We start from the raw sequence: 57,671 nt of genomic DNA, 5'->3' as shown, positions 1-57,671 counted from the left end.
CAGTCGGTGGCTGGATGGTTTGAGCCTGGGGCTCGGCGTCTCCAACCTGCCCGCGGGACTGAGCGGCAATCGCGCGCCGGTGGATGTCTTCGTCCCCGACAGCCCCGGGCTCAAGTGGCCCCTGGCGCTGCTGCTGCTGGCGGGCATGGGGCTGTCGCTGCGCGCCGCCCACCGGGACTTCCTCCTGCTCACCGGCGTGGTGCTGCACCGGCTGCTCATCACCCTGGCCTTCTTCGGCTACAGCCGAGGAATGCTGGCCGTCTTCCCGGCCCTGCTCCCCCTGCTGCTGCTCCCCCTGAAGGCCCTGGCCCAGCGGCGGGAAGTGCTCGCCGAGCGCCTGTGCGTGATCGCCACCGCCGCGCTCCTGCTCCTCTGGCTAGAGGCCGGGCTGGCGAGCCAGGACATGCCCCGCCGCTTCATGGCCACCGGCAGCACCGACACCGTCAGCGGACGCCTCATCCAGGACGACTGGGTCCGCGTCTGGCCGCGTCCCTGACGGCGACCGTCCTGTAATACTCCGAGAGAGGCGGATTTTGCCACAGGTGAACTGTCCACATGCGGACAGTCCTACCCCGCAGAAATCCAGGAGTTCGTTAAATTCCAGCACTTTGAGGAATAGCCGACATTCAAATTATTCGAGGACACAGCTACTCCGGTGGCGCTCCATCCCGGAGCGACGCAGCTCCTAACGGCTCCCGTCCGCAGTGGAGAATCGCATGCGCCACTTGAGGTCCGCAGCATGTTGTCTTGTCCTGATGTTGTCAGCCACAGGGCAAGCCCTCCAGCAGCCCCCTCCCTCTCAACAGAGTGCCCTGGCTCCGAAGGCCTTCTACAAGCCAGAGCTCTCCCTCCCCGTACAGAACATGCCGTTGCAGAAGGCCCGCTCGCTGATGCCGACGCTGGGCGCGGATGCCTGGTCGGAGTTCTTCGCGCGCAACGGCAGCGGGTTCAACGTCTACCTGGATCCGCGCACGGGCACGCCCACGGGCATCCAGGGCTCCGTGCCGCTCATCCCCGGTGACGGCTTCAACAACCGCGTGTCGCTGGATGCGGTGCGCGAGGAGATTGGCCGCTCGGTGGGGGGGGTGGATGAGTCGGTGGTGGCGGACCTGGTCTTCAAGTTCATCGCGGACAACCAGGCCGCGATCGGCGTGGACCTGCTCCAGCTCGGCTCGCCGCGCGTGACGCAGGTGGCGCCGCATCTGTGGCAGGTGCACATCCCGCAGGTGCTCAACGGCGTGCCGGTGCGGGACGCTCGGGTCGCCGCGACCATCAGCCACGGCAACCTCATCCTCCTGGGCACCGAGTCCTGGAAGAACGCGCGCATCGACACGAAGCCCGCGGTGGCCGCGAGCGAGGCGCTGACGTCGGGCAACACGTTCGTGGGTCGGCAGCTCGCGCCCAACAGCCTGTGGCAGCAGCCCACGCTGGAGATCGCCCCGTTCTCGAAGGACGGCGCGGCGTTTGGCGAGGGCTATGGCCACCTGCTCGTGTGGAGCTACGGCTTCCAGAGCCCCGGTGAGTCCGAGCGCTGGAAGGTGACGGTGGATGCGCAGACGGGCGAGGTGCTCGCGCTCGAGGACGCCAACCACTACTTCGATGCCAGCATGAAGGGCGGCGTCTATCCGTCCACCAACATCGGGGTGTGCGCGTCCAATGGCACGTGCGGCACCATGCAGCCCGGCACGCCGATGCCGTGGGCGGACACGGGCTTCGCGTCCCCCAACAACTACACGGACGGCGCCGGCATCTACAACTACAGCTCCGGCACGCTGTCGACGACGCTGTCGGGCAAGTACGTGAAGATCTCCGACGCGTGCGGCGCCATCAGCGCCACGTCCACCACGGGCAGCCTGGACCTGGGCGGCGTCAACAACGACCACGACTGCGTGGTTCCGGCCGGCACGTCCGCGGGCAACACCGCGGCCACGCGCTCCAGCTTCTACGAGCTGAACAAGATCAAGGAAGTGGCGCGCGGCTGGCTGCCCACCAACACGTGGCTGCAGGGCCAGCTCACGGCGAACGTGAACATCAACAGCACGTGCAACGCGTTCTGGAACGGCACGACGGTCAACTTCTACCGCAGCGGCGGCGGCTGTCGGAACACGGGCGAAATTGGCGCCGTGTTCGACCACGAGTGGGGCCACGGCATCGACAACTTCGACGCCAACGGCACGCTCAGCAACTCGAGCGAGGGCTACGCGGACATCGCGGCCATCTACCGCCTGCAGACCTCGTGCGTGGGCTACGGCTTCTTCCAGACGTCCAATCCGGGCTGCGGCCCGACGCCGGACGGCACGGGCTTCAACCAGCAGGAGTCGCAGGTCGCCGGGCAGTCGTGGTGCAACCTGCGCTGCTCCGGCGTGCGTGACGCGGACTGGGCCGCCAGCGCGCCCAACACCCCGGCCACGCCGCAGAACTTCGTGTGCCCCATGTGCAGCTCCGGCACGGGCCCCTGCGGCAAGCAGGTGCACTGCGCCGCCTCGCCCGTGCGTCAGGCCGCGTGGGACCTCGTGACGCGTGACCTGGCCGGCGCGCCGTTCAACTACGACTCCAACACCGCCTTCATGGTGGGCAACAAGCTGTTCTACCAGGGCAGCGGCAACGTGGGCACGTGGCACGCCTGCAACTGCACCGCCGGCACGTCCGACGGCTGCGGCGCGACCAACGGCTACATGCAGTGGCTGGCCGCGGATGACGACAACGGCAACCTCGCCGACGGCACGCCGCACATGACGGCCATCTACGCCGCCTACAACCGCCACAACATCGCGTGCTCCACGCCCGCGCCGGTCAACGCCGGGTGCTCCGCGGGTCCGAGCACCGCGCCGGTCGCCACCGTCACGGCGGGCGACAGCCAGGTGGGCGTCAACTGGACGAGCGTCCCCGGCGCCAACCAGTACTGGGTCATGAAGACGGAGGGCTTCGCGGGCTGCGACTTCGGCAAGGCGCGCGTCGCCAACGTCACGGGCACCAGCTACAACGACCCCGAGGTCGCCAACGGCCGCCAGTACTGCTACTCGGTCGTCGCGGCCAGCTCCAACGCCTGCTACAGCACGGCGAGCGCCTGCGTGTGCACCACGCCGGTGTGCGCCGCGCCGACCGTCCCCGCGCTCGCGACGCCGAACGATGGCGCCACCGCGGTGGAGCTGTCGCCCGCGCTGGACTGGGCGGATGTCACGGGGGCCTCGGGTTACGAGGTCGAGGTGGCGACCGACTCGGCCTTCGCCAACAAGGTGGCCTCGGCCAACTCGCTGGTGAGCAGCAACTGGACGGTGACGGCCTCGCTCGCGGCCAACACGGTGTACTACTGGCATGCGCGCGCGGCCAACTCGTGCGGTGGCACGAGCGCCTGGTCCGCGACCCGCTCGTTCACCACGCGCGGCTGCATCACGCTGGGAGCGCCCACGCTCTCCAGCCCCGCCGGCGGCGCGACGGGCGTGTCCCTCAACGCGGCGCTCGACTGGAGCGACGTGACGAGCGCGTCCGGGTACGACGTGGAGCTGTCCACCGACCCGAGCTTCTCGCCGGTGGTCCGCTCCGCCAGCAGCCTGAGCACCAGCGCGTGGAACGTGACGCCGGCGCTCTCCAACCTCACCACCTACTACTGGCACGCGCGCGCCAAGGACAGCTGTGGCGCGGGTCCGTGGAGCACGGCGTCCAGCTTCACCACGACGAACATCTGCACCCCGGTGGCCGCCGCGTACAACAGCACGCTGAAGGCTCCGGCCTGCGGCTCGGTCTGCGGCTGCGACACGGGCGCCACGCTCATCAACGGCCGTGGCACGCTGTCCGGCGGCATCGAGCCCAACCAGCCCAACACGCTGGGCGCCTCCTGCGCGGATGGTGTCTCCGGCACGTACCACTCCGACGAGAGCATCGACCGCATCTCGCTGAAGACCGTCGATGAGGGCACCATCACCCCGGGCAAGCAGGTCAAGGTGGACGTCACCGTGTACTGCTGGGGCACGTCCGACTCGTTGGACCTGTACTACACGACGAACGCCACCACGGCGCCGACGTGGACCACGCTGACCACGAATCAGGCGTGCACCGTCGCGGGCTTGAAGACGTTCTCGTACACGCTGACGGTGGGCGCCAACACGGGCAACCACGCCGTGCGCGCGCAGTTCCGCTACGGCGGGACGGCGACGAGCGCGTGCGTGTCCGGCAGCTACAACGACCGCGACGACCTGGTGTTCAACGTCTCGGCGGCGGTCGCCAAGGCGAACGGGAAGGCGGCCCAGACGAAGCAGGGCCGCGCGACCCCCACGGCCCGCTGATGCGCAAGGCTCCGGAGCGCGGCCCCGCTCCGGAGTCTGAGCTGCTGGGCCCGTGACACCGAGGGGCTCCTGGATTCAACCAGGGGCCCCTCTTCCTTTGCGCCAGCGACCTAGAGCGCCTTCAGGACGACGGACGGAGCGGAGCGGTCGACCGGGCCGTGGAACACCGTCTCGAGGTTGTTGCCGTCCGGATCCAACACGAACGCGGCGTAGTAACCCGGGTGGTACTTGCGCTCGCCGGGACCGCCGTTGTCGCGGCCTCCCGCGGCCAGGGCCACCTCGTAGAAGCGGTGCACCGTCTCGCGGTCCGGCGCCTGGAACGCCAGGTGGATGCGCGACGGCGGTCCATCCGCCGTGACGAAGAGCTCATCCGTGTTGAAGAACGTTGGCGCCTCGTGCTGGATGGTCAGTCCGAACACCTCCATCACCGCGCGATAGAACCGCCGACTGGCCTCCAGGTCCTTCACCTGGATGTGCACGTGATCGAACAACCGGCCCCTGTGGAACTCCATCATCGCTCGCTCCTGGGAACGCAACATCCGTTCAGTCTGACTACGGAGCTACCTTGCCGACCTCACAGGTCCCAGGCAAGCGGCAAAACACGGCGCCGGGGCGCGATGGGCAGCGCGCGCGCCACCGTGCTGTAGTCGCGCCTCCCCTCACGCCAGGACACTCCGGTGATGCCACGTCGTCCCGCCGCGATGCTGATGGCCGTCATGTCCCTTTGCGCGCTCCCCGCCTTCGCGGCAGAGACGCCCGCGCCGCCTCCCGCGCTCGGGGCGTTGGACGCGCTGTACCCGGACCTGGACAAGCTCTACCGCGAGCTTCACCAGGCGCCCGAGTTGTCGCGGCAAGAGGAGAAGACAGCGGCGAAGCTCGCGGCGAGGCTGCGCGCGCTGGGCTACGACGTGACGACGCAGGTGGGGGGCCACGGCGTGGTGGCGCTGTTGCGCAACGGCGCGGGGCCCACGGTGATGCTGCGCACGGAAATGGACGGGCTGCCCGTGGAGGAGAAGACGGGGCTGCCGTACGCGAGCAAGGTGACGGCGGTGGACGATGGCGGGCAGCGCGTCTCGGTGATGCACGCGTGCGGCCATGACGTGCACATGACGTCGTGGATGGGCACGGCGATGCTGCTCGCTCGCGCGCGCGGCCAGTGGCGAGGCACGGTGATGCTCGTGGCGCAGCCCGCCGAGGAGCAGGGCTCGGGCGCGCGGCAGATGTTGGAGGCGGGCTTGTTCCAGCGCTTCCCCAAGCCGGACTTCGCGGTGGCCTTGCACGACAGCAGCACCGCCGAAGCGGGCACGGTGGAGTACACGCCGGGCTTCGCGCTCGCGAGCGTGGACTCGGTGGATGTCACGCTCTACGGCAAGGGCGGACACGGCGCGTATCCGCAGACGACGGTGGATCCGGTGGTGATGGCGGCGCGCACGGTGCTCGCGCTCCAGACGCTGGTGAGTCGCGAGAAGGACCCGCTGGAGCCCGCGGTGGTGACGGTGGGCTCCATCCACGGAGGCACCAAGCACAACATCATCCCCGACGAGGTGCGGCTCCAGCTCACCGTCCGCTCGTACAAGCCCGAGGTGCGCAAGCGGCTGCTCGAGGGAATCGAGCGCATCGTCAAGGCCGAGGCCCTCGCGTCCAACGCGCCACGTCCGCCCACCGTCTCCGTCACTGAGGGCACGCCGGCCACGTACAACGAGCCCGCGCTCACGCAGCGGCTCGTCTCCGCGCTGGCGCGTGCACTCGGCGACAAGAACCTGCGCACGGCCCCGCCCGTCATGGGCGGCGAGGACTTCTCCGAGTACGGCCGGCTCGGGATTCCCGCGACGCTGCTGTGGCTCGGCGCGGTGGAACCACAGCGCTACGCACAGGCCAGGCAATCGGGAGAGCCGCTCCCCTCCTTGCACTCCGCCACCTTCGCGCCGGACCGCGAGCGCACCCTGCGCACCGGCATTTCGGCCCTCACCACCGCCGCGCTGGAGCTGCTCGGCCGGCCGTGAACCGGCGCGTCAGTGTCCGCCACCTCACGTGCAGAGAGCAGCAAAACACGCTTCTCGCGCTCTGTTCGCCCGGCAAAACATGAAAACCACGGACTCGCGCGCCGCGGCGTCATTCCAGACGCAACGGCGCGTTTGCCCTCTGCGATAATGGGAGACGGACTTCTCGTGTGTTGAGCCAACGGAGGGCGGGCCGATGTGGGTTGAGATCATCGTCATGCCTCGGGACGTTGTAGGCGCGAGCGCGGCTGTGAAGAAGGCAGCGAAGTCCCTGGACCGCCGGGCCGTGTACGAGCGGGGCGTGCAAGAGAGCCAACGATTCCGCGAGTCCCTGGTGGGCTATCTGGACGCACAGGGCCTGGCGGGAGGGGTGAAGTGGATGAGTGAGCCCGGCTCACTGCCGCAGGTGACGCTCGTCGCCAGCCCCACCGTGTTGGAGCAGCTTCGCCAGGCGCCCCAGTTCGAGGCGGGCATGACCATGCCCCTCGAGATGCTCCTGTAGTCCTCGCCCTGGCATGCCCAACCTCTACAAGCGCATCGAGGTCATCCGCCGCACGCCCAACCGCGAGCTGATCATCTATCGATGCCTGGAAGTGCTGGGCCAGGGCGGCTACGTGGTGCAGAGCGCGGACCGGCTGCGCGAGCCCTTCAGTCAGAAGGACCGCGAGGTGCTGGAGCGCCAGTTCTGGGAGTTGCTCTCCGAGACGCCTCCCGAAGAGCGCTCCGCGCCGCACGCGACGTTGGAGCAGGCCATCGCGGCGTTCGAGTCGGAATTCGCGTAGCCCATCGCTGAGCGCACACCCGTGAGCGCCAAACCGGCGCTCTGACGCAGCCGTTCACCTCGGTGCGTCATGCGCAACGGTCGCACTGCGAACAGCGACCTCCAACACACGACCTACACGTCTCACCTCGCAAGCATCGTCAGATTTTTCATGCTTCGCTTGTATCGCATGCTTGACGTGCATATCTCGTATTACACAGGATGCGCCACCCGCGGTGCCTGACGCCCTCCTGGGTCATGCACGGATGCGGGGCACTTGTGTCGTGCCGAAAACAGGGGGCTTCGCGCGGGGTCGGGCCGGGGGTGCGCGCGGGTAGCGCCGTTGAATCCGCCACACCGGGCACGCAGTCTCCCTGCGCTTCGGGGTCCACCCGTCCGCACAGGGCTCACGCGGGTTCAACCCGCACCGGAGGGTTCATGTACTGGAAGAGGCTGGCGGCCGTCGCCACGCTGCTCTGCTGCACCACGACGTCCGCCTGGGCAGCCGACCGCGAAGTCTGGGTCACGCTCGGCACGGACACCGTGAGCGAGGTCCAAGCGGCACTGAAGGACTCGGGCGCGGGCGTGGAGGGCCGTGAACAGAACGGCATCCGCGTGCTCCGCGTGCATGAGTCGCAGCTCGTCGTCATCGCGCGCGTGATGCACGATCGCTTCAACCGCTGCGGCGGCTTCGTGACGCACGACACGCAAGAGCAGGCGAACGCGGAGCTGCGCTCCACGCCCACCTCGCTCGCGACCGCGGTGGCCTACACCATCGACAACGCCGCGGTGGTCAACTCGCTCGTCGGCGGCCTGAGCGAGTCCACCCTGCGCGGCACCATCAGCTCGCTGGCCAGCTTCACCAACCGCTACTACACGTCCCAGACGGGGGTGGACGCGGCCAACTGGCTGAAGACCGAGTGGACCAACATCGCGGCGGGCCGCGCGGACATCTCCGTGCAGCTCTACACGCACTCCACCTGGGCCCAGCCCTCCGTCATCCTCACCATCACCGGCACCTCGAGCCCCAGCGAGGTCGTCGTGATGGGCGGCCACCTGGACTCCATCAACCTCAACAACACCGCGGGCGTCGCGCCCGGCGCGGACGATGATGCCTCGGGCGTCGCCACCCTCACCGAGGTGCTGCGCTCGGCCATTGCCAAGGGCTACAAGCCGGCGCGCACGGTGAAGCTCATGGCCTACTCGGGCGAGGAGGCCGGCCTCAAGGGCTCCAAGGAGATCGCCGCCGCGTACAAGACCGCGGGCACCAACGTCGTGGGCGCGCTCCAGCTCGACATGGTCAACTACCGCGGCTCGTCGTGGGAGGTGACCATCGTCACCGACAACACCAACGCCGCGCAGAACACCTTCCTCACCAACCTCATCAACACGTACACGGGCTACACGTGGACCAACATCACGTGCGGCTACGCGTGCTCGGACCACGCCTCGTGGACCAGCCAAGGCTACCCGGCGTCCATCCCGTTCGAGGCGCTGATGAGCGAGTACAACCCGTACATCCACACGGCCAATGACACGCTGGCCAACAGCAGCGGTGGCACGGCGGACAACGCCCTCAAGTTCGCGAAGATCGCCGCCGCGTACATGGCCGAGCTCGCCAAGGGCGTCGTCGGTGGTGGCGGCCCGCCGGACACCACCCCGCCCACCGTGTCGCTCACGGCGCCCACCGGTGGCACCGTGTCGGGTTCCGTGACGCTCTCCGCGACCGCCAGCGACAACGTGGGCGTCAGCCGCGTGGACTTCCTCGTGGACGGCGCGGTGAAGAACTCGGACTTCTCCTCGCCGTACAGCTACGCGTGGGACTCCACCACGGCCAGCAACGGCAGCCACACCGTCTCCGCCGTCGCGTATGACGGCGCGGGCAACTCCACGGCGACCAGCGCCGTGACGGTGACGGTGGCCAACACCGTCTTCACCGCCGTCTACAACGCCACGCTCAAGGCCCCGGCCTGCGCCAGCGTGGGCACCGCGTGTGACTCGGGCACGCTGCTCACTGGCCGCGGCAGCATGAGCCCCGCCGAGACCAACGCGCCCAACACCCTGGCGGGCTCCACCTGCGCGGATGGCGCGTCGGGCACGTTCCACTCGGATGAGTCCAACGACCGCATCAAGGTCAGCTCGGTGAATGGCACCGCGTTCGGCCCGGGCAAGCAGGTCAAGGTCGAGGCCACCGTGTGGGCCTACTCCTCGTACACCTCCGACAAGCTGGACCTGTACTACGCGGCCAACGCGAACAGCCCCACGTGGACGCTGATCGGCACGCTGTCGCCCACCGTGGCCGGCGCGCAGACCCTGTCCGCCACGTACACGCTGCCCGCAGGTTCGCTCCAGGCGGTGCGCGCGCGCTTCCGCTACCAGGGCTCCGCCGCCGCGTGCGGCACGGGCTCGGTCTCGTACGACGACCAGGACGACCTCGTGTTCGCCGTGGGGCCGTGACGCGCTGAGGGATGGAGGGACGCGGGTCTCCCCACCGCGTCCCTCTTCCGCGCCGCGCTGGCACCCTCCCCGCCTTTCGATGAAACTCGGGACATGCCTCCTGGCCCGACCTCCACGCGCCCCTGGTTTGCCTTCTCCCTGGACCTGTCCCCCGCGACAGCGCGCGAGCACCGGGCGGGCCTGCCCCCCATCCCCACCCTCCCCGAGGGTGAGCTGGCCGAGGCGCTCGACGTGGACCTCGTCTACGACGTGACCTCCCCGGCCTGGAACGGACGCGTCGCCCGACTGGTGGATGCTCCGGGACGCCGCCTCCTGGGACGGCTGCGCATCCTCCCCGCCGAGTCCTGGGACGCGGTCGCCCGCTTCGAGGCCGCCATGGCCGAGGCCACCGAGTCGCGCGCGGTCCGCGTGCGCACCGCCACCGGCGCCACCCTCTCCGCCCAGGCCTTCACGCCGCCCGCGCGCCCCGGCCCCGCGCCCACCGGGCCCGTGAGCGAGTCCTTCCTCGTCGCCCTCGCGCTCTGCGCCGAGCGCGCCGGCCTCGCCCCCGACTACGTGGAGCGACTCCAGGCCGAGGCGCAGATCGTCCACACCCTCCAGCGCTCCCAGCCCGCCACCACCCCGCTGCCGCCGGCTCGGAAACCGAACTCCAAGTAATAACCGCGCGGATTCCGGTGGTTTGTGGGGGGAATCGCAGGAAAAAGCGCGCTGTGACGCAACCGGGCGAGGGTTCCCGCCGACGATGTCCAAGCGGGGCGCTCTGCCCACTGCCTTCAGGCCACGAGGACACCTTCGGATGACGCTTCCAGCCACCACGCGCGCCTCGACCCCTCGCCCCGCCGCCGCTGCGTCCACCCCGACCAAGCCCACCGTGGCGTCGCTCACCGCGACCGGGGGCGCCTGGAACCGGACGCAGACGAAGGAAGTGTCCATCTCCGACCTCCAGCAGAAGTTCGGCTGGAACGAGGCGAGCTGGCAGGGCCGCCTCATGAAGGCCGCGGATGGCGCCGGCACGAAGACCCGGGGCCGCAACGGCAGCGTGTCCGCCTCCGAGCTGGAGAACTACCTCGCCGCGCCGACGGACGCGCAGTTCCTCACCTCCACCGCGCTCCAGAAAGAGCGCGCCGCGCTGGACGCCAAGCTCAAGGGCGGGGCCCACACCGCGGACGTGGACGCCTTCGACACGAAGTGGCAGGCAGCGGTCGCCAAGCGCGCCGACAAGCTCAGCGGCAACGGCGACGGTCAGCTCTCCGTGGATGAGCTGAACGCCTTCATCAACGACTCCAAGGCCGGCAAGCTCAAGGACACCCAATGGGTGCCGGATCAGAAGGCGGCCGTCTTCGAGAGCCGCGTGGCGGAGGGCGCTGGCGAGGTGGATCCGCTCCGCCCCCAGGCCACCGGGAAGACCGACAGCGGGCTGTCGCTCATCAAGGAGTACTCCCGCGCCTCGCTCGACCAGGGCAAGAACGTCCCCACGTTCGTGAGCTACATGCTCTCCGCGTCGGACATCCGCGAGACGCCGGCCACCGTGAACCGCTCGAAGAGCACCTTCACGCGGGACCCCGTCCTGGGCTCCAAGGGCGTCACTGACTCGGACTACAACAACACCGGCTTCGACCGCGGCCACATGAAGCCCGCAGAGGACTCGCCCACGCAGGAGGCCATGGACGAGAGCCACCTGATGACCAACATCGCGCCCCAGTACGGCAACCACAACCAGCAGGTGTGGCGCACGCTGGAGCAGGGCGTGTCGGGGCTCGTGAAGGCCACGGGCGGCAAGGCCTACATCCTCACCGGCAACCTGTTCCTGGACGCGAAGGGCAAGCCGCTGCCGCCCGAGTCCATCGAGACGACCGGCTCGAAGACGCGCCGCATCGCCGTCCCCACGCACAACTTCAAGACGGTGCTGCTGGAGCTGCCCAACGGCAACCTGACGATGTTCGCCTACCTGGTGCCCAACACGAAGCAGGGCCCCTCGAAGAAGGACGACATCATCCCCTTCCTCGAGTCCACCCGCGTTCCGGTGGATCGCATCGAGGAACTGCTCGGCCAGGACCTCTACGCCGAGCTGCCCAAGGCCGTGCAGACCAAGATGGAGAAGGACTCCAAGGCCCTGGGCGCCTTCCAGGACGGCAGCGCGTACCAGTCGCTCACGATGCTGAAGCCGCCCGCGTCCTGAAGCACCCGGCTCAGCGCACCGCCGGCGTGGCCTGCGCGAGCTTGAGCAGCTCGGTGCGCTTCGCGTCGCCGTAGGCCCAGACGCGCTCGCCGGTCACCTCGAACCAGCTCTGGCGAGCGTTCCACCCTCCCGCGACGATGAGCCGCGCGCCCACCTGGGGGCCCGCGACATGCGCGTCCGGGACGCCCGCGGCGCGATCCGCCAGCACGGACGTTCCGCAGCGCATCTTCCCCATCGCCGGAGTGAACACCGCGGGGATGGGCTCCTTGCGCGCGGGGCCTCGGAGGACTTCCTCCACCGCGAGCCGCACGCGCGGCGGACGGTTGCGCGTGGCGCCTTCGTCCCGCACCTCCAGGACGCGGACCACATACAGCTCGCAGCCCCCCATCTCATCCTTGGGGGGCGCGTCGTCATAGGCCGGATTGTAGTGGGGCGGAGGGCGGCACTGCGTGGTCGACCAGTCCGCGGACTCCTTCGGCAGCTCCCGGTCGATGTCCGTGGGGTGGAACCACTCCCCAGCCCCGGCTTGCCACGCGACCCCCACGCCCAGCACCGCGACCACCGCCGGAATCTGGAACAAGAGCTTCTTCGAGCGTGTCATACCCGGAGTGTACCCCAGCCACCGACGGGGCTGGATACGACATCAGGGGGACACAGGCCGGCGCCCCAGCGACACGGCCGCGAAGACGACGAGGACCGTCCAGAACAGCGGGTAGCCCATCTTCACCGCGTGGATCAGATCCTGGTGCCCATTGAGCGCGGGGATCAGCTGAATCGACAGCCAGCTCAACGTGGGCACCGCGGCGATGCCCACGGCCAGCAACGGCACGGTCCGCCAGCGGAGAGGTGCGCCCGCCCACCGCAGGGCCCCGCACACGCCCACGCTGGCCAGGGCGAGCGCGACCACGAGTTCCCCCGCGCCCCGGGCCCACACCCGCCACATGGCGTCGCCCAGCGCGAGCACACCGGAGCCCCGGGGGCCCAGCAGCCCCGCCACATCTCGCGTGAGGACGAAGGCCACCAGGGACACGGCCCCAGCGCCCCCGAGCGCCAGCCCCTTGCGAACACGCGACCCCGGCGCATCCAGGACGGGCAGCCACGCCGCCCCTCCCGCGAGGAGACACCCAGGCACCGCCGCGAGCGGGAAGTGACGAAGCCACTCCAGCCCCTCCCAGCCGCGCAGGCCCACGACCTCCAGGAACCAGCCGGCCCACGCCAGCAGCGCGAGCACTCCCACCCCCAGGTGACGTCGTGCGCGCGGCGTCATGGCGCCTCCTTCAGCGAAGCACCCGGTCGAAGGCGACGCGCAGGAAGTCATCCAGCGCCGCGCGGCTCTTGTCGGCGCGGCTCCGCAACACCGCGCCCTCCCAGGCGTTGATGAGGAAGGCGGCGAGCGTCGCGGCGGACACGCTGTCGGAGACCTCGCCCGCGCGCTGAGCCTCTTGAATCACGGGCTCCAGCTCGCTGGACCACGCGGTGAAGCCCTGCGCCACCCGCTCGCGGATGAGCGCGCTGTGGTCCGCCATCTCCACCGCGAAGTTCCCGAGGAGGCACCCGCGCTCGAACTTCCACGTCACCATCGTCTCGACCGCCACGGCGAAGTACCGCCGCAGCCGTTCGCGAGGGGCCACCGAGGCCTCCGTCAACAGCGCGGACCGCGCGTCGGGGCCCTCCAGGTAGCGATTGATGCACTCGACGCCGAGCGCCTCCTTGCTCTCGAAGTGGTTGTAGAACGACCCCTTCGGAACGCCAGCCGCGGCGGTGATGTCCTGGACCCCGCACCCGTTGAAGCCCTGCCGGAGCAGCGTCTTGAGACCGGCGGCGACGAGCTTCTCCCGAACATTGGGTCTGGGCATGCCCTCGGAATACGACCGGTCGTCTGGAGGCGTCAAGCACCGGAGACCTCCGCGCCCCCATCCTCATTCGAGACTCAAGACGACCGGTCATCTTGAATCGAGGCGCCTGCTTGCCTACCGTGGCCCTCGAACCGGGCGAGCCGGCGGGAGGCACACATGAGCAGGTCGGACGAAGTCATCGTCGTTCTGGGGGCAACGGGGCAGCAGGGAGGCGCGACGGCGCGCCAGTTGTTGGCGGAGGGCTGGAAGGTCCGAGCGCTGGTGCGCCACCCCACGCATGCGGCGGCGAGCGCGCTGGCGCGGGCGGGGGTGGAGGTGGTGCCGGGCAACATGGGAGACCGGGGTTCGCTCGACGCGGCGCTGCGTGGCGCGCACGGCGTGTTCAGCGTGCAGCCCAGCCAGGGCCAGCCCACCGCGGGGGTGACGTCGGCGGATGAGATTCGCTTCGGGAAGAACGTCGCGGACGCGGCGAAGGCCGCGGGCATCCGCCACCTCGTCTACACGTCCGCGGGCGGCGCCGAGCGAGGCACGGGCGCGAGCCACTACGAGAGCAAGTGGGAGATCGAGCAGCACATCGCGCGCCTCGGGCTGCGCGCCACCGTGCTGCGCCCCATGGCCTTCATGGAGCTGTTCGCCCAACCCGACTTCGGCGTGCCCGAGGGCGTGTTGCGCTTCCTGAGCCTGCCGGACCGAGGGCTCCAGCTCATCGCGGTGGAGGACATCGGGAAGTTCGCCGCGCTCGCCTTCGCGCAACCGGAGCGCTTCGTCGGAGAGGCGCTGGAGCTCGCGGGTGACCGGCTGACCGGGCCGCAGATGGCGCGGGCGATCGGTCGCGCCCTGGGACGCGAGATTGCCTACGCGCAGATTCCCCGTGAGTTCGTGGCGTCGAACCCCGACATGTTGAAGCTGGTGGACTTCGCCAACGACGACGGCGGCAAGGCGGACATCGCGGCCTTGCGCGCGCGGCACCCGGGCCTGCTGTCCTTCGACGCGTGGCTCCAGCGCACCGGCCAGGCGCTCTTCGTGCGCGGTGAGCGAAGGGACGCCTGACCCACCGCCCTCCCCGCCTTGCGTCCCCCGCGGAGGTTCGACGCTGGGGGCGCGCGGCGTGTGGCATCCAGCAGCGAACGGGAGGCTCGCGCCGCATGGCCGTTGCACCCCGCGCCGGCTGAGCGTAGGGAGTCGCCCCTCCCATGTCCGCGACCGCTCAACTGCTCGAAGCCGTCCGTAAGGCCGCCCGCCCTGGCATCTGGTCCAACGGGGTCAACCTCGCGCGCGCGGGCGCCGTGGTCCTCCAGTCCCAGACGGAGTCCGAGATAGAACTCCGCGTTCGCTCGCCGGGCCGGCCCGTGGCCCTCACCGTCGCGCTCTATCCGAACGACGAGGCGTGGGAGTGCGATTGCCCCAGCCGCGTGGATCCCTGTGAGCACGTCGTCGCCGCGGCCATCTCCATCCAGCAGGCCGAGAAGCAGGAGACGCCGCTGGCTCCCGCCGCGAGCAAGTGGTCGCGCATCGTGTACCGCTTCACCCGCGTGGACGGCGGCCTCCAGCTCCACCGCGCCATCGCGCACGCGGACGGCTCCGAGGAGCCACTCGACGGCAGCATCGCCGCCATCCTCGCCAAGCCCGCGCAGGCCGCCACGCTCCAGGTCGAGCAGTCCGACCTGCTCGCGGATCGACTCCTCGAGCGCCGCACGCGAGGCGCCATCTCGCCCGAGTCCCTGGAGGCGCTGCTGCGCGTGCTGGAGCCCTCGCGCAACGTGCTCCTCGATGGTCGCCCCGTCGCCATCGCCGGTGAGGTCGTGCTGCCCCACGCCGTCGTCGAGGACCGCGGCGGTCAGCTCGTGGTGACCGTCACCAAGGACGCGCGCATCGAGGAGATCCTCAGCCCGGGCGTCGCGCTGTGTGGCGATGCCATCGCGCGCCTGGGCGAGACGTCGATGACGGGCCCGTGGCTCCAGCACTTGCCCATCGTCCGGAACTACGCGCCCGAGCAGCTCGGAGAAATCACCTCCAAGGTCCTGCCCGAGCTGGGCCGCCGCATCCCCGTCGAGGTCCGCAGCAAGCGCCTGCCGCCCATCGACCGCGACCTCAAGCCGCGCATCCTCATGGAGCTGAACCAGCTCGACTCCGGCCTGTCCGTGCTGCCCACGCTCGTCTACGGCGCGCCGCCCACGGTTCGCGTGGACGCGGGCCGCATGGTCTACCTGCGCGGCGCCGTCCCCCTGCGCGACGAGGCCGCCGAGCAGCGCCTCCTGCATCAACTCCGCGAGGAGCTGAACCTCATCCCGGGACGCCGGCTCACCGTGCAGGGGCAGGAGATGGTGCGCTTCGCCGACAAGCTGCGGCGCTGGCGCGGCGACCTCACGGGTGACGCGGCGGGCGTGGTCAGCCCCAACGTCCGGCTGCTCCCGTCGCTGCGTGTCGAAGGCGGCGCCTCCGAGTCGGGCGTCCCCGACGTGCGCTTCACCCTCGAGTTCCAGGTGGAGGGCGGCAAGGGAGGCACGCAGACCGTGGAGGCCGCGGCCGTGCTCCGCGCCTGGACCGAGGGACTGGGCCTCGTGCCGCTCGACGGTGGCGGTTGGGCGCCGCTGCCTCGCGCGTGGCTCGACAAGAATGGCCAGCGCGTGGCGGATCTCCTCGCCGCGCGACAGGCGGATGGGCGCGTGTCCAACCACGCGCTGCCCGAGCTGACCGCGCTCTGCGAGACGCTGGAGCAGCCCCCGCCTCCTGGACTCGAGCGCCTGGCGCCGCTGGTCGAGGGCTTCGAGAAGCTCCCGGCCCCCACCCTCCCCGCCGACCTCACCGCCACGCTGCGCCCCTATCAGCAGCAGGGCGTGAGCTGGCTTGCCTTCCTGCGCGACGCGGGGCTCGGCGGCATCCTCGCGGACGACATGGGTCTGGGAAAGACACTCCAGACGATGTGCGTGCTCGGCACCCGCTCGCTCATCGTCTGCCCCACCAGCGTGCTGCCCAACTGGGCCGCGGAGCTTCAGCGCTTCCGTCCTTCGCTGAAGGTCAGCACGTACCACGGCCCCGGCCGCGCGCTGGATGACGGCGCGGACGTCACGCTCACGACCTACGCCATCCTGCGCCTGGATGCGGCCGTGCTGGCCGGACGCACCTGGAACGCGGTGGTGCTGGACGAGGCCCAGGCCATCAAGAACCCCGAGAGTCAGGTGGCGCGCGCCGCCTTCGGACTCAAGGCGAACCTGCGGCTGGCGCTCAGCGGCACGCCGCTGGAGAACCGGCTGGAGGAGCTGTGGAGCCTCATGCACTTCGCCAACCCCGGCCTGCTCGGCGGCCGGCGCCAGTTCGACGAGAAGGTGGCGCAGCCCATCTCGGAGGGACGCCCCGGCGCGGCGGAGCAGCTGCGCAAGCGGATCCGCCCGTTCATCCTGCGGCGCCTCAAGCGCGACGTCGCCCCCGAGCTGCCGCCGCGCACCGACTCCGTCATGCACGTGTCGCTGGATGAGCGCGAGCGCTCCGTCTACGACGCGGTGATGGCCGCGACGCGCGCCGAGGTGGTCGCCCTGCTCAATGAGGGCGGCAGCGTCCTCAAGGCCCTCGAGGCCCTGCTCCGGCTGCGTCAGGCCGCGTGCCACCCGGCGCTCGTGCCCGGACAGCACGCCGCGACCTCGTCCAAGGTCCAGACGCTGGTGGAGGCGCTCACCACCGCCGTGTCCGAGGGCCACAAGGCGCTCGTGTTCTCGCAGTGGACGTCGCTGTTGGATCTCGTCGAGCCGCACCTGAAGACCGCGGGCATCGCGTTCGACCGGCTCGACGGCACCACGGCCAACCGCGGCGACGTCACCTCGCGCTTCCAAGGCGCGGACGGCGCACCGGTGCTGCTCATGTCGCTCAAGGCGGGTGGCACGGGACTCAACCTCACCGCGGCGGACCACGTGTTCCTCATGGACCCCTGGTGGAACCCCGCCGCCGAGGCCCAGGCCGCGGACCGCGCGCACCGCATCGGGCAGGAGCGCCCCGTCATGGTGTACCGGCTGGTGTCTCAGGGGACCGTGGAGGAGCGCATCCTCGGGCTCCAGGAGAAGAAGCGCGCGCTCTTCGAGGCCGCCCTCAGTGAGGCGTCGGCCGCGACCTCCATCACCCGCCAGGACCTGCTCGAGTTGTTCTCCTGAGGCTTGAATCCATGCGGGGAGGAGGCTCAACCTCCTCTCTTCGCATGGCGTCCACCTCCGGAGCGCACCCATGTCCCGCAACGTGATTGCCGAAGCCGTCGCCCACTATGAGCACCTGCTCCAGGGCGATGTCCTGCGCCGCACCCATGAGCAGCTGTTGCAAGCGGTCTCCTCCCGCACCTCGCTGCGACGCCAGGGCCGCTCGCTGTACCGCGCGCTTCGGCCGCGATTCATCACGCTCGAGCAGCACCGCGAGATTCAGCGCGCGACCCTCGCGGTGAACCGCGCGCTGGAGGTGGTGTTCCAGCGCGCGTGTCGGGACGAACCCTTCCGCCGCGAGCTGGCCCTGCCCGAGTGGGTGGACCTCCTGGCGGCGGTGGACGCGCACTCGCCCTTGCCAAGCGTCATCGGGCGCATGGACGGGCTGATGGACGCGTCCGGCGTGCTGCGCTTCATCGAGTACAACACCGCGCCGGGTGGACTGTTCCGCACGCATGACCTCGCCGAGGTCTTCCACGCCACCCCCATCATGGAGTCGTTCTCGCAGCGCTACGCCGTGAGCGCGCCGTGCTACGCGCCTCACTACATCGAGGCGCTGCGAGAGAACCACGCGCGCACGGGACGCACCGGGCCCCTGCGCATGGCCTTCTTCGGGCCGGCGGGCCCGGACGACTCCGAGGAGGAGGAGGTCCTCCAGGCGTACTTCCAGGCGCAGGGCATCCTCCTGGAGCTGGTCACCTCCGAGGATGAGTGGTCGCACCGCGACGGGCAGCTCTTCCTGCGCGACCTGCGCATCGACGCCGTCACGTTCATCTCCGCCATTGGCTTTGGCGGACTCGTCATCGGCTGCGGCCCCGAGCACCCGGTCATGGAGGCCCTGCGCGCGGGCTCCGCGTGGTTCATGAACGGGCTGTTCCGCACCTGCGTGCTGCGCAGCAAGGCGCTCTTCGCCATCCTCAGCACCCAGGCGGAGACGGACCTCTTCGATGCGGAGTCGCGCGCGGCGGTGGCGCGGCACGTCCCGTGGACGCGGCTGGTGCGCGAGGGCACCACGCGCTATCGCGGCGAGGACGTGGACCTGGTGCCCTTCATCCTGGAGCACCGCGAGCAGCTCGTCCTCAAGCCCACCACGGACTACGGCGGCACCAGCGTCACGCTGGGCTGGGAGACTGATGCGGAGCACTGGCGCACGACGCTCCAGCAAGCGCGCGAGGAGACGTGGGTCGTCCAGGAGCGCGTCACCACGCCGCGCGAGCGCTTCCCCTACTTCGAGGACGGACAGCTCCACTTCGAATCGCTCTACTCGGACCTCAACCCGTTCGTGTGGAACGACGCGAGGCAGGAGTCCTGCCTCGTGCGGCTGTCCACCGCGGCCGTGGTGAACGTGGCGCAGGGCGGCTCCTTGACGCCGCTCGTCGTCATTCGCGAGCGCTGAGGAGGCCCTGGCGCGGCCCGCCACGACCGGGCCAGCGGCTCAAAGGCGCCATGTCTTGCGAAGGCCCTGAAGAATCCGCTCACGATTCTTCGGGGGCAGCCTCTTGAGCTCTCGCGATTCCCACGGCTCTGGGTGTCTGCCCAAGATGTTCTCATTGAACACACAGGCCACCTCATCGCCGGGCTTGGGTTCAGGATGAGAGGACATGAACGGCCCCTCGAAACTCGGAAGCGGTGCGCCGTTCTCCATTTCGACGCGAAAGACCTGCTTGCGCAGCGTCGGGTCCACCACCTCGCCGGCATGGGTCACGCGCCCCACGAGGAGAAGGTTCTTGGGCTCCCGGTATCTCGCCAGGACCTGGTCCTCATCGGCGGGGTCGAAGTAGTGCAGTGAGAACTCGAGCGGACCGCTCTGCTTGAGCTTGCATCCGCGTCGTGACCGCTCGATGGCGTGCGGGCCGACCCAGACCCTGTGCTCGCGACTGCCGACCTCGGGCTTGAAGTCCGAGGCGGATACACACGAGTTCTTGAAGTTCGCCTTGAGCCACCGAACCAGGGAGTTGTACCAGGCCGTCATCGCACCCGCGGTCTTCGGGGGCCATGAGCGTGGTGAGCTGAGCTCTCATTCCGAGCCAATGTGCCACGAGGCTCTGGAAGCTTCAGGCGCTACGCGAACCCAGCGCCGCCTTCCTCCCTCCGCCAATTCCGAGGTCGGCGCTCGACGTCTTCGGGCGGCCTACTGAGCGGTCGCTCGCCGCTGAATCGTGGCATGGCGCGTCAAATCGCGGGCTGACTTCGCCATGACATGGGAATGCCAGAACGCTGGGGCAAGCTTTCCCGTGGCCGGATGCCGCGGCGACTCCTCGGAGCTCCCCATCCATGGAACGTACAGCTCTCAGCGCGAGCAAGGACCTCATCACCCGGACCCGCCCCTTCGCCCAACCCGACGGGGCTCGGGCGCGGTGGAACATCGCCTCGACGGTGCTCGCGCTCGCGGGCGCCATGGTGATGGCCGCCGCCGCTCCCTGGTTGCCGCTGCGCATCCTGGGCGGCGTGCTGGAGGCGCTCATCCTCGTGCGCGCGTTCATCCTCTACCATGACTTCATGCATGGCGCCCTGGTGCCGGGCGCGTCGAAGCTGACGCAGGCGATGTTCCATCTGCAGGGCATCCTCATGCTCACGCCCGCGCGCATCTGGAACGACACGCACAACCACCACCACGCCAACACGGCCCGCCTGTCCGCCGACGCGGCCGGCACCTTCATCACGTGGACCACGGACACCTGGCGCAAGGCCTCCCCGCTGGAGCGCCTGGGCTACCGGGTGGAGCGGCATCCGCTGACGCTCCTGTTCGGCTACGTCACCGCGTTCCTCCTCAACCTGTGCCTGCGGCCCTTCCTGCGCGCGCCGCGTCGCTACTGGGCCTCGGGCGTGGCGCTCGTCGTCCACGTCGCGCTGTCCATCGCGGTGTGGAAGCTGCTCGGGCCGAGCGTCTACTTCACCGCCTTCGTGGGCCCGCTGTTCCTCGGCTACGCGATGGGCGCGTATCTCTTCTATGCGCAGCACAACTTCGACGACGTGAGGCTGCTCCCCGAGGAGCAGTGGACGCACGTCGAGGGCGCGCTCGAGGCCTCCAGCTATCTGAAGTGCGGCCCCATCATGGCGTGGTTCACGGGCAACATCGGCTACCACCACGTCCACCACCTCAACCCGCGCATCCCCTTCTACCGGCTGCCCGAGGCGATGGCCGCCATCCCCGAGCTGAGCACGCCGCACGTCACCACCCTGCACCCTCGTGACATCGCGACGTGCCTGCGGTTGGACCTGTGGGATCCGATCCAACAGCGGATGGTCCGCTACCGCGACGCAGCCGCTGCGGCCTGATCCACGAGGACGCCCACCCAGCGCTCCACTGCCCACCCGCGCCTCCCGCCTGAGGGCTGAGGTGCCGAGGAGGCAGGGGCTCACCCCGTCGAGAGTGCCGCCAGGACCGGTCCGAGGCCTACCTGTTCCGGCACGGCGGGTCCGCTCATTCCGCGGGGGGGTTGGTGCATGGCGGAAGTCCTGGAGGTAGGTCGGCAGCCCACGGTCCGTCCGCAGACGTCCACGATGCGGATCGTCCTCATCTCCGCGGTGGCGGCGCTCGGGGGATTCCTCTTCGGCTTCGACACGGCCGTCATCAACGGCACCGTGGGCGCGCTGGCCACCGAGTTCCGGGCGAGCGCGTGGGCCTTGGGCCTGTGTGTCTCGTCGGCCCTCGTCGGCTCGGCGGTGGGCGCATTCTTCGCCGGGCGACTGGCGGACCACTTCGGACGCACGCGCGTCATGGCCATCGCCTCGGGCCTGTTCATCCTCAGCGCGCTGGGCTCGGGGCTCGCGTTCGCGCTGTGGGACTTGAGCATCTGGCGACTCATCGGCGGATTGTCGGTGGGCATCGCCAGCGTCGTCGTGCCGGCCTACATCGCGGAGATCGCCCCGGCGCACCTGCGAGGCCGCTTGGGTTCGCTCCAGCAGCTCGCCATCGTGGTGGGCATCTTCATGGCGCTGTTGGGTGACTTCGCCATCGCGCGCAGCGCCGGATCCGCGTCCAACCCGCTGTGGTTCGGCATCACCGCGTGGCGCTGGATGTTCTGGAGCGGCCTGCCGCCCGCGCTGCTCTACGGCGTGGGCTCGCTCTTCATCCCCGAGTCGCCGCGCTACCTGGTGGCCAAGGGACGCGAGCAGGAGGCGCTCGGCGTGCTGCGCGACATCATCGGAGACACCGCGCCATCCAAGGTGGTGGAGATCCGCAAGTCGCTGCGCGCGGACCGACCCGCTCGCATGGCGGACCTGCGGGGCGCCCGACTGGGGCTTCAGCCCATCGTCTGGGTCGGCATCGTCCTCGCCGTGCTCCAGCAGTTCGTGGGCATCAACGTCATCTTCTACTACTCCAGCGTGCTCTGGCAGGCGGTGGGCTTCTCCGAGCAGGACTCGCTGCTCATCACCGTCATCACCAGCGTCACCAACATCGTCACCACGCTGGTGGCCATCGCGTGCGTGGACAAAATCGGCCGCAGGCCGCTGTTGCTCGCGGGCTCGGTGGGCATGGCGCTCACGCTGGGGCTGCTCGCCTTCCTCTTCGGCACGGCGCCGCAGGATGCGCAAGGCAACCCCGTGCTGCACGGCGCGGCCGGAACCACGGCGCTGGTGGCCGCGAACCTCTACGTCGTCAGCTTCGGGTTCTCGTGGGGCCCGGTGATGTGGGTGCTCCTGGGGGAGATGTTCCCCAACCGCATCCGCGCGCTCGCGCTGTCACTGGCGGCCATGGCCCAGTGGGTCGCCAACTTCATCGTGTCGGTGACGTTCCCCGTGCTGGCGACCATCGGGCTGGGCTGGGCCTATGGCCTCTACACGGTCGCCGCCGTGTTCTCGTTCTACTTCACCCTTCGCCACATCCCCGAGACGAAGGGCCGAGAGCTGGAGACGATGTAGCGGCTACGCCTTCTTGAACACCACGTAGCCCGCGGCGGGGATGTTCACCTTCGTGTCGGCGCTGCCCGAGAGCGTGGCGCCGTAGTTGCCGAAGTTGCTCCCGCCGTACGCCGCGGCGTCGCTGTTGAGCACCTCCTTCCAGTTCCCCGGAGGCAATGGCATCTCATAGCCCTCCAGGTTCTTCCGGTTGAGGCTGCCCACGACGAGGTACTCGTCGTCCCCCGACTTGCGCGTGAAGGCCATCACCGCGTCGTCGTTGTGCGTGTACACGCGCTTCACCTCCGCGTCCGAGCGGAAGGCGGGGCTGCTGGAGCGCAGCGCGATGGCGTCCTTGTAGAAGCCGAAGCTCTGCCGGCGCGTCACGTTCAGCATCGCGCCCGAGCGCTCGCTCGCGGGAAGCGCGGCGATCTCCGTGAAGAGCTTCGTGTCGTCGGCGGAGAACGCCTGGAACTCGGCGTCCTTGGCGCGGGCCTCGGGCGGCTGCGCGAAGAGGCGCTCGTAGGTGGCCTTGCGCGCGTCGTCGAAGCGCACGCGGCTGAAGTCCACGCCCTTGCCCACCGACTGCCAGCTCCAGTCGCTGTCCCAGGAGGACGGGTTGCCCCAGCGGAAGTCGTTCTGGGCACCGAACTCGTCGCCCTGGAAGAACATGGGGATGCCCGGCCCCGCCAGGCCAATGCCCGCCGCGAAGCGCGCCGCGCCCCGCGACCACTCGTCCGGGAAGTCCGTGGGCTTGGCGCCCTCGGCGGTGTTCATCGTGCGCTGGCCGTTCCCGACCTCGTCATGGTTGGAGATGATGGACAGCGCATGCTTCCAGTCGTCCAGGCCGCGCGGCGCCGTCATCATGGACATGAAGGCATCCATGTCCGTCTTCTGGCCGCGCGCCGCCGCCTGCACGAGCCCCGGCTTGGCGTTGTCATTCACCAGTCGGTGCTGGAACTCGGTGTACCACTGCGCGTCGAAGCCGCCGCCCGTGCCATCCGCCTTGGCGGGCCGCGTGAGATTCGGGTCGTAGTCGAACTGCTCGGCCACGGTCCACGCGTTCGGGTTGACGAAGTGCACCTGCCGGTTGATCTCCCGGAGCATGTCCCAGCCGGCCTTGCCGCCCACGCCCTTGATGGGCTCGGTGAAGTCGAAGCGCAGTCCGTCGAAGTGCAGCTCCTCCACCTGCGACACCGCGTGGTCCACGAAGAGCTGCTTCACCTTCGGGTTGTCATACGCGGGCACCGAGCCCCAGGGCGTGTCGCGCTGCTCGAACTTCCCCGGCTCCTTCGACCAGTTGAAGTACGGGTTGCTCGGGCCGCCCATGTTCCACAGGCCGTTGTAGTCGCCGAAGACGTGGTTGTAGACGACGTCCGACACCACGTTGAGGCCGCGCTCGTGGGCCGCGTCGATGAAGCGCTGGAGCGCCTCGCGCCCCTCGACCCAGCGGCCGTCCTTGTCCTCGAAGCCGAACGAACTCTCCACCGCGAGGCTGTTGACGCCCAGGTAGCCCCAGTTGCGGCTGCCCTCCACCTCGTTCACCGGCAGCAGCTCCAGCGTGTTGACGCCCAGCTCCTTGAAGTAGTCCAGCTTGCCGAGCAGGTCCTCCATGGTGGAGCGGTCCGAGTTGCCCGACTCGCCCAGGAAGCTGCCCACGTGGAGCTGGTACACCACCCACTTCGCCGGGTCCTTCTCCCGAGGCGCCGCGTCATGCTGGAAGCTGAAGCGCGTGGGGTCCACGATGACAGAGCCGCGGAAGGACACGCCGCTGCTCTTCGTCAACACGTCGCTCCAGGGGTCGTTCACCTTGGAGGTGGAGCGCTCGGGGCTGCTCAGCTTGCCGTCGCGGTTCTTGTCGCCCCGAAGCTGGAGCTTGCCGCTCGCGTCCTGGTCGAACACCTGGAACTCGTAGCGAAGCCCCGCGAGCTTGTCCGGATCATTCACGAGGGTGGTCCACGCGCCGCCCTCGTTCGTCATGCGGATGCGCCCATCCGCCTCGATGTTCTTCGACCAGAGGTCGTTGAACTTCCCGCCGCGCAGCGTGTCGATGGCGCCCGCGTCGAAGCCCCCGAGGCGCTCCAGCAGGGCCTGCTTGCTGAGCGGCTTCCCGCTGGGGTCCTTCAGCACCAGATAGGCGCTGTGCGCGGTCTCCGCGTCGTCCACGTCGAAGCGCATCAGGCCCACGGCGCCTTGCGCGTAGCGGTCCACTTCCTTGCCGCGCACAGGGTCCAGGTAGAGCCGATCCAACCCGCGCTGCTCGCCCATCATCTCGCGCGCGTAGGGGTCCGGTCGGTCGCTCGCGGCGCCGGTGGAGTCCACCACCTCGTAGACGTAGGACTTGCCCTCCAACGAGGACCAGCCGCCGTTCACCTGCGCGCTCCAGTTGCCGCCCTCATCGCGCGTCATGGGGAAGCGCTGCTCGCGGCCCTGCGTGTCCGTCACCTTCACGCGCACCTCACGCGCGTCGGGGGCCCAGAGCTTGAAGGCCGCGTCCTTGCCGGAGCGCTGCACGCCCATCTCGTGGTACGTCGTCGGCGCGTAGGACGCGGTGGGCTTGGAGAGATCCACCTTGAGGTTGCCCTCCCCCATCACCGCCCACTGGCCCTTGCCCGAGGGGCCGTCCACCGTCACGCCCCACTCCCAGTTGCGCGGCAGGCCGTCATCCGAGAGCGTCACCGTGGCGGCATACTTGCCGTTGCCCAGCGAGCGCATGGGCACGGTGCCCGCGGACCACTGCGCGTTGTAGCGCCCGTCCGCGTCCCAGCTCCCCTTGAGCTGCGGGTTCGTGAGCGAGCCATGCGGGCCCGCGTCGTAGACGAACGTGATGGTGCGCGGCTGCGGCTTGTCCACCGAGGCGCCGGACTGCACGGACGCGGTCGGACGCGCCGCCGCCAATCCTCCCGTCCCCCCTGACTTCTCGAAGGCATCGCCTCCGCGCGACAGGGGGGCCGGCGTGGACTCGAAGCTGGAGCGCTCCAGGCGCGCGCCCGGCGCGGGGCTCGCCTTTCCGCCGACGGTCGCCGTGGCTTTCCGGTTTTCCTGTGCAGCGGACGGCACCGGGGCCGGAGGGGGCGAGGATGGACGGCGAATCTTCGAATCACTCATGGGGCGGTCTCGAGAAGGCGCACGACGCGGAGAATCGACAGCTTGTCGCATCGAGCCCGCCGAAAGTTGTGTCTCTCCGGTTTGTCCGGAAGAGAAAACTTCCATCACCCTCGCCGGCCGGGCACGGCCCGCAGGAACTGGGGGTCCTTCCAGTCCCAGGCGCGCTCCGGCCGCTCATCCACGTTGGCGGGCGTGGAGTTCCACGCATGGACGGCGAACGAGGTCGAGGCGCGCCAATGGAAGACGACGCTGAAGCCCGCCGTGAGCAGCACCGCGGCGGTGAGCGCTCGATGCTGGCGGGGCGCGTCCAGGAGCGATTGCAGCGGCGAGGCCAGGAAGTAGATGCAGTACGGCAGCACGTCCGTGAAGAAGCGCGGCCCCACCGAGTGCCCCGCCCACCAGATCGGGAACGCGGAGATGGCCAGCCAATGGAGCACGACGATGGCCAGGAATGCCCTGTCGTAGGCCTGGAACTCGCTGCGCCGCATCCGCTGAACCACGCCCACGCCGCTGAGGAAGAGGAACGGCGAGTAGATGAAGAGTCCGCGCGAGGGGCTGATGAGGTTGGCCGCGAGCGCCTGGAAGAAGAGCCCGCCGCTCGGACTCAACCCCTTGGAGTAGTAGGGGGAGAGCAGCGCGCCATACGTGGCCAGGTTGTAGGCGCAGAACGGCAGCGCCACCACGATGGCGCCTCCGAAGAACGCGGGCAGCAGCTTCGGCCAGCGGATCGCGAAGAAGGCCGTGACGACGAGGACCGAGATCGCATTGGTGGGCCGGCAGACGTACGCGCACGCGACGACGAACCCCGCCAGCAAGGCGGTGCGCAGCGTCTGCGCCGGGCGCGCGAGCAGGAACACGATGCACGCGACGGCCAGCAACGAGGGCGCGTGCTGCCAGAGGACCCGGCTGGCGGTGGAGTAGGCGGTGGTGCCGAACGCGAACAGCAGCGCGGAGGCGAGCGCGGCCACGTCCGAGACCTGCCGACGCAGCGCGAGGAAGAGCACCACCACGGCCGCGCTCACGTAGAAGGAGGCGATGAGCTGCTCGGTGCGGTTGTAGAAGCCGAGGTCGACCGAGCCGGTGCCCCGGAACGTGGTCAGCCACTGTTCGAGGTCCGCGCCTCGCTGGCCCCAGTGCGAGAGCTGGGAGCGCGCGAGCGTGAGGGTGCCCTCGGTGGCCGCGAGGAACGGGAGCGCCGCGAGCACGGCGCCGAGCGGATACTCGTAATACGTGTGCCCCGCCACCTCGCGCGTGCCGTGGTCCGTGTAGGTTGTCAGCGTCGGGCGGAACTCGTCGAGGTTGGCGTTGCCTTCATGCAGAAGGCTGGCCGCGGTGGGGATGGACCACAGGGAGTCCGTCTGGATCCGCACCTGGCTGGCGCTGTACGCCGCGAAGACGCCCGCGAAGAGCACGAGGAGGGCGAGCTTCGTCAAGCGCGGCTTGGAGGAAGAAGGCGACGACGCGTCCAGGATGCGGCTCCTTGCGGCGAGATGGGCGGAGCACACTAACAGGATGTGTTTGTGATTGGGCGCGGATTGGGGTTGGGTACGGGGCATGGACGAGGGCTTCTATCCAGACATCCTTGAGCGGGCCGGCCGACAGCCTCGCGAGTTCGGCACGGTGCACCTGCACGTCGAGCCGGTGATCCGCGCGGCCGCGGGCACCCAGGCCACGGCGCGCATCTGGTTGCAGGGCGCGTTCGAGCCCATGACGCCCGCGTCCACGCTGCGGGTGCTCGACGCGGAGACACGTCAGGAGCTGCTGCGCGTCCCCCTTCCCGCGCTGGAGCGCGGGCGCGTGCTGCGCTGGACGCTGCCGCTGCACCTCGCCGCGAGCACACGGGCCCTCCTCTTCCAACCCGAAGCGCCCCTGCCCGAGCATGCCCGGCGCGTGCGACCTCCCTGGCGGCTGTTCGACACGCTGGAGATGACGTCGGAGTCCAAGCTCGACGCCCTGCCGTCCGTTGACCTGGCGCGCGTGGGGACGACGCTCGCGTTCGGCAGGCTGGCCACCCACGCGCTCCTCGGGCCCGCACAGCCCAGCCTCGCGGAGGAGCTGCGACTCAAGCGACACGCCGCGCACGCCCTGCCGGATGGCTTCGTCGCGGAGATCATCGAGGGCGCTCCACCGTCGGCGGACTCACCTGGCTCCGAGGTCATCTGGGAGCCCGGCCAGAAGTTCGACCCAACGCGCTGGCAGGAGACGTCCTCGCCGGGCTCGCGACAGGTGCAGTGCGCGTGTGGCGCCACCGCTCCCCGCGACGCGGAGTTCTGTCCCAAGTGCCTGGGCTCGCTCGAGGGCGCCGTCCCGACCGAGAGCGCGGTGGTAGCCCCGGTGGAACCCGCGCAACTGGCCTCCGAGCCCACGCCTCCGCCCGCCATCGACGAGGACCTGGGCCCCCGGTGCCCTCGGCATCCGCAGGAGGAAGAGACGCGCACGTGTCCGCGCTGTGGCGCCTTCTACTGCGCGCAGTGCCTCCCCGATTCGCTGGAGGCGGAGCGCACGCTCTGCCCCGCGTGCGTGGAGCGCGACACGGTGAAGGACCCGGTGGAGCTGCGCCGCACGCTCATGCGGGACATGGCCAAGGTCCATGGCGGACTGACCACGTTCCTCACCATCACGGTGGCGTTCTCCGTGCTCGCCAACCTCGGACAGGCGAACCAGATGCTCAACGTGGGCCTCGGGGGCATCCTGATCCTCCTGGTCTACAGCGGACTGTCGGGCCTGCTGGCGCTGGTGCGAAGCCCGATCCTCGGCTGGGGCATCTTCGTCATCGATGCCCTCTTCGGACTGCTGCTGCTCTTCGCCGGGGACTTCATCGATGGCAGCGCCATCCTCTTGGTGGCGGCCATCTCCTTCCTGCAGCTCCTGCGAGCACGGAGCCTGGCGAAGCCGGGCTGAGGCCCGAGGTCCTCACTTCGTCGCGGGGGGCGGGACGATGAAGCGCCCGTCATTCCCGAGCCGCAGCCGCGTGACGTAGCGCTGGTGGATGTCCAGGTAGAGGTCCTTCCCATTGGGGAAGAACGTCACCGACGGGACGAGGAGCTGGTGACTGGGCGGCGCGCCCAGGGCGATCCACGCGCGATGCCCATCCGTGCCCAGCGTCACCCAGCGCGTCTCGGGCCGCGGGTTCTCTCCCGCCACGAGCACCTTGAGCAGCAGGATGGCGAAGCGCGAGTCGGGCGAGAGCCACGTTCCCTCCAGGGACAACGTCGTCGCACCGGGGAGCATCGTGGTCCAGCCGTTCACCATGCAGTATCCCTGGGCATGGGGCCTCGCGATGAGGAGCTCGCTCCACGCGGCTCGCCGCGCGGGCGCGCCCAAGCCCACCACTTCCACCGGCCCCGCCTTCAGCGGCAGGGTGCGCTGGAAGAGGTGCTCGACCTGCGACTCGGGCTTGAAGCCCAGGCTCACGGCATCCAGGGAGGCGGTCCACGCACGCGCCCGCGTCTCGGGCGTGAGGTCCAGCTCCAAGCCGGGCTCGTCCGCGATGTCCTCGGGACACTGCGGCAACTCCTTCACGGTGGAGGCGGTCTGAACGGGAGCGGTCTGGAGCGGATCCAGGGCCACCACCGAAGGCGAAGGAGGAGCTGGCCGCGCCACCTGCTGCTGCGACACACACCCGCCCAGGAGCAGCGCTCCGCCCACCACCCACGCCAGTCGCTTCATCGAAAAGTTCCTTGAGGTTCGTTCATCCGGTGCAGCCCGGAGACGCGCGGCAGCATCGCATGAACACGCCTGACAGCGACCCCTCGCACCGCGGGACCTGCGCGCGATGACGCTCCGTCAGTCCGCGCTCGCGGCGAACCGCGTGTCGATGCGCATGGACCGCAGCAGCGTGACGGTGACGGGCGTCTTGCCGGAGATCTCCAGCAGGCGCTCGCGCTGCTCGGCCGTCACGGTGTCCGCGCAGCGCAGGACGCGCTCCACGCGCTCACCGGTGGGCTCGCGCACCAGCTTCAGCCGCACGGTGAGCGTGCCCAGATCCCACTGCTTCTTCGCCGCGTACATCTTCAAGGTGATGGCGGTGCACGCCCCCAGCGAGCCGAGCAGGAGCTGATAGGGCGCGGGGCCTCGGTCCGCGCCGCCGTGCGAGGGCGGCTCATCCGCGACGAACGCATGGACGCCGGTGCGGATGGATTGGGTGAAGCCCTCGCCGCTCTCCACCGTCGCGGCGGCGAGCAGCACACTGTCCGGGTCATGCGCCATGGTGTGTCGTCCTCAGGGGTAGTCGACCGGGGTCGGCAGGTTGTCGGGCAGCGGGATGAACTCGGTCTCGGCGGCCACGGACGGGAAGCGCCGCGCCTTCCAGTCCTCCTTGGCCTGCGCGATGCGCGCCGCCGAACTGGAGACGAAGTTCCACACGATGTGGCGCGGGCCATCCATCGGCTCACCGCCGAACAGGAGCACGCGACTGGGCTCGGTGGCGCGCAGGCGCACCTCGCCCTTGCGCGCGAAGACAGGCATCGAGCCCGCCTCCAGCGTCGCGGCGCCCACCTCCACGCGACCGCTCATCACGTAGGCCGCGCGCTCGTCATGGTCCGCCTTGAGCACCACCTCGGCCCCCGCCGCGAGCACCACGTCCACGTAGAACAGCTCGGACAGCGTGGGCACCGGCGAGCGCAGGCCGTGATGCGTTCCGGCGATGAGTCGAAGCTGGACGCCGTCCTCCTGCACGACGGGGAGCGACGCCGCGGGGAAGTGCGCGAACGACGGCTCGCGCTCCTCTTGCGCCTTGGGCAGCGCCACCCAGATCTGGATGCCGGAGAGCGACTTGCCGCCCGCGCGCTCCGGGGCGGGCGAGCGCTCCGAGTGGACGATGCCGCGCCCTGCGGTCATCCAGTTCACCGCGCCCGGCTCGATGCGCTGCACGCTGCCCAGGCTGTCGCGATGCAGGATGGCGCCCTCGAACAGGTACGTCACCGTCGACAGGCCAATGTGCGGATGCGGCCGGACATCCAGCCCGTGCCCGTTCTCGAACACGGCGGGGCCCATCTGATCGAAGAAGATGAACGGCCCCACCATCTGCCGCTGCGCCGCGGGCAGCGCGCGCCGGACGGTGAAGCCATCTCCCAGGTCCCGCGTCCGCGGAACGATGACCGTCTCGAACGGCCCAGCCTCATCCATCCCCATGTCATCCCGCCTTTCCTCTCGCGACGCCGCGAGGCTCCCAGCCCCAGCTGGGAGGTCCACACACTAGAGCCGCGTCCGCATCACTTGGGCATCACGCCCAGCGCCTTGGCCATGGCCAGTGCGATGCCCAACAGGCTCTCTCCCGCGATGACGCCCGCGCTCACCGGCAGCAGCGTGGCCTCGGCCAGCTTGGGCCGCGTGCGCCGCAGCACCTCGGCGATGGCCGCGCCCGTGAAGAAGGCAATGGAGCTGGAGCCCGGCAGGACGATGGCCAGCCCGAAGCCCGAAGCGGAAGGAATGTAGGGCTTCAGGGTCGCCGGCGCCCAGCGCTCCAACAGCACCAGCGAGATGCCCAGCGCCGAGCCGCACAGCGCGCCGATACGAGCCGTGGGATGCAGCGCGGACACGCCCGTGGCCAGCAGCTTGGACACGCTCGCCCACACCATGGCGGCGGGCGCCGGGAACTGCTCGGTGCCCAGCACGTCCGCGGTGGGAATCAGGAGATGGAACGCGGGCACCACCACCGCCGCGCCCGCCACCACGCCGAAGAGCTGCGCGAAGAACTGCTGGCGGGGATTGGCGCCCAGCAGCCAACCCGACTTGAGGTCCGTCAGCAGATCCGCGGCATGCAGCCCCACGCCGCCCGTGGCGTTGGCGCTCATCACGTTGGCGGCGATGTTGCCGGGAGCCAGCGCGCCGAACATCAGCTGCGTCACGGGGCCCAGCGCCTTGGTGGGCGTGGTGTCCGTCTCGCCCGTCACGCGCGACGCAATGATGCCCATCACCACGGAGAGCGGCAGCGCGAGCACGCCGGCCCACCACGGAATCTGGAACAGATAGGCCATCAGCACCACGGCGATGGGCCCCAGCACGAGGAAGCCCAGCGGGAACCACGAGGGCGGGCACTCCACGTCCGCCAGCGGATCCACCACCGCCGAGGCCGAGCCCTTGCGACGCAGCAGCCCCGTCAGGGCCGAGAACGAGCGCGCCACGCTGCGCCACTGGAACGCGAAGGACAACACCCCCGAGGACACCAGCAGCGCCGAGCCCGTCCACAGCGCCCAGCTGTTGATGGCCTTGAACGTCACCGCGGGGATGGCGCCCTGCAGCACCATCTCGGGCGCGAGGAAGCCGTACGTGAGGATGGCGCCCAGGAGCATGGACCAGCCCGTCTTGAAGCTCACCAGCGCGCCGGCGCCAATCAGCAGCAGGCTGAAGTCGAATGACAGCGACCAGTCACTCGCCTTGCGTCCGAGGATCTCGAACGGGAGGCTCACCTTGTCCGGGATGTTGCGCAGCCAGCGGAAGCGCGCCTCGCGCAGCGTCACCAGCACCGCGCCCACGACGCCCGCGAGGGTCAGCAGCCGCGCCTTGCGCTTGGCCTCCGCGTCATGGCCGTGCAGCGTGCGGATGGTCTCGGCGGTGGCAGTCCCCGTGGGGAACGGCAGGGCCTCGATGTTGATGAGCTGACGCTTGATGGGGATGGCCGCGAAGACGCCGAGCGCGGAGACGACGACGAACCAGAGCACCAGCCATCCTGAGGACGGCAGCGTGCCCGTGAGCATGAGCAGCGCGGGGACCGCGTGCATGTTGCCGCCGCCCGTCATGTAGCCCGCGGCCGAGGCCACCGAGCCCATGGCGTTGTTCTCCAGGTCGGTGAACTCGGCGCGCAGCACCCGCAGCTCGCGCAGCGTCCCGAACACCACGAAGGCGAGGATGCACGCGGTGATGGTGACGCCCAGGCTCCAGCCCGTCTTGAGGATGACGTAGAGGTTGGACAGGCACATCACCGCGCCAATCAACATGCCCGCGATGACCGCCCGCACGGTGAGCTGACGCGCGCCGCCGCGGTACACGTGCTCCAGCCAGTAGCGCTCCGGATCCTGCGCCGCATCCCCAGCGGCTGGCGGCGTGGACGGTGCGGCGGATGAGGCGTGAGGCTGGCTCGGCGACGGGGAAGGCTGAGTCATGGGGGGCGCGACGATAATGCAACCCCTCCATCAGGACGAAGCATGTCCCGCCCCCCCGTCGATTTAACGCCGGGTCGGCCGCCCACCGACACCCCGGGCGCGCGGCGCGGCGCGCCAGGGATGCCCGGGAGGGGATGCTCAGAGCCGCTCGATGATGGTGGCGATGCCCTGCCCACCGCTGATGCACAGGGTGACCAGCCCGGTGGACAGGCCCCTGCGCTCCAACTCGTCCAGCACCGTCCCGAGCAGGATGGCCCCCGTCGCCCCGAGCGGGTGGCCCAGCGCGATGGCACCGCCATTGACGTTGACCCGCTCGGAGGGCAGCCCCAGCGCGTTCTGCGTCTGGAGGACGACGGCCGCGAAGGCCTCGTTGATCTCCCACAGGTCGATGTCCCGCACGTCCATCCCCGCCATGCGCAGCGCCTTCCGGGACGCGGCCGCGGGCGCCGTCAGCATGATGACGGGCTCGCTGCCCACCGTGGCCATGGCGCGGATGCGGGCGCGGGGCTTGAGCCCGTGCGCACGGACATGGTCCTCGGAGGCGAGGACCACCAGGCCCGCGCCATCCGCGAGCCCGCTGGAGTTACCCGCCGTGTGCATGTGCCGGATGGAGCCGGCCTGGGGATAGCGCGCCAGGGCCAGCGCATCCAACGTCTCGCCCGCCGCGCCCGCCTCCGAGGCGCCCAGCGCCACGAACGAGGGCTCCAACCGAGCGAGCGCCTGCTCCGTCGTCCCCGCGCGAGGCGTCTCATCCGAGGAGAGCAGCACGCGGCCGGTCTCCGGGTGCACGATCGGCACGAGGCTCCGAGCAAAGCGACCCTCCGCGATGGCGACCTCCGCCCGCTGCTGTGAGCGCAGCGCGATGGCGTCGATGTCCTCGCGGCGGAAGCCCTCGAGCGTGGCGATGAGGTCCGCGCTGATGCCCTGGGGAACCTGGAAGTGCCGCGCGCGCAGGTGGGCATTCCCCCCGTCCTGACCGCCTCCGTCCGAGCCCATGGGGACGCGGGACATGCTCTCCACCCCGCCGGCGACCACGAGCTGCTGGGCGCCCGACATCACGCCCATGGCGCCGAAGTTCACCGCCTGGAGCCCCGAGCCGCAGAAGCGATTGAGCGTGGTGCCCGTCACCTCCTGCGGCCACCCGGCGGACAGCACCGCGTTGCGCGCGAGGTTCGCGCCCTGGTCTCCCACCTGTGACACGCAGCCGAGAACCAGGTCGTCCACGTCCTCGGGCCGCCACCCCTGCCGCTTCGCCGCCGCGACCAGGAGCTGGGCCACCAGCTCTTGAGGATGGACGTCCGACAGCGCGCCCTTGCCCTGCTTGCCCCGACCTCGGGGCGTACGAATGGCGTCAATGATGTATGCGTGACCCATGATGATGCTTCCTCCTCAGCGCTCCGTGCTCGGGAGCGAGAAGCCTCTCGTGGCGGCCCGGCCATAGGCGCGGCAGGCCTTCAGGATGTCATCCGACAGCGCGGTGCCCTGGACGGCGCGCGCCAGGCTCAGCCCGCCGTACATGAGCGCGATCATCGCCAGCGCACGCTGCCCCCGAGGCGCCTCGGGACTGGACTCGTGCAAGGGCGCGAGCGCCTCCGCATACGCGCGCAGCTCCTCCTCCAACGTGCCCACGAACTCCGTGTCGCCCGTGCTCAACTCGCCCACCACGGCGGGCAGCGGACAACCCTGCTCCGGGTGGTCACGGTGCGCGCGGGACAGATACCGCCCGAGCAGATGCGCGGCGCGATCGCCCGCGCCCTCCGTCGCCGCCACGGCCTGCGCCCACATGCCCCGGAACGTGGCGCGGAAGGCCTCGCGCACCAGGTGCTCCTTCGAGTCGAAGTGCGCATAGAAGCCGCCGACCGTGAGGCCCGCGCCCCTCATCACCTCGCCCACGCTCGTGCCCGAAATGCCGCGAGAGCGCAGCAGGCGCCCCGCCGACGCGAGGATGTCCCGATGGGTCCGCTCCTTCTGCTCCGCCTTCGCGCTCATGTCATCGCCTCACGTATTACGCAGATAATATTACGAACATCATTCGTCAAGGGACGACGAGCCCTGGCCCTTGGGGTGGCGCCTCGGGACGACCGGGATTTGCGCTGGGAAACGAGTCCCCGGGGGAGCCGTGGCTCGACCCTCGGGGACAATCAGGACTTGCGCTCAGCGCCCAAGATGGCGCCGAGTCCTCACGAAACGCTCAGCCACCCACCTGCACCGCGTGCCCGCCCCAGGTGCCCACTTCCGCGGCCTCCACGAGGAAGTCCGCCAGGTCGGCGCGAGAGATGGAGCCGGGCACGGGCTCGATGGCCGTCTTCTTCACGTAGCGCTTGAGCGCGGGACCTCCGGTGAGCCGGCCCGGCCGCACGATGACCCAATCCAAACCGCTGTCGCGCACGAGCTGCTCCTGGCGCACATGGTCCTGGAAGGGAAGCTTGAGGATGAAGGAGACGAGCAGCGTGCGCATGACGACGTTGAGCAGCTTTTGACTCTCACCGGTGCCAATGGCGCTGAGCACCACGAGGCGCCGGACGCCGTGTGTCTTCATGGCGTCGATGGTGAGGGCCGTGCCCTGGGAGAAGTAGTGAGGGTTCTCCTTGAAGCCCTTGAGCGACGTGGAGGACGCCGTGACGATGACCGCGTCGTGGCCCTTCACCACCGCGTTGACGGAGTCCTTCTGGTGGAAGTCCCCCGCCACGCGGGTGAGCCTCGGGTGCTCCAGCTCCAGCTTCTGGGGACTGCGGGCGAATGCCGTGACGTCATGCCCTCGCGCCAGCGCCTCTTTCACTGCCAACGCGCCCGTTCCCTGCGACGCACCGATGACCAGGACTCGCATGCGGCCTCTTTGCTGTGTCGAGAATCGGGCGGACCGTAACGCCCTGCCCTATCCCTCGCAACACGAGTGAACCGGGTGCGGTGACACGGATGGGAGGGCGCGGTGTTACCTCGACCGAGGAGCCCGGTCCGAACATGGAGCCCCATCCCCATCTGCTGCTGGTCGAGGACGATGAACGTCTCGCGGGGTTGATCCAGACCTTCCTCCGAGGCCACGGCTTCGAGGTCCGCTGGATGGCCGATGGACCGAGCGCCCTGCGCGCGCTCGCGGAAGCGCCACCCGCGTGCATCATCCTCGATGTGCTCCTGCCCGGACTGGATGGGCTCGAGGTGTGTCGGCGAGCCCGCGAGCACTTCACGGGCTTCATCTTGATGCTCACCGCGCAGGACGAGGACATCCAGGAGGTGGTCGCCTTGGACCTGGGCGCCGATGACTACCTCACCAAGCCCGTGCGTCCCCAGGTGCTGCTGTCTCGGCTGCGAGCCCTGCTCCGGCGCGCCGCGCGGGGAGTCCCCGAGGCAGCCTCCCGTCACGTGCTCGCCGATGCGACCTCGGAGCGCGCATCGGGGGCCCTGCGGATCAACGGCGTGCTGCGCACGGTGACGCGCGCCGGTGCCTCCGTGGAGCTGACCGACGCGGAGTTCGACCTGCTGTGGATGCTCGCGCGCCGCGCGCCCGATGTCCTCTCGCGCGATGACCTCCTCGCCGAGCTTCGAGGCATCGAGCATGACGGGCTCGACCGCTCCATCGACATGCGCATCTCCAAGCTGCGCCGGAAGCTCGGCGACGACGTGCCTCCCCACCGACTCATCCGGACTGTGCGCGGGCGGGGCTACTTCCTCGCTCCGGAGTAGGCCCCATGAACACGCTCACCGCCGCCACACTCCAGCCCCTGCGCGGCATGTTCGCGCGCGTCTACGCGGGCGTCTTCGCCGCCAGCCTCCTCGCGTTCCTCTTGATGACGGTCTCGGCGTCGACGCGACTCACCAGCGCGGAGCCGCCGGATGCCCACCTCGCCGCGCAATCCCGAGAGAGCGCCGCCGAGGTGGAGCGACTCACCGAAGGGCTGCGCTGGCTCATGGAGGAACAGCTCCGCGCGCGCCCCGAGCAGGACCGGGCCGCCCTGCTGCACGCATGGCAGCCGCACTTCCGCTATCCGCTCTCGCTCCGCTCACTGGACGAGGTCCTCGCCCTTCCCCTCCCCGCGCTCACTCGCGAGCAACTGAGCACGGGAAGGGCCGCCGCCTGGTACCGCGCCCAGGGCGCGCTCGGGGACACCGTGGAGGTGTTCCAGCCCCTGCGCGACTCGCGTCAGGTCCTCGTGCAGACGCTGCACATCGGGCCACCGCCGGACAAGGTGGTCCTCTTCCTCATGCCGGAGATCGCCACCCTGCTGCTCGTGCTGGGCGTGGCGGTGCTCGCGCTGACCGTTCCTCTCTACCGACACGTTCGGCGACTGGCCTCCACCGCCGCGGACCTGGGCGCGGGGAACCTCCGGGCCCGAGCGGAGACCCGACTCCCCGAGCCCTTGGGTCATCTGGCGCGGACCTTCAATGGCATGGCGGAGCGGCTCCAGCGCATGACCGAGGAACAACAGGCGACCCTGCAAGCCATCTCGCATGAGCTGAGGACCCCCATCGCCCGGCTGCGCTTCGCCATCGAGCTGGCCCGAGACACCGAGGAGCCCGCGTCGCTCCACACGCGCCTGGGGGACATGGATCGCGACATCGACGAACTCGATGCACTGGTCGCTGAGCTGCTCACCTTCACGCGCCTGCACTCCGAGGCCCCGCCATTGGAACGAGAGCGGATGGACCTGACGGACCTCGTCCATGACGTCATCACTTCGCTCGCGCCGTTGACGCCCCACCTGCGGATCCATCCCGCGCCGCTCGGGCCCATGTCCTGCGTGGGGTGCCCGCGCTATCTGCGCCGCGCGCTGAGCAACCTCGTCCGCAATGCCCAGCGCCACGCGCACAAGGAGATCCGCGTGGAGTGGGCGCTGCGGGACGACCACTGCCTGCTGCACGTCGACGACGACGGACCCGGGATTCCGCTCCCCGACCGTGAGCGGGTCTTCCTCCCCTTCACGCGCTTGGACGACAGCCGGCAGCGCAAGACAGGAGGCCATGGGCTGGGACTGGCCATCGTCCACCGCGTCATGCAAGCGCACCAGGGGCGCGCTCAGGCGTCTCGTGCGCCCCTGGGTGGCGCCCGGATCACCCTGTCATGGCCGCGGCATTCGGTGACGAGCGCTGACAATCGGTGACGCACGCGCGACACGACTTCGACGGTCACGCATCGCCGTCGCTGCCACCTTGCGCCTTGCCCGAACTGCTCTCGGGTAAGGAGCCACGTCATGAAGTCGCACCGCCACCGCGCTCGCGGAATGGCCTTTCTCCTCGCAGGACTGCTGTCTGCGCCGGCCGCCTTCGTCACCGCATGCAGTGACTCACCTCCGCCCGCGCCATCGCGCCCGGACTACGACTCGCTGAAAGCGCTGCTGCGGCCGCGAATCACCGAGGCCATGGCCGAGCAACAGATTCGCGGACTCAGCCTCGCCTTGGTGGACGGAAACGAAGTCGTCTGGGCCGAGGGCTTCGGCGTCGCCGATGAGGCCGCGGGGACGCCCGCCACCGCTGACACCGTGTACGAGGTCGGCTCGGTGGCGAAGGTGTTCACCGCGACCGCCGTCTTCCAACAAGGGGAGCGAGGCACGATGGACCTCGATGCGCCCATCGCGCGAAGCGTCCCGGGCTTCGCGCTGCAGCCGCGCTTTCCGAACGCGAGGCCCATCACCCTGCGCCACCTGATGACCCACCGGGCAGGCATTCCCCAACTGCTCGCGGGCTACTACGCCGAGGCCCCCCTCTCCCCCGCCGCCCGCGTCGAGGCACTCCGCCACGAGTCTCCGGCCTACCCTCCGGGCACCGTCTCCGCGTACTCCAACCTGGGCTTCGTCGTGGTCGGCCGGGCGGTGGAAGTGGCCACGGGCGAAGCGTTCAGCGACGCCTTGCGCCACACCGTCCTCGCCCCGCTGGGCATGACGAGTTCGTCATTCCGCTTGGAGCCGGACCTCGTGCCGAGGCTCGCCAAGGGCTACGGCGTCACGCCCGCCTCCGAGCTGCCACCCACGTGGCTGGAGAGCGAAGCCCCCGCGGGCAGCCTGCGCAGCACGGTGATGGACCAGACGCGCTTCCTGCGCATGCTCCTCGCGGGAGGGACGCTCGACGGCGCGACGATTCTCCGGCCGGACTCCATCGCCGCCCAGTGGAGTCCCCAGGCCGCGGATACGCCACTGGATCTCGACCTGCGCATCGGGCTGCCGTGGACGCTGGTGGAGCTGCCGCTGACCAACGGGAAGTCCGTGCGCTGGGTGGACCACTCCGGCAGCACCTTCCACTTTCAATCCGACCTCGCGCTGCTGCCCGACGAGGGGCTCGGCGTGGTGGTGCTGTCCAACACGGAGAACGCAGGGCCGCTGGTCGAGGCACTCGCGAGACAGGTGCTGGTGCTCGCGCTGAAGGCCAAGCGCGGGGTGACCGTCCAGGAGCCGCCCGCCGAGCCCCAGGTCCAACCCATCTCAAGGCCAGACACGGAACTCCGAGCCCTCGAAGGTCTCTATGCGACGGGGAATGGCCCCATGGCCGTGCACTTCGACAGCGGCAAGCTCACCACGCGGTTGGCAGACGCGGACGTGGAGCTGGTTCCGCACGAGCAAGGCTACTTCCGCGCCCGAACCGGAGACTCGTCCCTCTGGCTGTCCTTCCAGCGCATCGACGGGCATGACGTGATGATCGTCCACGGCGTCCCCTTTGGTCGGCTGCTCTGGGGCGAGCGCATCGAGCCCACGGCGATTCATCCTGCGTGGCACGCACGCCTGGGTCGCTTCGGCATCCCGCCCGGCGCGAAGCACGAGGCCATCGAGCAGGTGGTGCTGCGTGAGGAGCAAGGCCTCCTGTTCGCGGAACTCTCCGGGCCCGCGCTCGGTGACTCGAGCCTCGTCGGAGTGCTCCGCACGGAGGACAATGCGCATGCCGTGGCGGTGGGACTCGGACGCGGCATGAACGAAGTCGTGCGCGTCCAGCAAGAACCTGGGGGAGAGGCCCTGTACGTCAAGGGCATCCGATTGCCCCGGAGGCCAGACGTGCCTTGAGCCACCGCCAGGGATTACGACGTCGTGGAGACGCGACGCAATTCGTAATCTCCAGCGTTGAAGCCACTTCCCGAGGAGTTGAAGAAGCTGGACGTGTACATCTTCTTGACGTGCTCGTTGGCGATCTTGTTCAGGTCGGACGGGTTGGGAACTTCCCACTCGGCGGTGTTCGCGTCCATGAATCGGCACGTGGTGTCTGTCTTGTGCATTCCCACCACGTGCCCGGATTCATCGCCATCCCACTTGAAGTCTTTCTTCGGCGTCATGCTCAGGCGGTAGTACCCGTTCTCCAGAGGCGTCGATGCCAGGTTGGTGGCAAGCTCGCTCATGGTTCCCTTGTGGACCAACTCGCCGCGGCGCATGTGGTTGCTCACGGCGTCGAGTTCCTTCTCGTAGTTGTCGAGCTTGTCGTAGCTGGCATTGAGCTTGCCCACCAGATCCTTCACTTCAGGCGAGGTATCCCCGTGGGTCTTGAGCGCAGTCTCCAACTCACCCTTCAACTTCTTGGCTTGGGCGACCTCGGTCTTGATGTTGGACGCCAGCTCACTCTTGAGATTGGTGATCATCTCTGCTTCCTGATGCTGGCCAATGATCAGGTTGCCAAACTTGTGCTCCACCAACTCGGAGAACGCCTCCACGCCTTTGGCCGCACTCGGGGCGGCTTCGTTCATGCGGATCCACTGCGTCGTCATGTAGCTGCAAACCCCTTCAGAGCCCTCGGCGAAGGCACTCTTGACCTCCGGGTTGGACATGATGGGGTTCTGACTCTGATCGATGTAGTGGAGCACCTTCGCACTGGGGACCTGCTGATTGATGGCGTCGCAGATCTTCTTGATGTGCGGCGAAGGCTCGATGCGCGTCTGAGGATTCAGGGTGCGGCGCATCTCCTCGGCGCCCTGCTGAAGCTTCGTCAGGTCCGCGCTGTTGCGCCGCTGGAGGACAGCAGGCTTCTTCGCCGCCTTGTTCAAGCCCACGGCGGCATGGTCGAGGGTGGACTCCATGTGGGGCTTGCCCGCCTGAACAGCGGGGTCCTTCTTCCCCGCATAATCGTCCTTCTTCGCCGGTGTCGTGGTCTCGGCGGGCTTCGTCTCATGGGCCTTCGTCGCCGCCTGCGCCGTCTCCGTCTCGGCCGCCTTGGGCTGCTGCGTCTGGGTCGTTCGCGGGGGAGTGAAGACGGACGGCTTGTTGTTGACGTTCGTGGGGGCCATGGGTCCTCAGGGGGCGAGCACGGGAACTGCGCGAAGCATAGGTGTGACCACGGTGCATTCCAACGCAAGGCTGCATGCGTCCCCCGGCCACCCCCTGGCGCAATTTCTACCCGCCAGGCTCCGCGAGCAGTTCTTCGGCCATCGCCTATCCACTCTCATTGCAATAGACGCCGGACTGTCCGTACTGCCAAGTAACCCGCATGGAGCGGGCGGTCAGGAGGCAGACAGGATGAAGACCTTGCGCTGGGCGCTGTGCATGTCGGTATTCGCGGTCGTCGGGTGCGGCGGTGCCGCCATGGAGATGGAGCCCGAGACCACCGGAGAGGCGAGCCAGACCGAGGCGCCCGCCGGTGACGTGTCGCAGTCCGCCGTGACGTGCACGGATACCTACGGCGAGTGTCGCGTCGGGCAGTGCGAGCTGGGCCCCAACGACCACTTCCAGATCTACACCCACACGTGTTGCACGGCGGCCGGCGCCTGCACCACCCAGCGCATCCGCCTCTGCGGCTGCTGAGCTGAACCGAGCGGGACTTTCACGCGCCATCGCGTGGAAGTCCCCTCCCTCGTCGTGCACCCACGAGCGGCGGCGCTCGTGGGCTCATTGCTCCCGGAGCTTCACGCGCCGGGAGCGCTCGAACGTTCGCCACAGGAGCGCGTCGTAGAAGCCCGGCGTGGTGGGCACGAGCGTCTCGCTCCCCAACTCCACCGGCCCGTTGAACTCTCCAGCGAGCACGAGCGCTCCAGCCGGTTCGCGCGCCAGGCTCGTGAAGGACAGATGGCCTCCGGGGAACGTGCGAACCCAAACACGTGCACCACCCTGGGTCTGGAGTTCACTGACATAAAGATAGAGCGGCGCCGTGGAGGGCAAGGGCCCCGTTCCAACGTCATCGCCCGGAGCCGCCGGCCCGAGCAGCGTCACGGTTCCCGCGGCGTCGCCTCGCACCCGCCACAGCCAGGTGCCCAAAGTCTGGCCCCAGACCTCGGTGCCCTCTCGCGTCATCGCGAGCACCACGCCGGAGGCTCCGTCAGGGCGCGCGATGAACGGGCGGCCGGCGAACTCGAACTGGCCGGCATATCGCCCGCCCATCACCACCCTGCGCCCCACCACGTCGACCGTGTCGAAGCGAGTCAGGTCGGTCATCGACTCCAGCGTGCGAGACCACACATGCGCGCCCGTCGGTGTGAATCGCGCGACCACGGCGGTCTCGGTCCCGGGGCGCACGGGGTGAAGCACTCCGCCACCGAAGTCCGCGTCGCCATCGAAGGAGCCCACCACGTAGAGATGGTCGAGCGCGTCGACGGCCACGCCTCCGAAGGTGCTGCTGTCCTGCGTGTCGAAGACGCGGTCCCACCGCCACGTGCCGTTGCGTGAGTACTTCACGATGAACCCTTCAATCGGAGAGGCCTCGCGAGGTCCGCCGCCAAAGTCCGCTGGGCCGTCCACGCCTCCCGCGAGGATGAGGTCGTCATGGGAGTCGACGACGAGCCCGGGAGAGCCATCGAAGCTGCCGCGCAACGGCCGAACCCAGCGCACCGCGCCCTCCGAGGAGAACTGCGCCAGGAAGAACCCTTGGAGCGAGTGCCCACCGAGCTCCATTGGATCCGACGAGAAGCCGCGCACGGTGACGTTCCGGTGGCGGTCCGCGACCACGACCTCCAAGTACGTCTCCGGGAACAAGGTTCCCGGCGCGGAGCCAAAACCGCGGGCCCACAGCAGGTGGCCATCACGCCCGTACTTCGCGATGAAGGCGTTGGTGCCGTTCTCGGAGACGACGGCGGGCAATGGGCCACCACCGAGGTCCGGAGCGCCCTCGTAGGTGCCCACGAGGATGCTGCACCCCGCCGCATCCGTGGCCACGTCGGAGGCATACGTGTCGTGGAACGGGGTCCCAACGGACCGGCGGATCCAGGTCAACTCTTCGTGGTGCTCGGTCCCCGTCGCCGTGGCGTCAGGGGGCAAGGAGTCGGGTTCGAGCGGCGGTTGCGCCCACGGCCCGCAACCCGCACCGAATACGACGACACCGAGGAGGAAGAGCACAACTCGCATGATGAACCCTCGCGCCAAGGACCGAGCCTCCCGGTCGGCGCGAGGTTTCCCGATGACCCACCCAGCGAACAGCCGTGCCTGGGTCGCACGTCACCGTCCCATCGGAACACCCGTCAGCGCGCAAGAGCGAGCCAGGGTCCACCGTACGGCACTGCACTCCAGACAACGCATCGCCCTCCATTTCCCCCCGATGAACTGGCACCATGCGGCTTCTCGCATTCCGAGGAACCCTTGGACTTCCGACTCATCAATACTGAGGACACCATCAGTCGGCTGCTCGCCCTCATCCGCGACGCGCGTGACCGAGTGGTGCTGGTGAGCCCCTATACAACCTTGGCAGCAGAGGATCGGGTTGGCCGAGCGCTGAGTGAGGCACTCGCCCGCAAAGTGAAGGTGATGCTCTTCGTTCGCGAGGATGACCAAACACAGCCTCGCAAGGATTGGCTCGAAGCACTCCAGCCACTCCTCAAGGCCGGACTGCGGCTCTATGGAGTGCCGGGCCTGCACGCCAAACTGTATCTCTCTGAGTCGACGGCACTCGTGACGTCGCTCAACCTGCTCGCCTCGTCCTTTCTCAACACCATTGAAGTGGGCCTGTGCTCACACGACAAAGAGGCGGTGAAGCAGGCGGAAGCCTTCATCCGGCGCGAAATCGTCCCCCACGCGCGCCAGTCAACCGCGCGAGAGAAGAAGGCCCCCAGGCCCGCGCCCCCTGCCGCTGCGCGGCGCACCCGAACAACGGGCTACTGCATTCGATGCGCAGAGGAGATCACGCTGAAGGCAGACAAACCCTATTGCAGGGACTGCTACGACGAATGGGCGGACTGGGGCAATCCAGACTACCAGGATGATTTCTGTCACTCCTGCGGCAGTGATCACCCGTCCAGCATGAACAAGCCACTCTGCCGGGACTGCTATCGCGCCATTGGATGAACTGGCAGCGCCGGCGTCACTGGTCCAGGACGGTGTCCAGACCACGATGCTCGCCCACCAGCGTGGGCACCTTGCGAATCGCCAGGAGTGCTCCGTCCACGTTGGGGCGCGCGCTGCTTCCTGCCGTGTGCTTCAGGCGGGCGCACCTTCGACAATCGGCCCGGCCGTTCCCGGGCCGTGCCGCTCGGCGCGTCTGGCTTTCCCTCGTAGGCGCAGTCGATTTCGGAGCCCGCTCATCCCGTGGCTCCTGCCAGACAGACCTTCAGCGCCATGTCATCCTCCTGAGTCGCGCCGCTCCCCGTCGAGGCAGGGCATGCCCCCGCCCTTCACCAGTGAGCCCGCTTTGCACCTCGCTCCTCCGGTGAAGCGGCACTGGCCAAGTCCGTCGTAGGGCACTCGAGGACACGCGGCCCTATCGGCGCCGCAGGATGGCGCGCGCTGGAGCCCCGTCACCCCCTTCGAGGCGCAAAGGCAGACACACCAGGTCATAGGTGCCCGCCGGCACCTGGGAGAGCACCAAGCCCTCGATGATGCACACCCCCGCGTCGAGCAGCGCCCGATGCGTGGGCTCGCCCTCCTCCGCGCTGCCGATGGACAGGTAATCAATGCCCACCGTGCGCACGCCCAGCCCCGCGAGGTAGCGCGCGCCGTCCAAGGACAGGTACACGAAGTCTGGCCGGAACTCCGCGCGCGGCCAGTCACGCGACGAGTTCGCCGTGCGGAACAAGATGCGCTCCCCCGCCTGGATGTCGTGGCGGCGCAACTCCTCCACCCGGATGGCGCGTGGATCCGAGATCTCCAGCACCCGCGCCACGCCCACCGTGCTCACCAGTGGGAGTGAGTCCACGCCCGCCGCTCCAGGGATGAAGTGGACGGGCGCGTCGACATGCGTCCCCGTGTGCACGCCCAGCGAGATCTTGGACACGTTGGCGTCATCGCCCCGTGACAGGGACAACGTCCGAGTGACATTCACCTCTGGGTTGTCCGGCCAATGCAACATCCCATCTCGCAGGGGCACGGAGATGTCCTTCCACTCCTGCTCGCCCGTGCGTGTGTCCGTGATGGCAGCGGTCTCCATGAGACTCCATGCTGCGCATCCACGTGGCGCCCCGCGTCCTCCCGCGTGAAGCTCCGCCCCCTTGCTCGGCCAGGAGGCCACGGGCCGGTCGCTCCCGACCTTGACGCTCCCCCACCGCTTGACTCGGCGCGCGCGGAGCTCGCCGAGCTGACGGCAGACGCGGAGCGCCGTCGTCGCGTGGTAGTGAATGCGCTCCTGTCGACGTGGGCCCGACCGTCCAACCCGGTGCGCACCTCGCCGGCGGAGCGCGGGGCCATCGTTCGCGGCCCCTCGGACGAATTGGGGGACATCATCGTCGAGTTCGGGCAACTGCTGGCGCTGCGCAACGCCCTGTTCCCCACCGATCCGGGTTCGAGGCCGTGCCCATGGCCACCGCGCGCACCGCGTTCCGCCAGACGCTGCGCGAGCATCGCGACCTCTATGTCCCCAGGTCGTCTCCCAGTGGTGCAGTCCCGATGTGATCGTCATGGAGTTCATCCCGGGCGTCTTCATGAGCAAGCTGCTGCATACGAAGGAGACCGCCCCCGACAAGTCGCCTGCCACTCAAGCCACGTCTCGAGTGGTTGCATGACAGCCACCTGGATGATTCCATCCGGGCCCTGCCACGCTTCGCATGGTGGGAAGGACTGCTGGCGCTCGCGCTGACCACCCAGGCCTTCCGCAGCACAGGCCGGGTCGCCGCCCGCATCCACGAGACCGCGAGATGACTGCCGACACACGCACGAGCAACGACCCACGGGGGATTGTCCTCCTCTTCGGAGGACAGGGCTCGCAGCTCTACCGGATGGGTGAGGAACTCTTCCAGCGCAACGCCACGTTCCGGCACTGGATGGAGCGCGGCGACGCGCTGCTCCGCCCCATCACCGGGCGCTCCATCCTCCACGAGCTATACGAAGTCGAGCATCGGGCCAGCGAGAACTTCGACGACCTGGAACTCACCCACCCCACCATCTTCCTCTACGAGTACGCGCTGGCCTCCGCGCTCATCGAGGCCGGCGTGCGCCCCGCGGCGGTGCTGGGCGTAAGCCTGGGCGAGGCGGCAGCCTGCGCCATCGCGGGTGTGCTCGCGTTCGACGACATCGTCCCCGCGCTGGGAAGACAGGCCATCGCGCTGAACCGCGGCTGCCGCGCGGGCGGCATGTTCGCCGTCATCGCGAATCCCAAGACCTTCACGGACTCGCCCGTGCTGGGCCGGCGCGCCACGTTGGCTGGCGTGCTCGGGCCCACGCATTACGTCATCGCCGTCCCCGACATGTGGATGGCCGACGTCGAGGCGCACCTGCGCGCCCAGGACCTGCTCTACAGCCGGCTCCCCGTTCGCCAGCCGTTCCATTCGAGCTGGGTGGAGCCGCTCCCTCCCGACGTGGAAGCCGCGCTCGCTCCGCTGCGGTTCATGCCGCCCCAAGTCCCGGTGTACTCCAGTCGGACCGCGGGCCCCGTCGAGCAGCCCACCGCCACGCACCTGCTGCGCGCGGCGCTCGACCCCATGCGCCTGCGCGACACCGTCCTCCGCATCGAAGCGCGAGGACCGTTCCGGTACGTGGACGTCACCCCCTCGGGAACGATCGCCAACCTCGTCAACGCGAACGTGCGCGGCTCTGCCTCCAGCGTCCAGGCCATCGGCTCGCCGTTCGGCCGCGAGGCCGCCGCGATGGACCGCGTGCTCGACAAGCTCCGAGCCGCTTGAGGTGCAAGGCCGCTACGCGGCCACGAAGCGGTGCAGCGTGCTTGGGACGAGGGGCGCGAGGAACCTGCTCGCGTCCAACTCCTCGACCACGGGCGCGGGCTGACACGCGAGCCACTGGATGGACGCTGTCCACCGCGCGGGTCGGCGGATCTGCCCGGACAGACACTCGTGTAGCCCTTGCGCCGCGCGCCCGCAGACTCCAGTCCCTCAACGGCCTCGGCCGCGCCTGAGAGGAGCAGGATCATGGGATCGCACTTGAAGCTCGCGAGCTTGAACGACCGCGGCGTCACGCCTCGCCACGCCGCCGCGGAGTCGTGCGCTTCGAGCGTGTGAAGCGAGTCGAGCGACAATCGGCATGACGGACCCACCCCGTGCGCTGAGCCATCAGCCCGGTGGCCACCCGCGCGAACGTCGTCCTCCCCGAGCCGTTGCGGCCAATAAGGCTAGGCGAGCGAAGAGCTCCACGATGCGCCCCTGACGCATGTGGATGAGCTTGTCGAGGACTCCAGCCAGGCAATAGAGCCGATGCTCCGCGACGTGATGAAGAACCGCGACCGCGGATCCCGGAGCACGCTCCCCACGCGCTGCCCGATGGACCACGGACTCGCGTCCTGGCCTTGCCGCGCGGTCCCGGGCCTCCAGCGTCAGCGAGACGTCCTCCAAGCCATCGCTGTCGCCGCCCTGGGACTTCAAGCCGAGCCCGGCGAGCCGGATGCCACGTCAATCCACGCGCGCACCTCGCGCGCGAAGTCGAGTGCAGAAACGTGGGCCACGGCAACTGTGGCGCGGAGCGCAATCGCACCCACAAGCGCGGTGAGATTCGAGCAAGCAGGAGACGAATTGTGTCGTGTCAGCGGACTTGTCGGCGCGGCGTGGCCGTTCCGCGCTCGACTCGGTCTTTTCCCCCGGGGAGGGCGCCACCGCGAACGTCGCGGTGACGAACATCGTCTCGTCTCACTTGAGGAGGATCTCGATGCGCATGCGGCCAATGAACTCGACCGTTGTCCTGGGGGCGCTGTTCGCGCTGCTCGCCAGCGGATGTGGTGGGAGTGCCGGGGCGGACTCCGAATTGGGCACGGGAGGCGCCAACCTGGGGGCCACGCCCGGCGTCGCGAACAACGATGGGCGCGGCGCCACGGACGGTGGCTCGGGAGGCACCGAGCACGTGACCGTGTGCCACATTCCGCCGGGCAATCCCGCCAATGCGCACACCATCACCGTGGGCGAGCCCGCCGTGAAGGCGCACCTGCGCCACGGCGACACCCTGGGCGCTTGCGGCGGCGACGCCGGCACGCCGACCGACGGGGGAAGCTCCGAGGTGGATGCGGGCTCCGGCGGCGGAGAAGACGCGGGCTCGGCCTGCCTCCCGCAAGGCGCCGAGTGTGATTCCCAGGGCGGCTCGACCTGCTGCGACCGAATGGTGTGCATCGAGGGGCAGTGTTCGCCGGTCCTCGGCTGATGCCTCCCCCGTAGCACCCAAGACTCACGCCCCCACTCTTGTTTCAAGCGGTACCACCCACGCGGGCAGCTCACCGAGCCGCCCGCGCATCATCTGAGTCATTGCCCATGACCAACCTGCGACACCTCGCTTCCTCCCTTCTGCTGGCGACGAGCCTCCTGTGCATCGCGGCCTGTGGTGACAGCTCCAAGGCGCGTGTCACCGTGAAGCTCACCGATGCGCCGGGCGACTCGTTCGAGAAGGCCGTGGTGACCATCTCGAAGGTCTATCTGAAGGGGAGCACCGAGGGCGATTCCAAGGGCGACGTCGTCCTCTTGGACTCGCCGGTGACGACCAACCTGCTCACGCTGGCCAACGACGCCGCGGACCTGGTGAAGGACGCCGAGGTCCCCACCGGGACCTATCGCGAGATGCGCTTCGTCATCACGGGAGGCTACGTCCAGGTCAAGCAGTCGTCGGGCGAGAGCCGTGTCTACGCGACGTCCGCGAACTACGAGGGCCTGCCCGCCGGCACGCACGTGGACGGGGAGCTTCAGATGCCGAGCGCCGCCAGCTCCGGCCTCAAGGTCAAGTTCGACAAGGACGCCGACGTCACCATCACGAGCGAGGACACGCAGAAGGTCATCCTCGTGGACTTCGACGTGGCCCAGAGCTTCGGGCATGTGGCGGGCAACTCCGATCGCTGGGTGATGGGACCGGTCATCAAGGGCGCGGACCTGCAGTTCTCGGGCAACGTGAAGGCCACGCTGCGCCTGGGTGCGGGCGTGACGCTCCCCGGCGTGGGCGATGCACAGGTCCAGCTCAGCGCGTTCTCCGCGGTGCTGACCAACGAGCTGGGCAGCAAGGAGACCCTCGCCTTCGCCGCGGGCACGGATGGCGTCTACGTGGCGGACTTCAAGTTCCTGCTGCCGGGCAGCTATCAGGTGGATGTGGTGGCGCCCACGGGCGTGAGCTTCGCCACGGAGCCGGCCCATCCGCTGACCGCCACGGTCGGCTCGGGCGCGGAGTCCTCGGCCGCGTTCACGTTGACCTCGGTGGCGCGCTAGCCATTGAAGCGCTTCGGCTCGCGGAGCCAATTCCGCGGGCCGAAGCAGTCGTCATGTCTCCGCTCGAAAGTTGCGCCCGAGTCCCGGACTCGTGCCCATGTAGTGGCGAAAGACATAGAGCAGCGGCTGCCACTGCTCGACGTCCACATGGTGAGTCCCGGGCACGGTGATGCGCTCGTGCGCATGCACCCGAGTCACCCGCAGCTCGACGATGGCGAACCCTGGATCGACTTCCCCCGGAAGCGCGGTCGCCGGGTGGACGTTCAGCAGGACGGCCTCCAGTTGCAGCGGACACTCACCCACGCGAGGCGGGGCCACGGTCTCTGAAGCGATGGGCGTGAAGCCCGCGCGCTGGAACTTGCGCGGCTCGTGGGAGTACCCCATCGCGAGCTTTGCCTCGGGCACGGGATTGCGGCCCGTGGTGGGCGCCAAGGCCTCCACCTGAGACCACTGTGCCGCACTGGGCAGGTTGACCACGGCCTCACGCGTGCGCTTCAGGTTCGCCAGGCCCTGCCCCATGTCGCCCAGCCCCAGCACCAACCGATCGTCCAAGGCCCACGCGGAAGACAACGGGCTCAGGTTGGGAGAACCATCCTCCTGGAGCGTGCTCAGCAGCACCACGGGAGTGCCGAAGTAGAGGATGCGAGGAGCAATCACACGATGAGGGGGAAGCACGGTCATGCGCGCTTCCCTACGGCCCGCGTGGACTGAGATGTTTCGGCCCATGCCGAAGCATCCTCGCCCGCAGGTGGCCCAGCCTCGCGCCATGCCCCACCCTGTCGACCTGGCGCACCTGGCGTCGCTCATCGGAGACCCCGCGCGAGCGATGATGCTGTCGCGCCTCATGGAAGGGCCCGCCCGCACGGCAGGCGAGCTGTCACGCGACGCGCGCATCTCGCCGCAGACCGCGAGCGGACACCTCTCGAAGCTCCTGAGCGGCGGGCTCCTGGGCGTGGAGGCCCAGGGGCGTCACCGCTACTACCGTCTCGCGGGCCCGGAGGTGGCACGTGCGCTGGAGGCGCTCGGCCTGCTCGTCCCCCTGCGTGCCGCGCCCGTGAGCACGCCAGAGCCGCTGCGCTTCGCGCGGACCTGCTACGACCATCTGGCGGGTACGCTGGGCGTCGCCCTCGCGGAAGGGATGGAGCGACGCGGACTCCTGGAGGCCAGCGAGGACGGCTTCGCCTTGACGCCCCCGGGCACAAACTTCGTCGCCCACTGGGGCGTGGACCTGGAGTCCTTGTCGCGAGGCAAGCGCGCGTTCGCGAAGCGCTGCCTCGACTGGAGCGAGCGCCGCGCCCACATCGGTGGTGCGCTGGGCGCCGCGCTGGCGGATCGCCTGTTCGCGATGCGGTGGCTCGCGCGGCGCACGGAAGGCCGAGGCGTGAGGCTCACCGTCGAGGGACGACAGGGCTTCGAGCGCGAGCTGGGCCTGTCCTGGCCGTGAGCCAACCCGTCCCTCACGAGCGGCGAGCTACCGCCCCCACTTCCCCTCGCCCGCACATGCCTTCAAGACCCAGCGCAGGTGCTCGTCGAAGTCAAAGGTGCAGCTCGAAGTGTCCGGAGCATCGCTCAGCAGCCACGACGCCAGGTCATAGTCGTCGTGGTAGGCCTGAATGATGAGCGGGCCCGAGGGCTGACGCAGCCCCGTGTCGAAGCTGTAGAAGTTATTCACATACGGGTCCGCGATGTATTGGAACGGAACGAGCCGTCGCCGGACCTCCAGTTCGAGGAGGGCCGCCTCTCGCTCATCCTCTTCGTCGCCGAACGAGTCCTCTTCCACGAAGGTCTTGAAGCCCTCGTGGAACTCCAGCACCTCGGAGGGGCTCAGCATCCGGGCCTGCTCGATTCCGGCACGGTCGGTCACGCGGAGGAGGCCATGCTGCGCGACGAAGCGCAGATATGAGGCAGGGAGCAGCTCGCCCAAGGTCCGCTCCAGCTCGCGAAGCGCGGTCCCGTCCACGGGAGTCAGCTCAAGGACCTTGATGGGGAGGTCCGTCTCCCGCGCCAATCGCGCCCAGAGTTCCTCAATGGCCTCCATTGCACTCACCACGTCCCATGCTCCTTGCGATGCGCCCGGGCGAGGTTGACCCGGATGCGATGAAAGTCACTGCGGCATCCTACGAGCTGTCTCGCGGGGTGCCAGAGGGTCCGCGCCCGACGGGCTGGACCAAGTCGAGTGCCGCGCGGAGCAGAGGAAGTGCCCCTTCTCGGATGCGAGTGGAGAGCTGCTCCTCCTCGACAGGACTCAATGCGCGACACGCCGAGGGAAAAGCCAACTCCAGATCGACTCGAACATCAAGGACGACTTCTTCGAGGAGCGGCTCCAATGGCCCGCGCCCCCACTTGGACAACGCGCTGGCGATGCGTGCGGGGTTGATCAACCGCTGCGCCCAGGAACCCAACGCATCGACAGACAAGGGCTGGTTGGGATTCCACGCCGCGCTCTCATCAAAGCGCCCCTCGTTGAACTCTTCGATCTTCCGCTTGCTGGAGGCACGGACGCTCGGAGGCGCGGGCAGCTCGCTCTTGATGACGACGCCCTCCGCGATGTTCACCTCGAGCGAGGGCAACCCCAGCATCGCCGGAACGAGGGAGGGACTGCGCGTGGGAACGGCCGCGACCTCGGCACGGGTTCCGCGGCGAAGCACAGGAGGCGTCATCAAGCCCGCCGCGAGGGCAGCGGCCTCCAGGTCTCGGTGAGCGACGAGGAGTCCTTCATCCTCATCCGAGCGGGCAATGAGCACATCGAAGGGAGCCCAGTGCAACGCAGGGGAATACCAGATGCCCGTCTGCACGGCGGAGAGTCCCGGGACCGGAGGAACCTCCGGATGCGGATAATGACCGCCGAAGAGTTCGCCGTAGAAGTACACGCGGGACTGCTCGGCCCGCAGGGCCTGGACCATGAGGCGAGCACCGTCACCCAAGCGCGCTCGCAGCAACTGCCAGCCGAAGAACGGCTCGTCGTCACTCAGCCACGCCTTGCGCTTGCCGAAGTGAACCTCTCCGGCCTGGACGGCAATCACGAGCTGGGCGCCGTGGATCTTCTCCAGGGCAATCCAAGGGCCACCGGGGCTGGGCTGTGACCGGTTCTCACCGGCAGCAGGCATCTTGGCATAGGGACGAAAGAGCATGGTCGGCACCACGGGCAGGAGCGTGAGCGAGGTGGGCCCACGAGCCCACCAAGAAAAGACCGCCCGCCGACTCAGCCCACGCGCGGTTCCTGAAAGGGGCCCATCAACGGAGCTGCTCTGCCAACGCGATGATGATCTCCGAGGGGCCTCGGACGTAGCAGAGCCGATAGAGGTCCTCGTAGTCCGCCACCTCGCCAACGAGCTCGGCGCCATGCTTGCGCAGGCGGCCCAGGACTTCCGCCAGGTCGTCGACGGCGAACATGATGCGACGGATGCCCAGCGTGTTCACGGGCGCGGTCTTCGGCTCGGCGTAGGTCGCCGCGGGGTGGTGGAACTTCGACAGCTCCAACCGGCTGTGGCCGTCCGGGGTTCGCATCATCGCGATGTCGGCGCGGGCGTCGTCGAGACCGATGACGCGATCCACCCAACGCCCCTCGACGGAACTCTCCCCCTCCAGCTCCATCCCCAGTTCGACAAAGAAGGCAATCGCAGCCGAGAGGTCCTCGACCACGATGCCGATATTGTCCATGCGCCGAAGTGCCATGTCCTCGACCATACCCGATGGGTGTGCGTCCTCCACGCGCGTGGACGCGATGCGAGCCCAGCGTCCGCCACACCATCGTCGGTCACGCCAGCGTGAACGTCTTCGGACCCCGGGGTCTCGGCGCTATCATGGCGCGCCCGCAGAGGAGCAGCTGCGAGCCGGGCCTCGTTGCCACAACGGCCCCGAGCGACCTCCCAGAATCTTCCACCACGACTTCAGAGCGGATCGTGATGCACTACTTGAGCCTCACCGGCGAATTCAAAGCGTCCCACGCGGTCACGTTCCCGGATGGCCAGCGCGAGCCCCTGCACACGCACGACTGGTGGGTCCGAGTCTGGGTGAAGGCGCCAGCACTGAACCACTGGGACGTCATCCTCGACTTCAAGGACCTCCAGAGCATCATCGAGCGCGTGTGCCGGGAGCTGCACGACTCGAACCTCAACGAGCACCCCCACTTCAAGACGGTGAACTGCACCGCCGAGCGCGTCACCGAGTACGTGTTCAAGCAGGTGGAATCGGGCCTGCCCGAGGGAGTGATTCTCGACCGCGTGTTCCTGCGTCGGACCGGCGGCGAGCTGCCCGAGGCCGAGTACGCCCACGCACGGGACTGACCGCCGAGGCCCACGCCTCACTCCGCGCTCGCCTCGCGGAAGCGGGGCGGTTAGAACCGCTCCCTGCATGGCGCCTCCTGGCCTCCCGTCCCCCGCTCCCCCGTCCCCCGACTCCGGAGGTGGGGGCGTTCGCGTGAAGGTCGAGGGCCTGCGCCGCACCTTCCCGGGCAACGTCAGCGTGCTGGCCGGGCTGGACCTGGACGTGGCGCCCGGTTCGTTCGTGGCGCTGCTCGGCCCCTCGGGGTGCGGCAAGTCCACGCTGCTGCGACTGGTGGCCGGACTGGACCAAGCCGAGGCCGGGCACGTCTCCTTCACCCCGACGCTGGAGCGCACCCCGGGCGAGCGAGCCCCCATCGCCTACGTCTTCCAGGACGCGCACCTGCTGCCTTGGCGCTCGGTGTTGGACAACGCGGCGCTGCCCCTCGAGCTGACCGGCGTGCCCCAAGCGGAGCGGCAGGCCGCCGCACGCGCGGTGCTCGAACAGGTAGGGCTCGGGGATGCCACGGACCGCTACCCCGCAGAGCTGTCTGGCGGCATGCGCATGCGCGCGTCACTGGCGCGAGCGCTCGTCACCCACCCTCGCCTGCTGCTGCTGGACGAGCCCTTCGCGGCCCTGGACGAACTGACCCGCGGCCGGCTGGATGATCAACTCCGCGCCCTGTGGCGCAAGCTGGGGATGACCGTGCTCTTCGTCACCCACTCCATCTCCGAGGCCGCCTACCTGGCCGAGCGGGCCGTGGTCCTGTCACGACGACCCGCGCGGGTGGTGCTGGACCGAACGCTAGAGCTGCCCGCGGAGCGCAACGCATCCCTGCGCACCGAGGCCGCCTTCGCTCGCGAGGCCCGCCTGCTCAACGAGGCACTGGAACAAGGAGAGCGCTGGTGAACCGCTCGACCCTTCGCGCGGCGCTTCCCCCGCTGGTGGCGCTCGTCGTTCTTCTGGCCCTGTGGGAAGCAACGGTGCGCCTCTTGGAGGTTCCGCGCTGGCTGGTGCCCCCGCCGTCTGCGATTGGAATGGCGGGAGCCCACGAGGCCCGTGCGCTCTTCGGTGGTGCGCTCACCACGGGCCGCTCCGCGCTGGTGGGGTTCGGATTGAGCGCGGTGCTGGGCGTGCTCGTGGCCGTCCTCCTCGCCTCCTCGCGGATGGTGGAGCGCGCGCTGTATCCCTACACGCTCTTCTTGCAGACGGTGCCTATCGTGGCCATCGCGCCCCTGCTGGTGCTGTGGTTTGGCCCGGGCCCACGAGCCGTCGCGGTGTCGTCCTTCATCGTGTCGCTGTTCCCGGTCATCGCGAACACGCTCACGGGGCTGCGCTCGGTGGACCCAGCGCTGAGGGACATGTTCCGCCTCTATGGCGCGCGGCGGCTCGCCACGCTGTGGAAGCTGGAGCTGCCCGCGGCAATGCCCCACCTGTTCACGGGGCTGCGTATCGCCTCGGGCCTGTCTGTCATTGGCGCCATCGTGGGCGAGTTCGTCGCGGGCTTCGCCGAGGGCTCGGCGGGGCTGGGCATCCTCGTCCTGGGCGCGTACCGTCAACTGCGCACGGATCTGCTGTTCGCCGCGGTGCTGGCGGCCTCGGCGCTGGGATTGGTGTTGTTCGGTGCGGTGAGCCTCACGGGTGCGCGGCTGCTGCGGCGCTGGCATCCATCGGCGCAGGGAACATGACTCGCTTGGGAGGGATTGGAACGTGAGCGGACGCCTCGTGAAACTGTTGGGTTGCGCGGTGCTTCTCGTGGCCGCGGGAGCATGCTCGCGTCAGAAGGAGGAGTCCCAGCCGGGCTCCCAGGCCGCCACGGCGGAGAGCACCCCCACGCCCAAGCCAACCACTCCGGCCAAGGTGAAGCTGGCGCTCAACTGGGTGCCGGAGCCCGAGTTCGGCGGGTTCTACGCCGCGAGGGAGTCAGGAGCCTTCGCGCGCCAGGGACTCGACGTGGAGATCCTCGGCGGTGGTGCCGGCGCCCCGGTGCAGCAGATGGTGGCCACGGGCCAGGCGGAGTTCGGAATCAGCGGCGCGGATGAAATCCTCACCGCGCGGGCCCGGGGCCTGGATGTGATTCCGTTGTTCGCGGTGTACCAGACGTCGCCGCACGCGATCATGGCCCACGCCTCGCGAGGGGCGAAGAACATCGCGGACGTGCTGTCCTCGGGCACGGTGGCGCTGGAGCCGGGCCTCTCGTACGTGGCCTATCTCAAGAAGAAGTACGGCTTCGACAAGGTGAAGGTGGTGCCCTACGACGGAGGCGTCGCGCGCTTCCTCGCGGACAAGAACTTCGCCCAGCAGTGCTTCGTCACCGCCGAGCCCCTCGCCGCGAAGCGCCAGGGCGCCACCCCGGCGGTGTTCCTGGTGGCCGAGGAGGGCTTCAATCCGTACCTCGCCGTGGTCATCACCCGGCGCCAGTACTGGAAGGAGCAACCCGAGCGAGTGAAGGCCTTCGTGGCCGCGGTGCGCGAGGGCTGGCGGACCTACCTGGACAACCCAGGCCCGACCAACGCGGTGATGGCCAAGCTGAACACGACCATGGACGCGGAGACCTTCGCCGCGGCGGCCGAGGCCCAGAAGCCACTCATCGACACGGAAGCCACGCGGGCCCAAGGGCTCGGAACGATGAGCCGCAAGCGCTGGGAGCAGTTGGCTCAGCAACTCGTGGATCTCGGCACCATCGAGCAGGCTCCCGCCCCGGATGACTACCTGGTGCCAGAGTTCGTCAGCGCACGCGACTGAGAAGGCGCGAAGCGGCAGCAGCCGATAGTGACATGCCCTAGGATTTTCGGACCACCTGAAGCTTGAGAGAATGCCGCTCCGGGTACGACGGAGGCAGGCGGTGAAGAAGAGTCGGTTCAGCGAAGCGCAGATGGTCGCGATTCTGCGCGAGGCGGAGCGGACAGCAGTCCCGGAGACAGCTCGCCGACGAAGTCGAGGTGGAGCTATACCAGCACACCGTCGAGCGAGTCGGGGCCTTCTCGAGGACCCGCGACTTCGCCCGGTTCATCGCACAGACCGAGGGCACGCCGCAGAAGCTATGTTTCGCAACCTGCGCCGGGCCTCGAATGAAAATTTCGGGGGACCTTCGCCAAATGGCCGCCAGCGCGTGACTAGCGGCAGGACTCAACGGGGAATCCGCAGCGCTGGAGACTACAGCTTTGGCGCCATGATTGAGCTATTGCTGATCAAAAGCACGGTACAGACGTTTGCGGCATCCCATTGAAACTGGATATAGCTACTGTCCGTGATTGACCTGACCGTCTCTATCATTCTCGGGTCCGTCGAATTACAAGCACCATACACACCACTGCTTGTCATCGCCCTGCACGAAACCCGATAGAGGCCGGGCCGAACTTCGGTATCACAAGCAATCTGCTGAAGCGTATCGGGTGAGTTTCGAGCACTCCCCATAGAACCCATGGCGGTTCGGCTCGCGATGTCGACATACACTTGATAGTCGATTTTTTGACCTGCGATAGCAACTCCACCCAGAAGCACAGATCCAAACAAAACAACTGCGCGCATCGAGTTCATTACGGCCCTCTCTTTTCAGGCATTGGGACTGAAGGACGTCAGTCCACATTCGACTATGGCCGCATCCGACATTTCGTCAACAAAATGCTTTCAATAGTATCCTGGCCTTGCCGCTTTCTTGCGCGACAAGCTGGAAGTCAAAACTGTACCGCACCTGATTGTTGAGACACCAGATTGGTAGCAATCAGGCTGCTTGCCGTTGCATGAACTCCCGCCGGGCCTGAGTCTGCGAGGGGAAGTCATGGCGCTCCAGCAGCCAGTGCTCGACGGCGGCGAAAGAGCGCACCCAAAGGAGCTGCTCCTTGAGGGTACTGATGAAGCGCTCAGCGCAGCCGTTGCCTACGGGGCTGCGGACGAAAGAGGGACTGGAGACCGTCTGACCTGCCTGGATTCTTCGGGCCACTGATTACGAGAGAGGTTCCGTCTGGGATGGGTTGGGTACCACTGCTTCGCACTTCCGTCGAAATTCCAGAGGCGTGAGGTAGCCGAGGCTGGAGTGTGGCCGGACCTGGTTGTAGTGCTGCCGCCAGGCTTCGATGACAGCCTTGGCCTCCGCCCTGGAGCGAAACCATTCCATACTGAGGCACTCGTCGCGAAGGCGTCCGTTGAAACTCTCATCGGTGCCGTTCTGCCAGGGCTTGCCGGGTGCGATGTGCGC

The 57,671-nt window shown here is 68.8% G+C and carries 49 protein-coding genes (1 of these 49 running past the window's edge); 27 read left to right on the top strand and 22 right to left on the bottom strand.

Going from position 1 to position 57,671, the window contains the following annotated elements:
• Window positions 1–496, top strand: partial view of a glycosyltransferase family 39 protein gene (locus tag JGU66_25730; protein MBJ6764190.1) — the final stretch only. Its footprint begins 1,004 nt before the window's first position; the window shows 496 of its 1,500 coding nt (coding positions 1,005–1,500); its start codon lies off the left edge, out of view; its stop codon occupies window positions 494–496.
• Between the two features lie 220 nt (window positions 497–716).
• Entirely contained in the window at window positions 717–4,283 is a 3,567-nt protein-coding gene (locus tag JGU66_25725) for an endopeptidase (protein MBJ6764189.1), read from the top strand.
• Between the two features lie 110 nt (window positions 4,284–4,393).
• On the opposite strand, the gene JGU66_25720 is transcribed toward JGU66_25725, so the two are convergent.
• On the bottom strand, window positions 4,394–4,795 hold the full coding sequence (locus JGU66_25720; GenBank protein ID MBJ6764188.1) for a VOC family protein: 402 nt from the start codon (window positions 4,793–4,795) through the stop codon (window positions 4,394–4,396).
• Window positions 4,796–4,963: 168 nt separating this feature from the next.
• On the opposite strand from JGU66_25720, the gene JGU66_25715 reads away from it, so the two are divergent.
• The 6 genes from JGU66_25715 (at window position 4,964) to JGU66_25690 (ending at window position 11,679) form a co-directional block, all read left to right on the top strand.
• Entirely contained in the window at window positions 4,964–6,286 is a 1,323-nt protein-coding gene (locus tag JGU66_25715; protein ID MBJ6764187.1) for an amidohydrolase, read from the top strand.
• Window positions 6,287–6,479: 193 nt separating this feature from the next.
• A complete protein-coding gene (locus tag JGU66_25710; protein ID MBJ6764186.1) occupies window positions 6,480–6,785 on the top strand; it encodes a hypothetical protein in 306 nt (101 codons plus the stop codon).
• A 13-nt stretch (window positions 6,786–6,798) separates the two neighbouring features.
• Entirely contained in the window at window positions 6,799–7,065 is a 267-nt protein-coding gene (locus JGU66_25705; protein MBJ6764185.1) for a hypothetical protein, read from the top strand.
• Between the two features lie 416 nt (window positions 7,066–7,481).
• Complete coding sequence (locus JGU66_25700; protein MBJ6764184.1) at window positions 7,482–9,500, top strand: M20/M25/M40 family metallo-hydrolase; 2,019 nt, start codon at window positions 7,482–7,484, stop codon at window positions 9,498–9,500.
• 93 nt (window positions 9,501–9,593) lie between these two features.
• Window positions 9,594–10,157, top strand: a complete 564-nt coding sequence (locus tag JGU66_25695) for a gamma-glutamylcyclotransferase (protein ID MBJ6764183.1) — start codon at window positions 9,594–9,596, stop codon at window positions 10,155–10,157.
• Window positions 10,158–10,242: 85 nt separating this feature from the next.
• On the top strand, window positions 10,243–11,679 hold the full coding sequence (locus tag JGU66_25690) for a DNA/RNA non-specific endonuclease (GenBank protein ID MBJ6764182.1): 1,437 nt from the start codon (window positions 10,243–10,245) through the stop codon (window positions 11,677–11,679).
• A gap of 10 nt (window positions 11,680–11,689) precedes the next feature.
• Here the strand turns inward: JGU66_25690 and JGU66_25685 are convergent, their stop codons facing one another.
• Genes JGU66_25685 through JGU66_25675 form a run of 3 tightly spaced genes read right to left on the bottom strand, consistent with a single transcriptional unit; the run spans window position 11,690 to window position 13,535 of the window.
• Window positions 11,690–12,280, bottom strand: coding sequence for a hypothetical protein (locus JGU66_25685; GenBank protein MBJ6764181.1), 591 nt, complete (start codon window positions 12,278–12,280; stop codon window positions 11,690–11,692).
• 42 nt (window positions 12,281–12,322) lie between these two features.
• A complete protein-coding gene (locus JGU66_25680) occupies window positions 12,323–12,946 on the bottom strand; it encodes a hypothetical protein (protein ID MBJ6764180.1) in 624 nt (207 codons plus the stop codon).
• A gap of 10 nt (window positions 12,947–12,956) precedes the next feature.
• Complete coding sequence (locus tag JGU66_25675) at window positions 12,957–13,535, bottom strand: TetR family transcriptional regulator C-terminal domain-containing protein (protein MBJ6764179.1); 579 nt, start codon at window positions 13,533–13,535, stop codon at window positions 12,957–12,959.
• Between the two features lie 156 nt (window positions 13,536–13,691).
• On the opposite strand from JGU66_25675, the gene JGU66_25670 reads away from it, so the two are divergent.
• The 3 genes from JGU66_25670 (at window position 13,692) to JGU66_25660 (ending at window position 19,112) form a co-directional block, all read left to right on the top strand.
• A complete protein-coding gene (locus JGU66_25670; GenBank protein ID MBJ6764178.1) occupies window positions 13,692–14,585 on the top strand; it encodes an NmrA/HSCARG family protein in 894 nt (297 codons plus the stop codon).
• A 143-nt stretch (window positions 14,586–14,728) separates the two neighbouring features.
• Window positions 14,729–17,677 (top strand): DEAD/DEAH box helicase, encoded by a 2,949-nt coding sequence (locus JGU66_25665; GenBank protein ID MBJ6764177.1) that lies wholly within the window; start codon window positions 14,729–14,731, stop codon window positions 17,675–17,677.
• Between the two features lie 70 nt (window positions 17,678–17,747).
• Complete coding sequence (locus JGU66_25660) at window positions 17,748–19,112, top strand: hypothetical protein (protein MBJ6764176.1); 1,365 nt, start codon at window positions 17,748–17,750, stop codon at window positions 19,110–19,112.
• A gap of 39 nt (window positions 19,113–19,151) precedes the next feature.
• On the opposite strand, the gene JGU66_25655 is transcribed toward JGU66_25660, so the two are convergent.
• Window positions 19,152–19,688, bottom strand: a complete 537-nt coding sequence (locus JGU66_25655) for a hypothetical protein (GenBank protein MBJ6764175.1) — start codon at window positions 19,686–19,688, stop codon at window positions 19,152–19,154.
• Between the two features lie 302 nt (window positions 19,689–19,990).
• On the opposite strand from JGU66_25655, the gene JGU66_25650 reads away from it, so the two are divergent.
• Together JGU66_25650 and JGU66_25645 are read left to right on the top strand one after the other, a co-directional pair.
• Window positions 19,991–20,995 (top strand): fatty acid desaturase, encoded by a 1,005-nt coding sequence (locus JGU66_25650; protein ID MBJ6764174.1) that lies wholly within the window; start codon window positions 19,991–19,993, stop codon window positions 20,993–20,995.
• Window positions 20,996–21,163: 168 nt separating this feature from the next.
• On the top strand, window positions 21,164–22,582 hold the full coding sequence (locus tag JGU66_25645; GenBank protein MBJ6764173.1) for a sugar porter family MFS transporter: 1,419 nt from the start codon (window positions 21,164–21,166) through the stop codon (window positions 22,580–22,582).
• Between the two features lie 3 nt (window positions 22,583–22,585).
• On the opposite strand, the gene JGU66_25640 is transcribed toward JGU66_25645, so the two are convergent.
• Window positions 22,586–25,666, bottom strand: a complete 3,081-nt coding sequence (locus tag JGU66_25640; protein MBJ6764172.1) for an alpha amylase C-terminal domain-containing protein — start codon at window positions 25,664–25,666, stop codon at window positions 22,586–22,588.
• A gap of 104 nt (window positions 25,667–25,770) precedes the next feature.
• Window positions 25,771–27,099, bottom strand: coding sequence for a hypothetical protein (locus tag JGU66_25635; protein MBJ6764171.1), 1,329 nt, complete (start codon window positions 27,097–27,099; stop codon window positions 25,771–25,773).
• Between the two features lie 121 nt (window positions 27,100–27,220).
• On the opposite strand from JGU66_25635, the gene JGU66_25630 reads away from it, so the two are divergent.
• On the top strand, window positions 27,221–28,567 hold the full coding sequence (locus JGU66_25630; protein ID MBJ6764170.1) for a hypothetical protein: 1,347 nt from the start codon (window positions 27,221–27,223) through the stop codon (window positions 28,565–28,567).
• 12 nt (window positions 28,568–28,579) lie between these two features.
• On the opposite strand, the gene JGU66_25625 is transcribed toward JGU66_25630, so the two are convergent.
• The 7 genes from JGU66_25625 to JGU66_25595 form a co-directional block, all read right to left on the bottom strand.
• Window positions 28,580–29,335: a hypothetical protein gene (locus JGU66_25625; protein ID MBJ6764169.1), complete on the bottom strand. Its 756-nt coding sequence runs from the start codon at window positions 29,333–29,335 to the stop codon at window positions 28,580–28,582.
• Window positions 29,336–29,452: 117 nt separating this feature from the next.
• Entirely contained in the window at window positions 29,453–29,875 is a 423-nt protein-coding gene (locus JGU66_25620; GenBank protein ID MBJ6764168.1) for an OsmC family protein, read from the bottom strand.
• A gap of 12 nt (window positions 29,876–29,887) precedes the next feature.
• Window positions 29,888–30,799, bottom strand: a complete 912-nt coding sequence (locus tag JGU66_25615) for a pirin family protein (protein MBJ6764167.1) — start codon at window positions 30,797–30,799, stop codon at window positions 29,888–29,890.
• Window positions 30,800–30,879: 80 nt separating this feature from the next.
• Window positions 30,880–32,769: an OPT/YSL family transporter gene (locus tag JGU66_25610; GenBank protein MBJ6764166.1), complete on the bottom strand. Its 1,890-nt coding sequence runs from the start codon at window positions 32,767–32,769 to the stop codon at window positions 30,880–30,882.
• Window positions 32,770–32,907: 138 nt separating this feature from the next.
• Window positions 32,908–34,143 carry an acetyl-CoA C-acetyltransferase gene (locus JGU66_25605; GenBank protein ID MBJ6764165.1) on the bottom strand — a complete coding sequence of 412 codons (1,236 nt, stop codon included), beginning with the start codon at window positions 34,141–34,143 and terminating at the stop codon, window positions 32,908–32,910.
• Between the two features lie 15 nt (window positions 34,144–34,158).
• The gene (locus tag JGU66_25600; GenBank protein ID MBJ6764164.1) at window positions 34,159–34,758 is read right to left on the bottom strand and encodes a TetR/AcrR family transcriptional regulator; all 600 of its coding nucleotides are present in this window, start codon (window positions 34,756–34,758) and stop codon (window positions 34,159–34,161) included.
• Between the two features lie 202 nt (window positions 34,759–34,960).
• Window positions 34,961–35,596, bottom strand: coding sequence for an SDR family oxidoreductase (locus JGU66_25595; GenBank protein ID MBJ6764163.1), 636 nt, complete (start codon window positions 35,594–35,596; stop codon window positions 34,961–34,963).
• A gap of 134 nt (window positions 35,597–35,730) precedes the next feature.
• On the opposite strand from JGU66_25595, the gene JGU66_25590 reads away from it, so the two are divergent.
• The 3 genes from JGU66_25590 (at window position 35,731) to JGU66_25580 (ending at window position 39,752) form a co-directional block, all read left to right on the top strand.
• A complete protein-coding gene (locus JGU66_25590) occupies window positions 35,731–36,450 on the top strand; it encodes a response regulator transcription factor (GenBank protein MBJ6764162.1) in 720 nt (239 codons plus the stop codon).
• A 5-nt stretch (window positions 36,451–36,455) separates the two neighbouring features.
• Window positions 36,456–37,865, top strand: coding sequence for a HAMP domain-containing protein (locus JGU66_25585; GenBank protein MBJ6764161.1), 1,410 nt, complete (start codon window positions 36,456–36,458; stop codon window positions 37,863–37,865).
• 90 nt (window positions 37,866–37,955) lie between these two features.
• Complete coding sequence (locus JGU66_25580; protein MBJ6764160.1) at window positions 37,956–39,752, top strand: beta-lactamase family protein; 1,797 nt, start codon at window positions 37,956–37,958, stop codon at window positions 39,750–39,752.
• A 14-nt stretch (window positions 39,753–39,766) separates the two neighbouring features.
• On the opposite strand, the gene JGU66_25575 is transcribed toward JGU66_25580, so the two are convergent.
• Window positions 39,767–40,960 (bottom strand): hypothetical protein, encoded by a 1,194-nt coding sequence (locus tag JGU66_25575; GenBank protein MBJ6764159.1) that lies wholly within the window; start codon window positions 40,958–40,960, stop codon window positions 39,767–39,769.
• Window positions 40,961–41,189: 229 nt separating this feature from the next.
• Between JGU66_25575 and JGU66_25570 the strand changes: the two genes are divergently transcribed.
• Entirely contained in the window at window positions 41,190–41,474 is a 285-nt protein-coding gene (locus JGU66_25570; GenBank protein ID MBJ6764158.1) for a hypothetical protein, read from the top strand.
• Between the two features lie 84 nt (window positions 41,475–41,558).
• Here the strand turns inward: JGU66_25570 and JGU66_25565 are convergent, their stop codons facing one another.
• Window positions 41,559–42,920 (bottom strand): hypothetical protein, encoded by a 1,362-nt coding sequence (locus tag JGU66_25565; GenBank protein MBJ6764157.1) that lies wholly within the window; start codon window positions 42,918–42,920, stop codon window positions 41,559–41,561.
• 318 nt (window positions 42,921–43,238) lie between these two features.
• Here JGU66_25565 and JGU66_25560 point away from each other — a divergent pair, with 318 nt between their 5' ends.
• Entirely contained in the window at window positions 43,239–43,940 is a 702-nt protein-coding gene (locus JGU66_25560; protein MBJ6764156.1) for a phospholipase D family protein, read from the top strand.
• A gap of 412 nt (window positions 43,941–44,352) precedes the next feature.
• On the opposite strand, the gene JGU66_25555 is transcribed toward JGU66_25560, so the two are convergent.
• Complete coding sequence (locus JGU66_25555) at window positions 44,353–45,018, bottom strand: cyclase family protein (GenBank protein MBJ6764155.1); 666 nt, start codon at window positions 45,016–45,018, stop codon at window positions 44,353–44,355.
• A gap of 703 nt (window positions 45,019–45,721) precedes the next feature.
• Here JGU66_25555 and JGU66_25550 point away from each other — a divergent pair.
• The 3 genes from JGU66_25550 (at window position 45,722) to JGU66_25540 (ending at window position 49,210) form a co-directional block, all read left to right on the top strand.
• Window positions 45,722–46,705 carry an acyltransferase domain-containing protein gene (locus JGU66_25550; GenBank protein MBJ6764154.1) on the top strand — a complete coding sequence of 328 codons (984 nt, stop codon included), beginning with the start codon at window positions 45,722–45,724 and terminating at the stop codon, window positions 46,703–46,705.
• A 973-nt stretch (window positions 46,706–47,678) separates the two neighbouring features.
• On the top strand, window positions 47,679–48,164 hold the full coding sequence (locus JGU66_25545; protein MBJ6764153.1) for a hypothetical protein: 486 nt from the start codon (window positions 47,679–47,681) through the stop codon (window positions 48,162–48,164).
• 107 nt (window positions 48,165–48,271) lie between these two features.
• Complete coding sequence (locus JGU66_25540; GenBank protein ID MBJ6764152.1) at window positions 48,272–49,210, top strand: DUF4382 domain-containing protein; 939 nt, start codon at window positions 48,272–48,274, stop codon at window positions 49,208–49,210.
• A gap of 51 nt (window positions 49,211–49,261) precedes the next feature.
• On the opposite strand, the gene JGU66_25535 is transcribed toward JGU66_25540, so the two are convergent.
• The gene (locus JGU66_25535; GenBank protein MBJ6764151.1) at window positions 49,262–49,891 is read right to left on the bottom strand and encodes a flavin reductase family protein; all 630 of its coding nucleotides are present in this window, start codon (window positions 49,889–49,891) and stop codon (window positions 49,262–49,264) included.
• An 85-nt stretch (window positions 49,892–49,976) separates the two neighbouring features.
• Here JGU66_25535 and JGU66_25530 point away from each other — a divergent pair, with 85 nt between their 5' ends.
• Entirely contained in the window at window positions 49,977–50,654 is a 678-nt protein-coding gene (locus tag JGU66_25530) for a helix-turn-helix transcriptional regulator (protein ID MBJ6764150.1), read from the top strand.
• 27 nt (window positions 50,655–50,681) lie between these two features.
• On the opposite strand, the gene JGU66_25525 is transcribed toward JGU66_25530, so the two are convergent.
• From JGU66_25525 to JGU66_25515, 3 genes are all read right to left on the bottom strand, one after another.
• Entirely contained in the window at window positions 50,682–51,260 is a 579-nt protein-coding gene (locus tag JGU66_25525) for an SMI1/KNR4 family protein (protein MBJ6764149.1), read from the bottom strand.
• 67 nt (window positions 51,261–51,327) lie between these two features.
• Window positions 51,328–52,341, bottom strand: a complete 1,014-nt coding sequence (locus JGU66_25520) for an RNA ligase (GenBank protein MBJ6764148.1) — start codon at window positions 52,339–52,341, stop codon at window positions 51,328–51,330.
• Between the two features lie 103 nt (window positions 52,342–52,444).
• Entirely contained in the window at window positions 52,445–52,885 is a 441-nt protein-coding gene (locus tag JGU66_25515) for a VOC family protein (protein MBJ6764147.1), read from the bottom strand.
• Window positions 52,886–53,115: 230 nt separating this feature from the next.
• Between JGU66_25515 and JGU66_25510 the strand changes: the two genes are divergently transcribed.
• The 4 genes from JGU66_25510 to JGU66_25495 all read left to right on the top strand — a co-directional run bounded on the left by JGU66_25510 (window position 53,116) and on the right by JGU66_25495 (window position 56,218).
• Entirely contained in the window at window positions 53,116–53,496 is a 381-nt protein-coding gene (locus JGU66_25510; protein MBJ6764146.1) for a 6-carboxytetrahydropterin synthase, read from the top strand.
• 133 nt (window positions 53,497–53,629) lie between these two features.
• The gene (locus tag JGU66_25505; GenBank protein MBJ6764145.1) at window positions 53,630–54,382 is read left to right on the top strand and encodes an ABC transporter ATP-binding protein; all 753 of its coding nucleotides are present in this window, start codon (window positions 53,630–53,632) and stop codon (window positions 54,380–54,382) included.
• Window positions 54,379–55,161, top strand: a complete 783-nt coding sequence (locus JGU66_25500; protein ID MBJ6764144.1) for an ABC transporter permease — start codon at window positions 54,379–54,381, stop codon at window positions 55,159–55,161. Before JGU66_25505 ends, JGU66_25500 begins: the two co-directional genes overlap by 4 nt.
• Window positions 55,162–55,183: 22 nt before the next feature.
• The gene (locus tag JGU66_25495) at window positions 55,184–56,218 is read left to right on the top strand and encodes an ABC transporter substrate-binding protein (protein ID MBJ6764143.1); all 1,035 of its coding nucleotides are present in this window, start codon (window positions 55,184–55,186) and stop codon (window positions 56,216–56,218) included.
• 1,201 nt (window positions 56,219–57,419) lie between these two features.
• On the opposite strand, the gene JGU66_25490 is transcribed toward JGU66_25495, so the two are convergent.
• A partial coding sequence (locus JGU66_25490) for a transposase (protein ID MBJ6764142.1) occupies window positions 57,420–57,671 on the bottom strand: 252 nt, incomplete at its 5' end.

It is taken from the genome of Myxococcaceae bacterium JPH2 (assembly GCA_016458225.1).
Lineage (GTDB): Bacteria > Myxococcota > Myxococcia > Myxococcales > Myxococcaceae > Citreicoccus.
Note: the sequence above shows the minus strand (reverse complement) of the source record. Positions and strands in the feature narration are given on the sequence as shown.

Bases quoted from the DNA above. Each gene is read 5' to 3' on its own strand.
- JGU66_25520 (MBJ6764148.1), bottom strand. From the start codon at position 52,341: ATGCTCTTTCGTCCCTATGCCAAGATGCCTGCTGCCGGTGAGAACCGG.
- JGU66_25710 (MBJ6764186.1), top strand. From the start codon at position 6,480: ATGTGGGTTGAGATCATCGTCATGCCTCGGGACGTTGTAGGCGCGAGC.
- JGU66_25655 (MBJ6764175.1), bottom strand. From the start codon at position 19,688: ATGACGGCCTGGTACAACTCCCTGGTTCGGTGGCTCAAGGCGAACTTC.
- JGU66_25675 (MBJ6764179.1), bottom strand. From the start codon at position 13,535: ATGCCCAGACCCAATGTTCGGGAGAAGCTCGTCGCCGCCGGTCTCAAG.
- JGU66_25705 (MBJ6764185.1), top strand. From the start codon at position 6,799: ATGCCCAACCTCTACAAGCGCATCGAGGTCATCCGCCGCACGCCCAAC.
- JGU66_25545 (MBJ6764153.1), top strand. From the start codon at position 47,679: ATGCGCATGCGGCCAATGAACTCGACCGTTGTCCTGGGGGCGCTGTTC.
- JGU66_25625 (MBJ6764169.1), bottom strand. From the start codon at position 29,335: ATGAAGCGACTGGCGTGGGTGGTGGGCGGAGCGCTGCTCCTGGGCGGG.
- JGU66_25685 (MBJ6764181.1), bottom strand. From the start codon at position 12,280: ATGACACGCTCGAAGAAGCTCTTGTTCCAGATTCCGGCGGTGGTCGCG.
- JGU66_25700 (MBJ6764184.1), top strand. From the start codon at position 7,482: ATGTACTGGAAGAGGCTGGCGGCCGTCGCCACGCTGCTCTGCTGCACC.
- JGU66_25590 (MBJ6764162.1), top strand. From the start codon at position 35,731: ATGGAGCCCCATCCCCATCTGCTGCTGGTCGAGGACGATGAACGTCTC.
- JGU66_25715 (MBJ6764187.1), top strand. From the start codon at position 4,964: ATGCCACGTCGTCCCGCCGCGATGCTGATGGCCGTCATGTCCCTTTGC.
- JGU66_25600 (MBJ6764164.1), bottom strand. From the start codon at position 34,758: ATGAGCGCGAAGGCGGAGCAGAAGGAGCGGACCCATCGGGACATCCTC.
- JGU66_25595 (MBJ6764163.1), bottom strand. From the start codon at position 35,596: ATGCGAGTCCTGGTCATCGGTGCGTCGCAGGGAACGGGCGCGTTGGCA.
- JGU66_25660 (MBJ6764176.1), top strand. From the start codon at position 17,748: ATGTCCCGCAACGTGATTGCCGAAGCCGTCGCCCACTATGAGCACCTG.
- JGU66_25630 (MBJ6764170.1), top strand. From the start codon at position 27,221: ATGGACGAGGGCTTCTATCCAGACATCCTTGAGCGGGCCGGCCGACAG.
- JGU66_25575 (MBJ6764159.1), bottom strand. From the start codon at position 40,960: ATGGCCCCCACGAACGTCAACAACAAGCCGTCCGTCTTCACTCCCCCG.
- JGU66_25680 (MBJ6764180.1), bottom strand. From the start codon at position 12,946: ATGACGCCGCGCGCACGACGTCACCTGGGGGTGGGAGTGCTCGCGCTG.
- JGU66_25620 (MBJ6764168.1), bottom strand. From the start codon at position 29,875: ATGGCGCATGACCCGGACAGTGTGCTGCTCGCCGCCGCGACGGTGGAG.
- JGU66_25605 (MBJ6764165.1), bottom strand. From the start codon at position 34,143: ATGGGTCACGCATACATCATTGACGCCATTCGTACGCCCCGAGGTCGG.
- JGU66_25550 (MBJ6764154.1), top strand. From the start codon at position 45,722: ATGACTGCCGACACACGCACGAGCAACGACCCACGGGGGATTGTCCTC.
- JGU66_25530 (MBJ6764150.1), top strand. From the start codon at position 49,977: ATGCCCCACCCTGTCGACCTGGCGCACCTGGCGTCGCTCATCGGAGAC.
- JGU66_25585 (MBJ6764161.1), top strand. From the start codon at position 36,456: ATGAACACGCTCACCGCCGCCACACTCCAGCCCCTGCGCGGCATGTTC.
- JGU66_25725 (MBJ6764189.1), top strand. From the start codon at position 717: ATGCGCCACTTGAGGTCCGCAGCATGTTGTCTTGTCCTGATGTTGTCA.
- JGU66_25695 (MBJ6764183.1), top strand. From the start codon at position 9,594: ATGCCTCCTGGCCCGACCTCCACGCGCCCCTGGTTTGCCTTCTCCCTG.
- JGU66_25640 (MBJ6764172.1), bottom strand. From the start codon at position 25,666: ATGAGTGATTCGAAGATTCGCCGTCCATCCTCGCCCCCTCCGGCCCCG.
- JGU66_25670 (MBJ6764178.1), top strand. From the start codon at position 13,692: ATGAGCAGGTCGGACGAAGTCATCGTCGTTCTGGGGGCAACGGGGCAG.
- JGU66_25610 (MBJ6764166.1), bottom strand. From the start codon at position 32,769: ATGACTCAGCCTTCCCCGTCGCCGAGCCAGCCTCACGCCTCATCCGCC.
- JGU66_25535 (MBJ6764151.1), bottom strand. From the start codon at position 49,891: ATGACCGTGCTTCCCCCTCATCGTGTGATTGCTCCTCGCATCCTCTAC.
- JGU66_25665 (MBJ6764177.1), top strand. From the start codon at position 14,729: ATGTCCGCGACCGCTCAACTGCTCGAAGCCGTCCGTAAGGCCGCCCGC.
- JGU66_25650 (MBJ6764174.1), top strand. From the start codon at position 19,991: ATGGAACGTACAGCTCTCAGCGCGAGCAAGGACCTCATCACCCGGACC.
- JGU66_25690 (MBJ6764182.1), top strand. From the start codon at position 10,243: ATGTCCAAGCGGGGCGCTCTGCCCACTGCCTTCAGGCCACGAGGACAC.
- JGU66_25720 (MBJ6764188.1), bottom strand. From the start codon at position 4,795: ATGGAGTTCCACAGGGGCCGGTTGTTCGATCACGTGCACATCCAGGTG.
- JGU66_25555 (MBJ6764155.1), bottom strand. From the start codon at position 45,018: ATGGAGACCGCTGCCATCACGGACACACGCACGGGCGAGCAGGAGTGG.
- JGU66_25510 (MBJ6764146.1), top strand. From the start codon at position 53,116: ATGCACTACTTGAGCCTCACCGGCGAATTCAAAGCGTCCCACGCGGTC.
- JGU66_25645 (MBJ6764173.1), top strand. From the start codon at position 21,164: ATGGCGGAAGTCCTGGAGGTAGGTCGGCAGCCCACGGTCCGTCCGCAG.
- JGU66_25570 (MBJ6764158.1), top strand. From the start codon at position 41,190: ATGAAGACCTTGCGCTGGGCGCTGTGCATGTCGGTATTCGCGGTCGTC.
- JGU66_25515 (MBJ6764147.1), bottom strand. From the start codon at position 52,885: ATGGCACTTCGGCGCATGGACAATATCGGCATCGTGGTCGAGGACCTC.
- JGU66_25580 (MBJ6764160.1), top strand. From the start codon at position 37,956: ATGAAGTCGCACCGCCACCGCGCTCGCGGAATGGCCTTTCTCCTCGCA.
- JGU66_25540 (MBJ6764152.1), top strand. From the start codon at position 48,272: ATGACCAACCTGCGACACCTCGCTTCCTCCCTTCTGCTGGCGACGAGC.
- JGU66_25615 (MBJ6764167.1), bottom strand. From the start codon at position 30,799: ATGGGGATGGATGAGGCTGGGCCGTTCGAGACGGTCATCGTTCCGCGG.